Below are 56299 nucleotides of genomic sequence, written 5' to 3' on the forward strand. Positions count from 1 at the left end.
TCGTGCTTCCAGTTATCGGCGGCCAGGGGGCGGGTGGGCGGCACCACGGTGGGGGCGAGCCGCGACAGCAGGGCGTACTGTTCGTCGGCGAGCTGCGGCGGCGCCAGGATCAGATCCGGGCGCTGGGCCAGCACCGCCTCCAGGTTGATCTCGCGGACCACGCCGACGATGGCCGGCTCCGCGTCGGGGTGGCGGGCGTCCAGGTGGTCATCGATATAGCCGGCCACGCCGTCGCCGCCGCGGGTGGTCACCGCGCCGAGCGGCACCACGCCGCCGGCCAGCGCCGCGTCCAGGGCGCCCTCGTAGAGGGTCACCACCCGCTGCGGGTCATCGCCCACCTCCACGGGGCCGTGGGCGGTCTCCAGCGTGGTGGCCAGGGCGGACTGGGCGGCGGCGAGGCCGAGCAGCAGCGCCAGGCCGGCGACGCGGCGGCGGGGGAAGGCGGACGGTGACATGGGACGCTCCTTGAGTGTCGTGCGGGTGCCATGCCCCAGGCTCGGGGATGACAGCCGATGAATGTTAATCAATTTCAAACGCATCTTCTCGACGGGGCGTGCAACGCCCCGTTCGAGGAATCGCAACGGTCGATCAGAAGCCGACATTGAGGCCCGGCCACAGGCGGCGACCATCCTCCACATGGTCATGGGTTCGAAGCTCGCCGGGGTGGCGACGATATTCTCGAGCCGCCGGCCTGGGTAACCAGGGCGGGCTGGATGGCCAGGGCCGTCAGGGAGGCGATGGCGCGGGACAGCCGGCGCCGGGAGAGGGGGCATGCACTCGCTCCTTGAGCAGGGGCCGGCAGGACCGCACGGGTTGATAATGCATCTTATGGTTTTATAAGTTCGCCCCCTAAGGGGCGAACGGCCCGTTGGGCGAATCACAACGCGGTAAGGAACGAGGCGGTTAGGGAGGAGGCATGCGGGAACGGCTGGAAGAGTATCAGGTGGGGCTCTACCTGCTGGCGGTGGGCGCCGGCCTGTGGGTGGGCGCTTACTGGGGCGACCTGGCCGAGGCCCTGATGGCGGGGCTCTGGCCGCTGCTGGGGGCCCTGCTCTATGCCACCTTTACCCAGGTGCCCTTGGCCGGCGCCTGGCGGCGGTTGGCGAGGACTCGCTTGCTGGCGGCGGCCCTGCTGGGCCACTTCCTGGTGATACCGCTGCTGCTCTGGGGCCTGGCGCAACTGCCCCTGGCGCCGCCGGTGCTGCTGGGCATCCTGCTGGTGCTGCTGGTGCCCTGCACCGACTGGTTCCTGGTCTTTACCCACCTGGGCGGCGGCGATACCCCCGCCGCCCTGGCCCTGACGCCGCTCAGCCTGTTGCTGCAGCTGCTGTTGTTGCCCCTCTACCTCTGGTGGTTTCTCGACCAGGCGGCCCTGGCGGGGCTGCTGCGGCGGGAGCTGCTGGGGGCCTTCGTCGGGTTGATCCTGGTGCCCCTGGGGGCGGCCTGGTTGACCGAGCGCTGGGCCAGGCGGGGCTCGAGCGAACGGCGCCCCTGGCGACAACGCCTGGTGGCCGGGCTGGGCGGGTTGCCGGTACCGCTGCTGGCCCTGGTGCTCTTCCTGGTGGCGGCGGGACAGGTGGGCGTAGTGAGCGATCACTCGGGCCTGTTGTTCGGCCTGGTGCCGCTGTTCGCCGCCTTCCTCGGCGTGGCCCTGGGGCTCGCCTGGCTGCTTAGTCGCGCCTTTCGCCTGCCCGCCGCCCAGGGCCGGGTGCTGGCCTTCGGCTTCGGCTCGCGCAACTCCTTCGTGGTGCTGCCGCTGGTCCTGGCGCTCCCCGCCGGCTTCGAGGTCGCGGTCAGCGTGGTGGTGATCCAGTCCCTGGTCGAGCTGCTCGGCATGCTGCTCTTCCTGCGCTGGGTCCCGCGGCTCTTTCCGCTCCCCTAGCCTGCTGTGTAGGTCGGATAAGCGAGCCCAGGCGAGCGCATCCGACATGCCGGTGGCCGGGGCAGGGCGTCGGGTGCTTTCGCCTTCGGCTCATTTACCCGACCTACCTCTGCTCCCACCAGGCTCCCGCTCACCCTTCATCGCGTCAAGGAAACGCCACCCCCTCGGAGGGCCGCCCCTGCACGCAGGCGGCCTCGTCGTAGTCGCCGTCGAGCAGCGACTGGAAGCAGGGGGCGCCCTCGAGCAGGGCCCGGCCGACCCGGCGCAGGGCGTCCACGTCGGCGTCGGGGAGATGGAAGCTGGTGGGCAGGTCGAGGAAATAATCCCGGGTCTCGGCGTCGGCGAGCTGGTCGAAGCCCACATAGATGCGGTAGAGCTCGGCGGCGTGCAGGGTATCCTCCGGGGCTTCTTGCCGGGCCGAAAGCTGCTGGGCGTCGGCGCGGGTGCGCAGGGTCTGGCGCAGCAGCTCGACGCTGTCGAAGGAGTAGTTGGCCATGGGCACGCTGGAGATCTGGCTGACCACGGCACCCAGCCCCGGCGCCCGGGGCGAGGCGTCGTAGCCGGGGTCCCGGTCCGGCCGGGCATCCACCACGATGATCACCAGCTTGTCGATCGCCTCCAGGTTGAGGCGGGTCAGCAGGCTCCAGGGCGGGTCGCTGGAGCGCAGGGCGGTGAGCGGCAGGCGCAGGCTCAGGTTGTCGGCCACGCCGCCGTCCAGCAGATGCACGTACTCTCGATCCGGTTCCTGATAGCGGCGCAGGTCACGGGCGCGGTAGTAGCGGCGAGGGTTGGAGGCCAGGTCGCGCAGGCCGCGCTCAACCCAGGCCGGCTCCCGGTAGTCGCACTGGCCGGGGTAGGCGTTCAGCGCCAGGGGCGTGAAGGCGATGGGGAAGTTGGAGGAGGCGGCCACCGCCCGGGAGAGCGTGACGCCGTCCAGGTCGGCGCAGAGGGGATCGAACTGGGCCTGGATAAAGGCGAAGGACGAGCCCTTGGTCATGTCGGTGGCGTTGAGCAGCAGGAAGGGCTTGCGTCGCGGCAGGTCGGCGAAGGTGGCGTCGCCGAACAGCGTGGCCTGGTAGACCTCGTCGGCCAGGTCGATGCGTCCGAAGGTGGGGGAGGCGAGTCGTGCCAGATGGTAGGGGTTGAGCAGGCGGCGCTTGAGCCGGCCCTCCAGGTCGGCGTAGAGGAAGTCGCGCAGGAAGGGGCTGTCGTCCGCGAAGATCGCCTCCCGATGCAGGGCATAGTAGGCGGCGGTAAAGCTGCCGCCGGAGACCGAGGAGAGGATATCCACCTCCTCGAGGAGGTTGCGCGACCCGCCGCCCAGGGGGACCCGGCTGTCGCGCAGGGCCTCCAGTACCCCGTAGGCCAGGGCCGCGGCCCGGGTGCCGCCGCCGGAGAAGGTCACGACCACGAAGAGCGCCTCGCCCTCGTCGGCGTCCGCCAGGGTGGCGTAGCGGTAGCCCGTCTCGGGGTCGATGCGCTCGAGTCGGGCGGTCTCGGGGAAGCTGGCGCAGCCGGCCAGCAGCAGGGCGCACAGCAGGCCGGCGAGGCGGCGGCTCATGGGCTGTCCTCCCGTGGCCGGAAGCGCAGCACCAGGGGCGCATCGGCCCGGGTGCCGCTCAAGTGGATCTCCTGGCACTCGGGGGCGAAGTCGGGGCGCTGCGGGTTGAGGCCGATCACATGGTGGCCGGTCTCCAGTTGCAGCAGCCGGTTGGTCCAGCCGGCGGGGCGGCCATCCACCCACACCTTGCGCCGGCTGGGGTAACTCACCTTGAGGTATTGATCCATGGGGCCTCCCCCGTCAGTGACGGGTCTCCAGGGCGAAGTCGAGGATCCGCCGGCGCCCCAGCCACACCTTGCCCAGGTAGATGCCGGGCGCCACCTCGCGGATCTCGTCGCGCACCGCGCGGAAGAAGAAGGAGGTGCTGGAGTAGTCGATGACGATGGTGGCCTTGCCGTCCATCCAGCTCTCGCCCCGGTAGACCTTGGCCACCACGAAGCCGAGGCCGAAGGGGGTGACCTTGTTGACCAGCACCCCGGCGGAGCCGTCCTCCGCGAACATGTCGAAGACCTTGCCCTGCCAGGCGAAGAGCCGGGCGAAGCGAGCATAGGTCCGGGCGAAGAGGCTGCCGGTGACGATGGGGGTGCCGCGGGTCTCGCCTCGGGGGATCTCGCCGGGGCCGGCCTGGCGATAGAGGTCGTCGAGGCGTTCCCGGCTCAGGCCCAGCCAGGCTTGCACGGTGGCACTCATGGCCCTTCCTCCTGTGTCGATGGGGCGCTCGGGGAGTCACCCGAAAGCGTGGCGTTATGGGTGGTGCGCTGGGCCCCGGCGGCCTGGTAGATGGCCCGGCGCAGGCGATTGATGCCGCCCAGGGGGCGGTGGGCCGGGTGGCTGTTCCAGGGGTTGAAGACCAGCGATTCGCAGCGCGCCAGGGCCTGGGGCGTGTCGATGGACTGGCGATGCAGGCGGAGTCGGCCCACCGGGCGGAAGGGCGAGGCCTCCTCGTCCCACACCACCGAGGCGTCCTCGATGGGCATGGCCTCGGGGTCGGTCTGGAACTGCACCCGGAAGCTCAGGCAGGCCTCACCCTCGGCGAGTTGAGCGGCCAGGGCATGGCGCAGATGGTCGGGATGATCCGGGTCGGGGGCCGCCACTGGGGCCGGGTCGCCGGCGCAGGCGCGCAGCGAGTATTTCACCGCCCGGCCCTCGCCGAAGCGGTAGGGGGTGGTGCTCCAGTAGGTCACCGTCAGGGGGCTCGAGGGCCGGCCGCGGGCGCGCAGGGCGATCATCAGGGAGCGGGGCTGGGGGGCCAGGGGGTTGACGAAGTACCACCAGAGGCGCCCGTCGGCCACCGCCTCGACGAAGCGGTAGAAGGCCTCGGGGGTGCCGGCGAAGAGCGCCGGGTGGCTGTTGAACAGGAAGTCCTGCTGGCCCGGCGGGCCGGCGAGGCTCTCGGCCCCCGGCACCCCGAACAGGCGCAGCGAGGCGCCGCGCAGGTCCTTGTCGCGGTCATCCTGGCGGGTGGCGTTGGCGAAGCGCACCAGCGCCTCATGGCGGCCCGGCTCGGCGAAGAGCCCCACCGCCAGGTCGTCGTCCAGGGGCGGCACCTCGAAGGTGGCGGTGGCACAGGCCACCGTCTTGGGCTGGTTGAAGCGCGGGATGGGCTCGCCGGCGGCCCGGTGGCGCTCGCCGATCTCGAGGATGCGCTCGGTCATGGCCGCGCCCAGGGCCGCCTCGCCGGGGGCGATGCGCTCCTCGCCCAGGGGCGGCGGCGGTTCCTCGCCGCAGCCGGCCAGGGTCGCCAGCAGCGCCACCCGGGCCAGGAGCCGGGCGGCGCCGCCCCAGCTAGTCGGCGAAGGCGTCATCGTTCTCGGCGCCCGGCCGCGGCGTCCACTCCAGGGAGTAGTAGTCGCCGCGATCCCGGGCCCAGGGGTCGAAGACATTGATCACCGGCTCGAGCTCCTCGGCCAGCGCCGGCACGCTGCGCTGCAGTACCCGCTTCATGGGCGACACCGGCTGACGGTGGCCGTTGGGGGTGCCGGCCTCCATGACCACGCCGTCGGGGCCGTTGTTGAGCACCCACTCGTGGCCCAGCTGGGTGTAGAACTCCGGGCGGAAGCTGGAGGTGAAGAAGCGGTCGCTGAACAGCCGCCGGGAGGCGTTGAGGATAAACACCACGAACTGGGTCTCGGAGATGGCGAAGCCGTGGGGGCGCACCGGCTCGGCCAGCCAGCCCACCACGGCGTCCACGTCCTCGATATTGTCCACCAGGCTGCCGTCCGGGTGGCCCAGGCAGTCGTCGGGGTAGTTGCCCTCGGCGTCCCGGTAGGCGTGGGAGATGATCTTGTCGGCATCGCACTCGTGCTGGCCGTAGATCTCGCGCATGCGCTCCACCAGCTCGGCCTGGCGCCGGCGCTCGGGATGGTCCGCCGGCAGCCGCGGGTCGATAAAGTCGTCGAAGCCGGTCAGTTGCCTGAGGCCGTACTGGCGGCGGAACTCGTTGAAGCGCGGCACGCCCCGCTCGCGGTCGCGGATGATATCCAGGGCGGCGATATCCAGGCGCCCGGAGCCCTCCAGGTGGGGCATCGGCAGGTTCTGCAGGAACTGGCCGTGGTTGCCCAGGGTGAGCAGGCCCAGGCGCTGGCGGCCCAGGCTCAGCGCCCAGTCCGCCACCCCGTGGTCGCGCAGCAGCTCGCTGGCGCCGGCGCGGAAGCCTTCCACCGCCGGCACCTTGTGGGCGATGCGGTCGGGGGCGTCGAGTCGACGCAGCTCCAGCAGGTCCGGCACCAGGGGGTGGAGGCGGTAGACGGTGATGAATTCCTCGGGGAAGTTGAACGGCGAGCCGAAGTGGTTGGTGCCGCCGTTGACGTGCTCGGGGTCGGCCAGCGACCAGAGGTCCCGGCGGCCCGGGCGCAGGGGCGAGAAGACCGTGTGCCCCGCGTAGCGCTCGCTGCCCATGCCGAAGATGCCGGGGCCGGCGGCCAGCACCGAGTACCAGGCATTGGCGTGGCGGTCGTCGTCGGAGTCGCGCAGGCGTTCCACGACCCGATTCATCACCCCATCCATCAGCGGATGCTCGGCCAGCAGGCCGTTCCAGTTGGAGTTCATGCCGCGATAGAGGGGTTCGTTGTAGAGCAACTGGGGCGTCCACTCGATGGTATGGATCTTGGCGATCATCGCCGCGACCACCAGGCGTGCGGCCTCGAAGAGCTCGTCGTCGCCGACCTCGGCGTAGCGGATCACCCGCTCCGGGTCGGCGGGGTCGCGCAGGCCGGAGTCCGCCTCCGGGGTGGCGGCGGCGCGCTCGCGGAAGGCGTCGACGAAGGCGTTGTGCTCGCGGCTGAAGACGGTGTGGTAGAAGGCGATGCCCAGGGTCCAGTTGTCCGGGAAGGCGGCGGCCTCCTGGCCGCTCCAGACCGGGTGGATGGGGGCGCAGTCGCTCGACTCGGCGGCCGTCTCGCAACTCGGGCCGAACAGCGGCAGGTAGCCGTCCTCGCCGTCCGCCAGGGGCTCGAGCCGCAGCTTGGCGGGGTCCTCCGGGTCGCGCATGACCCGGCGCCGGCTGCGCTCGTCGTAACCGTAAATCTGGGAGGCGTCCCACCAGGCGGTGACGGTGTTGTCGAAGGTGCGGTGGGCGCGTTCCAGGTAGCGCTCGCCGTCGTGGTCGAAGCTGGCCGGCGGACTATCCTCGGCCACCAGGCTGGGCTGGAAGCGATCCGCCGGCCGGCAGCCCAGGGCCGGGTCGTCGCAGCCCGCCGGCAGCAGTCGGCGGCGGTCGTTCTCGCCCTCGTCCAGGTGCGAGAACCAGTCGTGGGTCATGAACTGGATCCAGTAGGCGGCCAGCACATTGAAGAAGGGCGCCGCCTGGTAGTCGCAGTGGGCGGCGGGATCATGGTCGGGTAGCCCCCGGCCCTGGTTGCACAGCTCGGGCCGCGACTGGGGCCGGGTGAAGAGCTCGCGGCTGATGCGCTGCGGGTCCGGGGTCATCACATCGAGGCGCTCGCCGTGGCGGTTGCGGGTCAGCTCGGTATGGCCCTGGTCCGGGAAGGTCTCGGTGAACTCCACGTTGCGGGCGAAGGGGGTGCGGGTCGCGCCCATGCGCGGGTTGTCGATGTCGTTGCAGATGCCGGTGAGGGTGCGGTGGCGGATCAGCTCGCCCCGGCAGCGCTGCTCGCCGTCACCGCCCACCGCCTCATACCGGGGGTGCTCCGGCGGCAGGCGCAGGGCATCCCAGCGGCGCAGGGTGGGGCCGGGGGTGCCGTCCCGGCCCCGCACGTACTGCGCATAGGTGAGGTTGTCGAAGAGGTTGAACTTGATCAGTTCGACCCGGGCGAACTCCAGGTCGAGCAGGGCGCCGTCGATGCCGCGGGCATTGGGGTTGGCGTGGATGCGTTCGCTGAGCCCGCCCACCAGGGAGCGGATCCAGCCCTCGTCATAGCGGGCGTTGCGCGAGGCGCCGTCGCCGGTGGCCCAGTAGCCCTGCCAGTCGACCCAGGGGGTGTCGAGGGCCAGGAAATCCAGGGCGCGGCGCCCGCCGCGGCAGTGGGCGGTATCCTCGCGGACCTTGCCCAGGAAGCGGTCGGCGCGGTCGTCGGGCACCTCCAGCAGGCCGCCGCCGATCATCCGCCGGCAGGCGCGCAGGGCCTGCCAGGTCTGCATCCAGCTGGGGTAGTCGGCCTCGGGATGGGAGCCGGCCCGGTCTGTCAGGGGGGACTCGTCGGGCGTCTGGCCGGCGGCGGGCAGGGCCAGGGCGGCCAGGCTCGCCAGTAGCATGACAGCCGATAGCCGTGCCGACTGCCGTGCCGATCGTCGTGCCCACCGAAGGAACAGCGAGTTGGGGCGGCGACCAACGGGGCGGGTGGCATCCTCGCGCACGGCAGACATGCCGGTATCCTCCTTGGGAACGCGCAGGGGCCGGGGACGGCGTGCCGCGTCCTCCTCGATCGGCGGTAAGGCGAGAGAAGTATAGTCAACGCTTTTCTTAGACTGCCATCGACGGGAGTGGCTAGACTGCTGATCACGGGCGGCCACCCGGGCCGCCGATCCCACGCCAACACAGGGACGGGGGGCAGGGCGATGCGCGGGCAGTCGGCACTCAACCTGGTGATGACCCTCAAGCCCGGCCACGAGGCCGAGGTGTGGGCGCGGCTCGAGGCCATGCGCGGCGACCCGGGCGGCAACGCCATCCTGCCCTTCGCCCGCCTCGAGGGCGTGCACTTCGCCCGCCTGGTGTTGCTCCCGGAGGCCTTTCGCCGCGGTGGGCGCCGCTACCCGCCGCAACTGGTACTGGCCGCCAATATCGATGGCGAGATCGCCCACTGCCTGGCGGCCATCGCCGCGGCCGGTGGCGAGGGACTCAGTGAGCTGCTGTGCCATTGCGAGGGTTTCCCCGACTCCGCCGATCCCGCCCGAGTGCACGACTTCCTCGAGGCCCACCGGCTGCCGGTGCGGGCCTTCTACGTCAATACCCTGGGGCGCACCCTGGCCCAGGTGGATCTCGAGGGGCGCCTGCATGACGCCCTGCGCGACTACCTGGACACGCACGACTGGCGGGGCCAGTCGCCCCAGGCGGTGCGCCGGGCGCTGATTCGCTTCGTCGCCGGCCGCGATGACCTGCGCGAGGCCCTGAGTCCCGCCGAGGGGCCGTCCCGCTGGCGCTGGCTGCAGGGCGGAGCGATGCTCGCCGCCATCGCCCTGGCGGGGCTGGTGCTGGCCCTGCTGCTGTGGCCGCTGACCCTGCTGGCGCTGGTCCTGCTGCGCGGCCACGAGGTCGCCAACGCGCCCCATAACCGCCGTCCCCGGGATGCCCAGGTGCGCCGCCTGGAGGCCGACGAGGACCATGGCCTGCACAACCAGCTCTCGGCGGTGGGGCGCATCCAGGCCGGGCCCTTCCGGCGCCTGGTGCTCTACCCGGCCCTGTGGCTGCTGCACCTGGCCAGCGCCTGGGTCTTCTATCGCGGCAAGTTGGCCGAGGTGGATACCATCCACTTCGCCCGTTGGGTGATCCTCGACGGTGGCCAGCGGGTCTACTTCTTCAGCAACTTCGACGGCAGTCCCGAGAGCTACCAGGACGACTTCATCGAGCGGGTCGCCTTCGGTCTCAACCTGGTGTTCAGCAACGGCGAGGGCTGGCCGCGCACCCGCTGGCTGCTGTTCGGCGGCGCCTCCGACGAACAGGCCTTCAAGGCCTACTACCGGGACCACCAGGTGCCCACCGCGGTCTGGTACCGGGCCCCGGCCTATGCCGGGCGCAGCGCGGTCAACCTGGCCAACCAGGCGGCGCTGCGTGCCGGGCTCGCCGGCGAGATGAGCGAGGCGCAATGCCGCGCCTGGCTGCGGAGGCTCTAGCCCATGGCGGAACTCGAGTTCGAGGATATCCAGGGCATCCTGCTCAGCGGCTATGCCGGCCTGCCCGAGGCGCGTTTCCTGCTGCTGACCTTCGGCGAGGCCACGGCCGCCCGGGCCTGGCTGGGGGAGGTCCTGCCGCGCATCGAGGCCGCGTCGGCGGGACGCCCCCAGGGCGGCAGCCGCCTGCACCTGGCCTTCACCTGGACGGGCTTCGAACACCTGGGGCTCTCCTGGCAGGCCTTGAAGGGCTTCGCCCGGGAGTTCCGCGAGGGCATGGCGGGCTCCGCGCGGCGCAGTCGCCTCCTCGGTGATACCGGCGACAGTGGCCCCGAGCACTGGCAGTGGGGCGGCCCCGCCGGCGAGCCCCTGCACGCGCTGTTGATGCTCTACGCCGCCACCCCCGGGGAGATGGAGACCCGGCTGGCCAGCGAGTGGGCGGCGCTGGGCGCCGCCGGCATCCGCGTGGTAAGCGCCCTGACCAGCCGTAGCCTGCCCGGCGGGCGGGAGCACTTCGGCTTCCGCGACGGCATCTCCGACCCCAAGCTGGCCGGGGTCAGCACGAGTCGTGACACGCGCCAACGGGTCGCCCCGGGGGAGTTCGTGCTCGGCTACCCCAATGCCCGGGACCAGTGGACCCTACGCCCGCTGGTCGACCCCATCGAGGACCCGGAGAGCCTGCTGCCCGAGGTGGTGGAGGACAGCGACCTGCGCGACTTCGGCCGCAACGGCAGCTACCTGGTGTTTCGCCAACTGAGTCAGGACGTGGCCGGCTTCTGGGGCTGGCTCGCCGACCAGGCCCCGACGCCGGAGGCGCGCCTGGCCCTGGCCGCCAAGCTGGTGGGGCGCTGGCCCGACGGCGAGTCGCTGATCCGTGCGCCGCGGCGGCCCAGCGGGGCCGGGCCGGATAACGACTTCGGCTATCACCGGGAGGACCCCGACGGCCTGAGTTGCCCCCTGGGCGCGCATATCCGCCGCGCCAACCCCCGCGATATGCTGCCGCCCCGGCCCGGCACCGAGGCGTCGCTGGCCATCAACCACCGCCACCGGCTATTGCGCCGCGGCCGCCCCTATGGCCCGCCGCTGGTCGAAGGCCTCGACCCGGAGACCCTGCTGGCCGCCGGCGACGACGGCGTCGAGCGTGGCCTGCACTTCCTCTGTTTCAATGCCGAGCCGAGCCGCCAGTTCGAGTTCGTGCAGCACACCTGGCTCGAGAACGCCAACTTCGCCGGCCTGCGGGGCGAGAGCGACCCCCTGATCGGCGCCAGGCCGGACGGCGAAGACGCCGCCTTTAGCGTGCCCGAGGAGCCGGTGCGCTGCCGCTATCAAGGCCTGCCGCGCTTCGTCAGGGTGCGCGGCGGCGGCTACTTCTTCCTGCCCGGGCTGCGGGCGCTGCGCTACCTGGCCGCCCCGCCCCGGGGGCTGACCACCGAGCCCAGTGCCCCGGCGTCGCCGGCGGTATTGTTGCCGGATACCTGGTGGTTGCGCGGCGGGCGCGCCATCAACGATGCCCTGGAGCGCGGCCTGGCCCTGTCGCGGCGGGCCACCCGGCTGCGCAACGGCGTCGACCGCCTCCTGCAATGGCCGCTGACCGATGCCCTCCAGGCCTGGCTGCTGTGGCGCCGGCGGCGCCACGCCATCGACGCCGACCTGGGGCTTGCCGAGGAGCGCGAGCTGGCCGGCGAGGCGGAGGTGGCCCGGCGCATCACCGAACAGATGAGCGAGTTCCTGCTGCGCACCTACCGCCACGGCACCGCCGAACGGGCCGGCAACACCAAGACCCATGGCCTGCTGGAGGCCAAGTTCGAGGTGCTGGAACTGCCCGAGCCCCTGCGCGTCGGCCTGTTCCGCGAACCGCGCGCCTTCGAGGCCTGGGTGCGCTTCGGCGGTCCCGGTCCTCGGGTGGTGCCGGACATGCGCGACAACGGCGTGCTGAGCCTGGGCGTCAAGGTGCTCGGCGTGCCCGGGGAGACGCTGCTCGACGACGAGGCCCATACCCAGGACTTCTCGGCGATCAGCGCCCCCACCTTCACCACCCCGGACGTCTACGAGAACGCCAAGCTGCAGCGGCTGATCGGCGCCGGGATGCCGGTCTGGTACTTCCTCAACCCCTTCGATTCCCACTACACCGACATGCTGCTCCAGGCCCTGCACGCCAAGGCCCACGGCAGCCCCTTTGAGGTCAGCTACTGGAGCTGCGTGCCCTACCTCTATGGCAAGGGGCGGGCGATCAAGTACCGCTTCGTGCCGCTGCTCGAGCGCCGCTCCAGGGTGCCGCTGCCGGCCCCGGACGACTACCTGCGCCGAGCCATGGTCGACACCCTGGGCGAGGAAACGGAGGTGGTCTTCGAGCTGCGCATCCAGTTCCAGGAGGACCCGGTGACCATGCCCATCGAGGACGCCTCGATCATCTGGACCTCCGAGGAGATCCCCGTGGCCCGGCTGCGCCTCCCGCGCCAGGAGTTCGACTCCCCGACCCGCGAGCGCCTGGCCCGGGAGCTCACCATCAACCCCTGGCACGCCCTGCCCGAGCACCGCCCCCTGGGCAACCAGAACCGCGCCCGCAAATTGATCTACTACGAGACCTCGCGGCTGCGCCAGCGCATCAACGGCGAAGAGCATTTCAAGCCCTGAGGCGCGTTAGCTGCCATGCTGTCGTAGTAGCCTCGATCGGTGATGTCCCATTTTCTGGGTAAGATCAGCCGAGCTGGCCACCTTCCTGGCCCAGTATGCCGACACGACCCTGGCGGTGGTCTTCAAGCTTCTCCAGACCGCCAGGAAACGCTGGAGGCGGGTCAAACGCTTCCAGGAAGGTGGGCGGCGCTGGCCTTCCTGCCTCTATCGTACGCTACAAAGTGTCGCGGTTGTTCTATGAGTTCAGGGTGTTGAGTTTTTATATTTTCATTCCGTCGTTCGAGTGTGGGTTTCGGATTGATGGTTTTTTTCAGTTATCCAGTCGATAAACCCTCGGATCTTAGCAACCTCTCCCTTGTGCTCTGGGTATGCAAGATAATAAGAGCCTCTGCTTTTTAGAGAGAATGACCATGGTATTGCTAATTGGTTTTTTGTTAGCTCTTCTTCGGCCAGGAAGCGTGGGACGAGTGCTACGCCACAGCCTGCACGTGCTGCCCTTAATGCCATGTAAAAAGTGTCGAATTTCGGCCCATGGTAGCTGTGCTCGGTATAGCAACCTTGGGCCTGGAACCAGTCATGCCAAGCTTCAGGGCGAGTGGCATTCTGCATCAGAACCATCCGAGTCAAGGCTAAAGGGTCATTAAGTCCTTCTTGAGGGATGATGTCAGGAGAGCATGCTGGTACTACCTCTTCATCGAATAGTCTGAGGCACTCTGCTTTTGGCCAAGCACCATGGCCAAAAAAGAAGGCTACATCGATACGATCCTCTTCTAGGTCGAATGGCTCCACACGGTTGCTAATGTTTAAATATGTTGTGGGGTGGCGAAAACGAAAGCCATTGAGCCTAGGAATTAGCCATCGGGCACCAAAGGTTGGCATGGTCGTGATGTTGAGTACCTCGTTCTCACCGCCATAGGACTGCATGTAGCGGGTAGACATTTCTACCTGGGAAAGAATTTTTCTTACTTCAGTGAGGTAAAGTGATCCCTCTGGTGTGACTTGAAGTCGCTTGCGAACTCGACGGAATAAAGGGTTTTGAAGCATGGATTCTAGTTGAGCGACCTGTTTGCTAACTGCACTCTGTGTCAAGCTTAGTTCTTCGGCAGCGCGAGTAAAGCTAAGGTGTCGTGCCGAAGCCTCGAAACACTGCATGGAGGTTAAGGTGGGTAAGTGTGTGCGGCTCATGATTGTCTCAGTGCGTGGTGATTGGTTTTTTGATGTTGATTGTTATGAGAGACTTTTGTAGATTTTATTTTTTATACCATAATGCATTTTTTCGATGCTTTCCAGTCCTTGTTTCAAGGCGATGCTTTTATCGCATTGCCTGTGTTTCTCATAAGTGCATTTCTTGTGAAGCTTGACAGGGTCTTGGTAGAAAACTCTGAGTGACTTGACGGTTCTTTATGACAGGGCGCGACTTGTTGAGACGTCTCTATATTCTGGTGGTTGCTCTTTGTCATAGAAAAAATAATTTTCATATTGAAATAAAGCGGCATTCTACCGCGGGGGGGCTCAGGGAGGCGGGGTGGGGCGTCTGGCGATGTGCCCCGGTCTCGAGCGAAGTACTTGGCTCCTTCGGGGAAAAAGGTTGGCTTATCACTCTGGAGGACGCCTGCCTGGGTTGTCATTTGGCCGAGGGGTTCGAGAAAACCAGGAATGATCTTCGGACTATTCGTCGTTTGCTGGCAGGTTCCGACCCTGGCGATACTGCGGGTGTTTCCACTTGATATCTCAGCCAGTAGGAGAAGGAATGATCGACGCCATCATGCAACGCCTCGGAGTGCGTGCCGAACAGTACCGCCAGGGTGACTACCCGGTAACCAGCCCCACCGACGGCGCCGAGATCGGCCGCGTGACCCTGCAGGGCGCCGACGCCATGGATGCCAGCATTGCCCGTGCCGAGGCGGCCTTCACCCAGTGGCGCCAGGTGCCGGCACCGCGCCGCGGCGAGCTGGTCCGCCTGTTCGGCGAGCAACTGCGTCGCCACAAGGAGGACCTCGGCGCCCTGGTCACCCTGGAGTGCGGCAAGATCTACCAGGAGGGCCTCGGCGAGGTGCAGGAGATGATCGATATCTGTGACCTGGCCGTGGGCCAGTCGCGGCAGCTCTTCGGTCTGACCATCGCCTCCGAGCGTCCTGGCCACCATATGCGGGAGAGCTGGCATCCCCTGGGCCCGATCGGCCTGATCACCGCCTTCAACTTTCCGGTCGCACCCTGGGCCTGGAATGCCGCCCTGGCTCTGGTCTGCGGCAACAGCCTGATCTGGAAGCCGTCGGAGAAGACCCCGCTGTCCGCCCTGGCCTGCCAGGCGCTGCTCGAGCGCGCCATGGCCGAATTCGGCGACGAGGCGCCTGAGCACCTCAGCCAGGTGGTGGTCGGCGATCGCGAGGCTGGCGAGCGCCTGGCCGACGACCCCCGCGTGCCGCTGATCAGCGCCACCGGCAGCACCCGCATGGGCCGCGAGGTCGCCCCGCGCGTGGCTGCGCGCTTCGGCCGCAGCATCCTGGAGCTCGGCGGCAACAATGCCATGATCCTGGCCCCCAGCGCCGACCTGGACATGGCCGTGCGGGCCATCCTGTTCTCCGCCGTGGGCACCGCCGGCCAGCGTTGCACCACCCTGCGCCGGCTGATCGTGCATGAGTCGATCCGCGACGAGGTGGTCGCCCGCCTGAAGAAGGCCTACGCCGGCATCTCCATCGGCGATCCCATGCAGGGGAATCTGGTCGGCCCGCTGATCGATGCCCAGGCCTTCGACCAGATGCAGTCGGTGCTCGGCAAGGCCCGCGAACAGGGCGCCGCGGTGTTCGGCGGCGAGCGCCAGCTAGCCGACACTCATCCCGATGGCTACTACGTGGCACCGGCCATCGTCGAGATGGCGGCTCAGAACGAGCTGGTCCGCCACGAGACCTTCGCGCCGATCCTCTACGTGATGAGCTACCGGGAGATGGAGGAGGCCGTGGCGATGAACAACGACGTGCCCCAGGGCCTGTCGTCGTGCATCTTCACCGGCGACGTACGCGAGGCCGAGGGCTTCGTCTCCGACCTCGGCAGCGACTGCGGCATCGCCAACGTCAATATCGGCCCGAGCGGCGCCGAGATCGGCGGCGCCTTCGGCGGCGAGAAGGAGACCGGCGGCGGCCGCGAGTCCGGCTCCGACGTCTGGAAGAGCTATATGCGTCGCCAGACCAACACGGTGAACTACTCCCGCGAATTGCCCCTGGCCCAGGGTATTACTTTTGATTGATTGCCGATAAACGACGGGTGCCCCCACGGGGGCCCGTCTTGGCGGACGAGTGAAGCGTATGCCACCCCAGGATTCCCTCTACAACCTGTGCCAGCGCTGGCAAGCATCGATGCCTGACGCCGACAGCCTGTCTGTGGCCCTACAGGACCCAGCCATCGTCGATCGTCTGCCCGAACAGCTGAAAATCGCACTGGAATCGCGTTACGCTACCCAGCATTCCAACTTCGTTCTGTACGGATTACGCCATCAACTTGGGCTTACTCCCTGCCCCAAGGAAACGATCTTTCGGCGTTGGGCAGAACACAACCCGAGTTCTGTATCCCTGCTGTCTTCCCTTTCCCACAAGACGCACGAGCTCATCGAATTTGCCAACGAGCGGCGCTTCGTTCTCGGTGGCAGCAGCGACCCTGAGCACAATGCACACCTGTTGTTCGATGCGATGGGGGAGTCTCGAATCGCACTCGGGGGCTATCTGGAAGATCGGGAATTCTATCGCGAGCCCCAATTCTTTCGCGGTGATGAGGCACGCAGCGTCCATCTTGGGATCGATGTCTTCGAGCATGCTGAGGCGCCGGTGCATGCTCCCTACGCGGGCAAGGTCCACAGTCTGGCGTATAACGCCAAGCGTCTCGACTACGGCGCCACCATCATCCTTGAGCATGCCATGGAGGATGGCCTCCCTTTCTTCACTCTGTACGGCCACCTGTCACGCGAGAGTCTGACCGCTCTGGCGCCTGGCGACCGGGTGAGCCAGGGCCAGGCCTTCTGTCGGCTTGGTGCTCCGGCGGAGAATGGCGGCTGGGTGCCCCACCTGCACTTCCAGGTGATCCTCGACATGCTCGACTTCGAGGGCGATTACCCTGGCGCGGCGTTTCCATCCGAGCTCGCCCTCTGGCGCAGCCTCTGCCCAGATCCAAAACAAATCGTGGCGCTTGAGATATAGCCAGCATCGTAGGCCTCTTCTACCCAGAAACGCTTGTGAGAAAAACGACAAAGACAAAGGAGCCTTTCATGACCCCACTCTCTTCCTCAAGAGTTCATGCTTCGCCACCCCTGGCCATGGCTCTGATACCTTTGGTGGTCGCGATGGCTTCGATCACCCTGATGATCTATATGTTCCAAGGCGAATCCCTTGGTGGTCCCGTGCAGCTCGCCCTGATTTTTTCTGCCGCACTGGCGGCGACACTGGCCCTGATCCGCGGCGAGAAATTCTCGGTACTAAAAGCTGGTATATTCGAAGGCATCAGCTCGTCTTTGAATGCCATTATTATCATTCTGCTAGTCGGCGGTCTGATCGGCGTATGGATTTTGTCCGGCATCGTGCCGAGCATGATCTACTACGGTTCCTTTCTGGTTAGCAGTGATGCCTTCTACTTCAGTGCCTGTTTAATCTGTGCCATTGTCGCCATCAGTATCGGAAGTAGCCTGACCACCGCCGGCACCATCGGCCTGGCACTGATCACCATCGCCGAATCGGTGGGCTTCTCAACGGCTATTACTGCCGGTGCCATCATCTCGGGCGCCTACTTCGGCGACAAGCTCTCCCCCCTGTCGGACACTACCAATCTATCGGCAGCGGTTTCCGGTGGAGAACTATTCCGCCACATCAAGGCCATGTCTCCCACGGTGTTCCTGAGCCTGGCGCTTAGTCTGGCGATTTATTGGATCATTGGCCTGGTAACCACCGATGCCAGCGGCAATCTGGAACGCATCGCGGATCTACGCACCCTGCTCGGGGAGCACTTTATGATCAGTCCGCTGCTGGTGGCCCCGCTGCTGGTGGTCTTGGTGCTGGCCTATCGGAGGGTCGACGCCATCCCAACGCTGTTTATCGGTCTACTGCTGGGGGCTCTAGCCGCCGCACTGTGGCAACCGGACAATGCCCTGCGCCTCGCCGCCACTTCCGACAATTCCTTGTTCCCGGTAGTAGAGGGCGTCGTGCGCGCCATTTCCACGGGCTATGTCTCCAGCACCGGCGATGCTCATTTCGATCGCATCCTGAGCAAGGGGGGCATGTTCGGCATGCTCTACATGCTGTGGTTGGTGGTGGCAGCGATGTCCTTCGGCGGCGTCATGGCCAGTGCCGGCTTCCTGAAGCGAATTGTAGAAACTCTGACCCGGCGGGCCAAAACTCCGGGGGCTGTCGTGCTATCCACCCATCTGGCCTGCCTAACGACGCTGTTGCTCACCGGCAGCCAGTACATGGGCAATATCCTTCCCGGGCGCATGTTCAAGGAAAAGTACGAGGAGATGGGCCTCGCTCCAGAGAACCTGTCTCGGGCGCTGGAAGATGCTTCTACGGTGGTTTCTCCGCTGATTCCCTGGACCAGCTGTGGTGCCTTCCTGACCGCCACTCTCGGGGTACCGACCCTGATCTATGCACCCTTTACTTTTTTCTCCTTGATCAACCTTCTGCTGGCGATCTCTTTCGCCGTACTGGGGCTCAACCTGCTGCGCAGTGACAACGCCGGACCGCAGTCAAGCAGAAGCCGCCCGAATGACAACACCCGCCATGCTTAAGGATCCCTTCATGTCAGAGACGACAATACTGCCCGTCACCACTGAGCAGCATATCGCCCAGGCAATCGCCGCATATTACGACCTTGAAGGCACCCTAGAGCGCCTCGATGGCTACGCCGACCGCAACTTCCGTCTGACCCTTTCTGACGGCACGCGCTATCTGGCCAAACTGAGCCAGGCGTCGGCGACCCAGGCCGAGGCGGCCCTGATGGTGGCCCTGGAGGACGCGCCCCTGGAAGGGCTTGAGCTGCCGCGTCACCGTCGCAGCTGCGATGGCCAGGCCGTGGTAACGATCACACTGGACGGCGAGCGCTGGCAGCTGCGCCTGCTGAGCTACCTGGATGGCACCCTGTGGGCCGCAGCACTGCCCCCCAGCGAGGCTCAGCTCTATGCGCTGGGCGAGCGGCTCGGGCGTCTAGACCAGGCCTTGGCAGCGCTGGATATCGCCTGGCCGCCGGGCAACGCCCCCGACTGGGATCTGAGCACCTATCGAACGCTGCTCGAGCGCCCCGAGCGATCCCGGCTCGAGCGCGAGATGCATGAACAGTTACCGCTGTGCATCGACTTCGTGCGGGCTCGGGAGCACCGGCTGCCGACCCAACTGATTCACAACGACGCCAACGATTACAACGTCTTCCTGCGCGGCCCCGCCTCGGAGGATCCCTGCGGACTGATCGATTTCGGCGACGCCTGCCACGGTTTCGCCGTCGCCGAGCTGGCGGTGGCCGCCGTCTACCTGACCGATCGCGGCGCCGACCGACTGGAGGTCCTCAAGCAGCTGACGCTGGGCTATCACGGCGTGCGGCCGCTCTCCGTGGTGGAGCTGGAGTGCCTGCCCCGGCTGATTCTGCTGCGCATCCTGCTCAGCCGACTGAACTACCTCAAGGCGCAGGCCGCCGGAGCCGACGATCCCTATATCGCCATCTCCCAGGCCCAGCTGCTGCGCCAGTGGCGCCTCTTCACCACCCTTGGGCCGGAGCTGATCGCCGAGGAGCTGATCGCCGCCTGCCACCCCGAACATGGCCTGGCACCGCTCCCCGAGCGGCGCACTCTGCTGGCAAAAGGTGGCATCCTTGCGGTCGCCGGCGATACGGCGGCTCTGGCATCGTCTCATGCCTTCGGTGTGACGCTGGCAGGGGATGCGGGGCGGGTCGCTACGGCTGAGACCTTCCAGGCCGAGCGCGACCTGGTGCTGCACAACACTATCCGGGTGACGCGGGTCGAGCAGCGCGAGGACCGACTCTCGATCGGTCTGCGCGACCCTCGCCTGGGCCGACTCAGCCTGACCCTGCGCAGCGCCGACCCCGAGGTGCCGCTGCCGACGGCCGAATTGAGCATGGAAGGCTTTGCGCTGCCCCTCGCGGCGGGGCAGGCCGTCACCCTGACCTGCTTGTGGGGCGAGGATGACACCGGCGGCCTGCGTCAGCGGACCAGCCTGTCGGCGGACGACTGGTCACCGGTGGCCGAGGCCTACCTCGATCCAAACCTGGCCCTGGGCCGCGGCCGTCTCTATGGTGGTCACCATGGCGTCGCTACCTTGCTGGAGGCACGCCGTCGTCTGCTCTCGCCTACCTTGAGCCACGCCTATCACCATCCCCTGAAGATCGTGCGCGGCGAAATGGCTTACCTGATCTCGGAGGACGGACGGCGCTACCTGGACCTGGTTAACAACGTCTGTCATGTCGGTCACGCCAATCCCCGCGTAGTGGAAGCCGGCGCTCGACAGATGGCCGAGTTGAATACCAATACCCGCTATCTACACGACACCATTGTCGCCTACTCCGAGCGTCTGCTGGCCACCCTCCCCGAGCACCTGGAGGTGGTCTTCCTCGTCAACTCTGGTAGCGAGGCCAATGACTTGGCCATGCGCCTCGCACGCACCTATACCGGGCGTCACGACCTGGCCGTGCTGGATCACGCCTACCATGGGCATCTCTCCAGTCTGATCGATATCAGTCCCTACAAACACGACGGACCGGGCGGCCAGGGTACCCCGGAGCACGTGATCAAGCTGCCCTTCCCCGACACCTATCGCGGTCGACACCGGGGCGAGGGGGCCGCCGAGCGGTACCTGGCAGAGGCCCTCGATACCCTTTCCCAGGCTCGCGAGCAGCCGGCGGCCTTCTATGCCGAGAGCTTCGCCGGCGTCGGCGGACAATGGATCTGGCCCGCGAGCTACCTCGAGGGCGTGACCCGTCATCTGCAGGCCCACGGCACCCTCTACATCGCCGACGAGGTCCAGGTCGGATTCGGCCGCGCCGGCAGCAGCTTCTGGGCCTTCGAGCAGTATGACGTGCGACCTGACATCGTGACCCTGGGCAAGCCCATCGGCAACGGCCATCCCATCGCCGCGGTGGTCACCACCCGTGCGGTCGCCGAGGCCTTCCAGACCGGCATGGAGTACTTCAATACCTTCTCCGGCAACCCGGTGTCATGCGCCATTGCCCTGGCCGTGCTCGACGAAATCGAGTCTCGGGACCTGCAGTGCCACGCCCGGGTTCTTGGCGATCAGCTCAAGACACGCCTCGAGGTACTGGCCGAGCGCTTCTCGCGGGTCGGCCAGGTACGCGGCCGAGGGCTCTTCATCGGCGTCGAGATTATCCAGGGCTCGAGCCTCGCTCCTGACCGCGCTACGGCCAAGCGCATCTGCCACTTCTTGCGTCTCAACGGCGTACTGCTCTCCACCGACGGCCCCGACGACAACGTCCTCAAGATCAAGCCTCCGCTCGCCATCCAGGCCGGCGATATCGATGACTTCCTGAAGCTGCTCGAAGCGAGCTTCGACTTGTACTGCCACTGACGCGGTGTGACTTATGACGACAATGACAACGCCTCTTCCCAGCGATTCACGGCCGGCTGCGGCCAACCAAGAACCCACCGAGGTACTGCTCCGGGCCAAGGGGATTGAGAAATGCTTCGGTGACACCCAGGTACTCAAGGGCATTTCCCTCACGGCCCGCCGCGGTGACGTCATCACCCTGATCGGCTCGTCCGGTTCCGGCAAGAGCACGTTTTTGCGTTGCCTCAACCTGCTTGAGCAACCCGATGGTGGGGAGCTCGAGGTCCATGGCCAGCCGATCCACTTCACGACCACTCGTCATGGCCGGGCACCCGAGGACGAGAAACGGGTGCAGTGGATGCGCTCGCGTGTCGCCATGGTATTCCAGAACTTTAATCTGTGGTCCCACATGACACTTCTGGAAAACATTATCGAGGCGCCCATTCACGTTCTTAGAACGCCTAAGGCCGAAGCTATCGACCAGGCGCGTCGACTTTTATCCAAGGTTGGCCTTGAGGATCGCGCCAATCACTATCCCTCACAGCTATCCGGAGGTCAGCAACAGCGCGGAGCCATCGCGCGGGCGCTGGCCATGAATCCCGATGTAATGCTGTTTGACGAGCCAACATCCGCGCTTGATCCCGAGTTGGTGGGAGATGTTCTTGCGGTAATGCACCAGCTGGCAGAGGAGGGAAGAACAATGATTCTAGTAACTCATGAGATGGACTTTGCTCGGGATGTTTCGACACAAATCATGTACCTGAATCAGGGGGAGGTGGAAGAGTCAGGCCCCCCGGGGAGGGTGCTATGTGACCCGCGCTCGGACCGCCTTCGCCAGTTTCTATCGACTCGATAAAGGAGCCTTACCATGCTGGATCTTTACGGATATGGCATGCGTCTGTTCGAAGGGGCACTAGTGACTGTTGAGCTGGCTTTCCTTGCATTGATCATTGCCGTCATGCTCGGTCTAGTTACCGCCAGTGCCAAGCTTTCGAAACGACGTATTCCACATTTCATCGCGACATTTTACACCACGGTGGTTCGTGGGGTTCCAGACCTGGTGCTGATGATGTTGCTGTTTTTCGGTGGCCAGATGGCGATAAATATGGCTTCAGATGCGCTCTACGAAAAATTTGGAATAGATGTGTTTCTGAATATCAATGCCTTCGTTGCTGGTGTGATGACGATTGGCCTTATCTTCGGTGCCTATATGGGGGAGACGTTTCGAGGGGCTATTCAAGCAGTAGAAAAAGGGCAGATGGAAGCGGCAAAGGCTTATGGGATGAGCAAATCATTGACCTTTCGGCGTATCCAGTTTCCTCAGATGATGCGTCATGCCCTGCCGGGCCTGTCAAATAACTGGATGGTGTTGCTAAAGACAACGGCATTGGTTTCTGTTATTGGTCTCTCAGACATGGTGTATGTCGCGCATCAAGCATCTAAGTCCACCCTTGATCCGTTTACTTTCATGCTTTTTGTTGGCGGGTTCTACTTGCTTCTCACTTCTGTTTCAGAAAGCTTCTTTAAGCTTCTTAATAAAAAATACAATGCCGGGTTTTCTGAGGGGGGGAGATAATGGATATGCTGCTAGGGGCGATCATATCCTGGCTTGATGGCCATGCAATATTTACTTCAGATACACTGTCTATTTACTGGGAGGGGGTCAAGACAACACTTTCCCTTGTGTCGCTGTCGCTGTTGATGGGGTTTGTAATTTCATTACCGCTTTCACTGGCTAGGGGGTCGCGTCGTGGCTGGTTGAGGCGCCCGGTGCAGACATTTACCTATGTCTTTCGTGGCACGCCACTTCTGGTCCAGCTCTATTTGATCTACTACGGCGTAGTGTTCATCGAAGACGTGCAGAATAGTTGGCTCTGGGAGTTGGTCAGGGAGCCATTTCTACCGGCGCTGCTTGCTTTTACCCTCAACACGGTGGCCTATACTACCGAGATCTTTCATGGTGCGATTATCAATACTCCACGTGGAGAAATTGAGGCGGCTAGAGCCTGCGGTATGAGTCGTCCATTAATCTATCGTCGAATCGTTTTCCCCAGCGCCTTTCGCCGGGCCCTGCCTGCCTACGGAAATGAGGTGATTTTGACCCTTCACGGTAGCGCAATCGCTAGTACGGTGACGCTAATGGATTTAACAGGAGCTGCCCAGTTTGTTTATTCGAGATTTTATGCTCCTTTCGAGGCATTTATCTTCGCCGCTCTACTGTACCTGATGATCACCTTGGCCCTTCTTTATGTGCTCCGTCGATTGGAGTCACACTTCAACCCTCAGCTTAGAGGAGTGAGAAAACAACGTAGAAAAATCATGTTTTTTGGCAATGCTATTCCGCATAAAACCTAGGAGATGTACAAAATGAATAAAACGTTATCCTGCTTGTCTGGCGCTGCTTTGGTGTTTTTATCCATGCCGGCGATTTCTGATGAGACCATTCGCATTGGCGTCGATGTGCCCACTGCCCCTATGGAGTATTTTCTTCCGAGTGGCGAGTTGGCGGGGTTCGATATTGATTTAGGGAACGAGCTGTGCGAAAGAATTTCTCGTGAGTGCGAGTGGGTGGTGCAAGAGTGGAGTGGTATTATTCCAGGGCTTCTTTCTCGAAAATATGATGCGATCATGTCATCTATGACCATAAATGATTCGCGTCGAGAAACGGTTCTTTTTTCAGATCCTTACATCAATCCGTACTCTGCCTGGTTTGCTCCCGAGGCTAGTAGTATAGATACTATTGGCAGTGAGTCTCTGGCGGGAGTGGCAATCGGAGTTCAGCGGGGTACGCTGCAAGATAGTTATGTCACTGATACCTATGGTGACGTGGCTACCATAAATCGTTATGCATCAACATCTGACATGATTATGGACCTGCGGACGGGAAGGGTAGAGCTTATTTTTCTCGATCATCCCGCTGGCGTGTCGGCGTTACTCGATGGGAGTGAGGGGTATCGGGTTGTTGGTGAGCTGATAAATAGTCCGGAGGAGTATTTCGGCGAAGGCTTTGGAATCGCTTTCAGGAAAAGAGATCGGGACCTCGCAAGCCTGTTTAACTCTGCGCTCTCCGATGTCAGGGCGGATGGGACTTATGATGAAATTTATGATAGATACTTTCCAAGTCAGATGACTCAATGATGTCTTATCGTTAGACTTCTGGCAGGTGAACTGCCGCCCCTCAGCAGTTGGGCGGTTCACTCAGCCGGTGCTCGAGGCCTGAGTCCTGTACTGCACAGGGCTCGGGCCTTTTCGTTTTATCTTGATGCGCTCGTAGTGGTAGTAATGGATATAGCGGTCTAGGCTATGAACGAAAACTGCCTGTGCTCGCCCATACGGCGTTAAAAATAGGCTCGTGCGCGAGTCCGATCAAAGTACTCATTTACACCCCGTAAACACGTACGCGAGCCCGGTCCGTCTTTTCGCCGATTTTTGCCTGGTCTGGCCATCGCTCGCCGACTTTTCGTACAAAACCTAGCGCCTTCGTGCAACGCCTGCTGTGCCACCCGCGGCTTGAATCTCTCGCGGTATCGCTTCTTTATAAAACACCCCGAAGGATGGACAGGGCGTCCAACTTTCGGGGTGCAGTTCATCGTCTCGCGGGCCCTTGGCGCTTCGGGAGGGTGCGATTACTCCGCCGTGGCGGTGCGGAAGTGCTCCCAGGCGTGATGGTAGAGCACGCTGGCGTAACCATTGCGCTGCATGACCTTGAGGATCTTGGCCGGGTCGTTGTCGCCCAGCGCCTTATGTAGTTTTCCCCGCTGCTCGTCGTCCAGGGCCTCGTACCAGTGGTAGGGGTCGCCCTTGGCGTTGCCTTCCTCGGCCTTGCGGATCAGGTCGATCTCGATGCGCCCACCGTGCCGATAGAGGGTGTCGTAGCCTTCTTGCAGCTCGATCGACGGCACATCGCAGGGCTTTTCCAGGCCTTCCAGCACGTTGTAGTAGTAGTAGCTCAGCGGTTGCATCAGGGCTCCTCCAGCGTTATGCCGTGGCGTTTTCATCCTTGTCGTGCTCGTGGTGTTCCTGGGTTCATCTTGCCTGAGAGATGGCGGCAGGCTCAATCGAATAATACGCGCCAGCTACGCGCCGGCCTTCGCCCCGGCGTCACTGCGTGATGCGGCGCTGCGCTCTTGCCGGGGCTCACTGCGGGAAGATATCCGGCCAGCGCTCGTCGGCCGCTTCGATATGGCCGGGAATATCGGCCTCCCAGCGCCACTGGATCCACCGGCTGTAGTTCAGGTAGAGCTTGTCGTCGACGATCTTCCACGCCTCGGGGATGGTCGCGGCGGCCTCACCGCGTGCCGCCGCCCAGGCACACCAGCCGCCGTACTGCGGTGCATAGGCCTCTGGGTCTGCCCGGAAGCGGTCGCGATGCTCGGCAGAGGCGAACTGCCAGATGGCATCGCGCCACTCCAACTGGTAGTCGGGCGACCCCGGTACCGGTTGCCCCCGGGTGAAGTAGGCCACCGGGTCCGTGCCGCCGATGGCCAGGCCATCGCGGGTGAAGATGCGTCCCTCGGCGGCGGCCCCCATGGACCAGGCCAGGCCGAGCATCAGGACAATGGGCACCCACCACGCCGTACGCTTCATGGCTCCTCTCCTCACGATCTACCGCTGACGAGATTCCGTCGAGAAACGACGCCTTGCCTTACAGATGACTCGTCAGCTCAGGGCCGTTCGTGGACTTTCTCGGCGAACGACGCCAATCTTTGACGATATGGCGCCGGATGCTCCGGCGCTGCCAGCCCTGACAAGGAGATCCCGATGGGCCGACTCTTTACCCTGATCGTGGTGGCGGGCCTCGTCTATGGCGGGCTCTATTTCGTTTATGGCGTCAAGGTCAAGCAGGGGGTGGCGGAGCAGCTGGATACCTATGGCCTGGAGCGCCTGGAGGTAAAGGCGATCGAGTACGAGCCCCTGGCGCCGCTGCGCAACGACTCCGGCGTGACCGCGACCCTGGTCTATCGGGGCGCCGAGGCCCAACTGGATATCCGCGTCATCGGCCATCCGCTCTTCTCCGAGGAGATGCGCCTGGAGTTGCAGGGGCTGCAGGCCCTGCGGCTGACCCTCGGCGCCGGCCAGTAGCCGTGCCTTCTCGCCTGGGGGCCGCCTATGCTGGGGGGATAGGGCGCCGAGCCTCGTCCCGGCGCCGGGGAGGGTGGCATGGCGATTTCCCTGAGCGCGGCCCTGCGCCGCGAATACGAACGACTCTTCGAGGGTTGCGATATTCGTCCCGGGCAGCGGGCCTCGGTGGAGCGGCTCTGTCGGCGACTGGTCAGGGATCGCTCCCGCTACGCGGCGGTGAGCGCCCGCCAGGGGGTGCCCTGGGCCTTCGTGGCGGCGGTACACCAACTGGAGTCCGGCGGCGACTTCCGCCGTCATCTGCATAACGGCGATCCGCTGAGTGCGCGAACCGTGCGGGTGCCGGCGGGGCGTCCCAGGCGCGGCTCGCCGCCCTTCACCTGGGAAGAGAGCGCCGCCGACGCCCTGGCCCTCAAGCGCCTGGGTGGGAACATCGACTGGAGCCTGGCGGGGCTGCTCTATCAGCTCGAGCGCTACAACGGCTGGGGGTACCGCCGCTATCACCCCCATGTGTTGTCTCCCTACCTGTGGAGCGGCTCGCTGCATTACGAACGGGGCAAGTACGTGGCCGATGGGCGCTGGTCGGAAAGTGCGGTGTCCAGGCAGATCGGCGCGGCGGTGCTACTGCGGCGACTGGCCGAGCTGGGCGAGATCGACCTGGACGAGGCGACGGTGTCGCGGCCGGGAGGCGGTGGAGCGGATCATGGCGAGGCACCCGAAGCGCTGGCGGTGGGCGCCGAGTCGCCGGCGCCACTGGTCTCGCGATACGCCATGCGTCGAGGGCGCGGCTCCGAGGCGCAGAAGGCGGAGCTTCTGCAGCGCTGGCTGAATACCTTTCCCGGTCTCTTCCTGCGTGCGGACGGGATCCCCGGAGAGCGCACCTCGGCGGCCTATCGGCGAGTCACCGGACGCTACCTACCCGGCGATCCGCGGGGGCAGTGAGGGCCGGGGCTGGGCGTGCCCTCCAGGTGCTGCGCGTTAGCCGTGGCCGTGACGGCGGCGATGCAGGTCATGCACCCGTTCATCGAGGCCCGCCACCGGGCCCTCCACCACGAGGTGGGGCACGACCTGACGGATCGGCAGTGGTGCGACCGGCCCCAGGGGCACGCCCATCGCCTCCAGCCAGGTGCCGAGCTGGGCGGACGAGCTGATATAGACGATGCGCCCCAGGCCGACCCAGCCATGGGCGGCGGCGCACATGGGGCAGTGTTCGCCGGAGGTATAGACGGTGGCCGCGGCGCGCTGCTCGGGACTCAGGTGCTCGGCGGCCCAGCGGGCGATGGCGAACTCCGGGTGGCGGGTGGCGTCGCCCCCGGCGATGCGATTGTGATCCTCGAACAGTACCTCGCCCTCGGCGGAGACCAGCACCGAGCCGAAGGGTTCGTCGCCGGCGTCCAGGGCCTCCTCGGCAAGGGTCAGGCAGCGTTGCAGATAGGGCGTATCGTGATCTGTCGGCATGGCGTCCTCCTCGAATCTACCCCCAGAGTGTAAGCCACTCGCGGGCCGCCTTGGAGCAAAGCTTGATCCAGCTCAACTCGCGCCGGTGATTCTTGTGCTGAACTGAAGATGGGTAAGGCGCACGGTTCTCGCCAACTCGTGCATTATTGCCTATAGCCGAGGAGAGAGGCATCGAGAGGCGCCGCTTCCCTCAAAATGACGCCGCCGGCGTCTTACGTAATGCGCAGGGGGGCAGCATGTACCAGTCGATACTCGTTCCCGTGGATGGCTCCACACACGCGGAGAAGGCCCTCAAGGTGGCGGTGCAACTGGCGTCCCGACCGGGCAAGCTCTATCTGATCAATGTACAGCAACCGCCGGATGATATCGGCCTGCTGGTAGGTGGCAGCGGCATGCCGGTCAGCGATGAGGTGATTCAGAAGCTGGTCGAGGAGCGTGAGGAAGAGGCGCGCCGGGTCCTCGACAAGGCGCGGGCGTCGGTGGCCCTGGACGGGCTCGAGGTGGAGGAGGTGATCGCCAAGGGGCGGCCGGCGGAGGCGATCGTCGCCGAAGCGCAGGCCCTCGAGGTGGAGGCCATCGTCATGGGCAGTCGCGGCATGAGCGATCTCAAGGGCATGGTGATCGGCAGCGTCTCCCACCGGGTCGGCCATACCGCTCACTGCACGGTGATCACCGTCAACTAGGGGGCTTACGTCAGGGCTCTCGTCAGGGCTCTCGGATACTCAAGCAATTGCCCTCGCGGGGCGCCATTCGGCGCCTCGCTGCGTTGTGGTTGTCTCCTCAGTAGGCCGGGTCGATAACGCCGTTGAGGGAGGCGTTGCGGCGGAACCAGCCGGCGATGCTGGCCCGGGGCCGGGCAGTGGGCAGCACCTCGTGGGGCACTTGATCGGCGAGGAAGCAGGCGAAGCTGCCCGCCCGGGGCACGGCCCGGGCCACCTCGCGGCTCTCGTCCTCGGGATCATAGAGCACCATCTCGCCGCCATCCGCGGGGCCCCAGTCGGGGTTGAGGTAGCAGACGGTGGAGACCACCCGGTTGGCGCGGCCGCGAAAACTGTCGCGATGCTTCTTGTAGAAGGTACCGGGGCCGTAGTGGGCGAAGTGGGCTTCATACTCGAAGAGTCCCAGGTAGAGGGCCTGGTTGAGTTCCTGTTGAAGCTCGGCCATGGCGCCCAGGTAGTGGCGCTGAGCCAGGGTGGCACGATCCAGCCAGTGGATGGTGTCGCCGCGGATATCGCGGCGCAGGCTATGCGCCTCGCCGCGGCCGACCCCGGCGACCTGCATGGCGCGATGCGCGACGCGTTCCTCCAGCTCGTCGTACAGGGTCCGGCACAGGTCGGCGTCGACGACGCCCTCGCCGAGATACCAGCCACGCTCGACCAGGGCATCCACCAGCTCGGTGAGGGTGGCGGGGGAGAGGGAGGGAATGACCAGGCTCATGGGTGCTCCAGGCGGCGTGCGAGGCGGGGGAGAGAGCAGCAGAGGTGCCCGTCGTTGGGCGCGTAACCTAGGGTGGGAATGACCAGGCTCATGGGTGCTCCAGGCGGCGTGGGGGATAGTAGCAGAGACGCCCATCGGCGGGGGGATGAAAGAGGCTGATGGGGCGCTCGAAGCCCTCTGCCAGCAGCTCCACCAGCATCATCGCCGACAGGCCCCAGATCACCTGGTCCTGCACATGGTAGCTGGGCACATAGTGGGGACGCCCCTCCACGGTGATGACATCGGTATGGTGGCGGCGATCCTCCAGGAAGAGGCGCAGCGGTACCTCGAAGATGGTATCCAGCTCGCCGGGATCGGGGATCAGCGGTAGGTCGGGGGGAATCAGCCCCACGAAGGGCGTGACCCTGAGGCCATGCAGGGAGATGACGTCGCTGAGCCGGCCCAGCGGCTCGACCTGGCCCCGGGCCAGGGCGATCTCCTCCTCGGCCTCGCGCAGGGCGGTGGCCAGCAGATCGGCGTCCTGGGCCTCGCGCTTGCCGCCGGGGAAGGCCACCTGGCCGCGATGGGTGTTGAGGTGGTCGGCGCGGCGGGTGAACAGCAGGGTCGGCTCGGGGCGGTCGACGATGGGCAAGAGCACCGCGGCCTCGGGGAGTGGGAGGGTGACACGGCCGGGACGGTGTGCTTGCAGGCGCTCGCGAAGTTTCTCTAACATGGGGCTCTCACACGATTTCTCTTCTTGTACTTAGCCCCCGGAAAGGCGTCAAGGGCAAGCCGAGCATCCCGCGAGGAGCCGATGAATTTCTGTAGCCACTGTGGCCATATCGTTCGCTTCGCCATTCCCGAGGGCGATGACCGTCCCCGCTACCTCTGCGACGCCTGTGGCACCATCCATTACCAGAACCCGCGTATCGTCGCCGGCACCCTGCCGGTGCGGGGCACCAAGGTCCTGCTGTGCCGGCGCGCCATCGCGCCGCGCAAGGGCTTCTGGACCCTGCCCGCCGGTTTTATGGAGAACGCCGAGACCACCGTCCAGGCGGCGGCCCGGGAGACCCGCGAGGAGGCCTGCGCCGAGGTGGCCATCCAGGGCCTCTACACCCTGATCAACCTGCCTCATATCAACCAGGTCTACATGATCTTCCTGGCCGACCTGGAGGGCGGCTTCGATGCCGGTCCCGAGAGCCTGGAGGTGGCGCTCTTCGAGGAGGAGGAGATCCCCTGGGACGAGCTCGCCTTTCCCACCATCGAGCGCACCCTGCATCACTTCTACGCCGACCGCCGCGGCGAGGCCTTTCCCCTGCATATCAGTGATATCACCGCCGAGGATCGCGAGCGCTACTTCGGTTCTGCCTAGCACGATATGCCGCGGGGGAGATTCCCGCGGCCAGGCCTTCTTTTACAGATCCTCCAGCCGCCAGGCGTCATAGGCGGGCTCCTCGTAGGGGTGGGCGGCCTTCAGCGCCGCCACCGCCCGGCGGATCAGGGCGTCCTCGCAGACCAGCTCCACCTTGAGCTCCTCGACCTTCTCCAGGTCGCCGACCCGGCCGATATGCGGGTTGGCGCCGGCCAGGGGGCGAAACTGACCGGTGCCCGGGGTCTGGAAGCAGCATGCCTCGTAGTCGCCGATGCGCCCGGCTCCGGTGGCGAAGACCGCCTCCTTGACCGCCTCGGCGTCCTCCACGGGGACGAAAAAGGCCAGTTTGTACATAGCGTCGTGCTCCTTCGAGTGGGGGAGTGCTCTTTGTGCCATGGCAGGGGGCACGGCGTCAGCCCGCTGCGGCGTCGGGAGGATAATAACCAGGTGTCGCCTGGATCGAGGCGGACGACCCCTGGATGACTCGACGTTCACCACCGCCCCGAGGGGCGGTTTTTTATGTCACGAGTCGGAGCGCGGCGCGATCTTGTCATATGCTGTGAGTCAGCCTCGGACAGGATGGAAAAAACGCGCATCCTGGCGCCGAGGGAGTGGATTCACTAAAGAAACATGCGACAATGTATGTATATACCCTGTCCAGCCATCAAGGATGAGCCGATGAAGCCATCGCCGACGCGCCGTTTTCCCGCCCAGCCTCGTCACCGCTACCTGCACCGTGCGCTGCTGCCCGCCCTGTTGGCCTCGCTGTTCAGTGCCTCGGCCTCGGCGGCCGACCTGCTGACTATCACCCGGGATGCCCTGACCAACAATGCCGAGCTGGCCTCGGCCCGTGCCCAGTCGAGTAGCGTCGAGGCGGGGCGTGACGTGGAGCGGGGCGACCTGCTGCCGCAACTCAATGCCCAGGGCAACCTGACCCACACCCACCAGTTCGAGAGCCAGACGGGCACGGGTGGTGGCGCATCGGGGCTCGCCGGGGATGATCGCTTCAATAGCGCGGGGATTACCCTGGAGGCCACCCAGGCCCTGTTCGATGCCCGCAACAGCCGCGAGGTGGCACGCGCCGAGCGCGAGATCGACCAGCAGCTCTATCGCCTGGCGGCCACCGAGCAGCAGGTGCTGATCGAGGTGTCCACGGCCTACTTCGACATTCTCCGCGCCCACGAGATCCTCGAGGCGCGTCGCGCCCAGGAGCGGGCCATCGGTCGCCAGCTGGAGCAGGCCCGCGAGCAGTTCGAAGTGGGGCTGATCGCCATCACCGAGGTGCAGGAGGCCCAGGCCAGCTTCGACCAGGCCCGTGCCGAGCGCATTACCGCCGAGAGCAACCTGCAGGTCAGCTTCGAGGCCCTGGAGCGCCTGACCGGGCAGCGTTATGGCGAGGTGGACGCCCTGGGCGAGGCCATGCCCATCGCGCCGCCGACCCCCGGCGATCGTGACCACTGGGTCACCCTGGCCATGGAGAACAGCCCCCTGGTGCTGGCCAGTCTGGCCGGCGTCGAGGTCTCCCGCAGCGCCGTGGAGGTGGCTCGTGCCGGTCACCTGCCGACCCTCAATGCCTTCGCCAACTACCAGTACGCCGACAGCGACCGGGACAATCTCAGCGGTCACGACTCCCAGGCCCAGGTGGGGCTCGCCGTCAATCTGCCGCTCTATACCGGGGGACGAACCCAGGCCGGCGTGCGTCAGAGCAGTTTCCAGCTGGAGGCGAGCCAGTATGACTTCGAGGCCCAGCGCCGCGAGACCGTGCAGCGGGTGCGCTCCCTCTATACCCAGGTCAGCAACGACGTGGCCACGGTGGAGGCGCGGGCCCAGGCCATCGTCTCCAATCGCAGCGCCCTGGAGGCGACCCGCGCCGGCTATGAAGTGGGGACGCGCAATATCGTCGATGTCCTTAATGCCGAGCGCAGCCTCTTCGATGCCATCGCCAACCATGCCGAGGCGCGCTACGACTATGTGCTTAACCTCCTGACCCTGCGCCAGCAGGCCGGGGTGCTGGATCTCGCCACCCTGGAGGAGCTCAACGGCTGGCTGAAGGACGAGAGCGTTCGTCTCAGCCTGCCCGAGGAGTCCGCCTACGAAGGGGGCATGGAGATCGGCGAGCGCCCGCGAAACGAATGATTAGTCCTCTAACATTTACATCCATACATGGATGAATGTAATCTTCGCGCATCTTTCCGTTGATACAGGGATGAACCACGTCATGCAACGATTCACGCGTCATGGCCTGCTTGGCCTATTGGCGGCGGCACTGCTGCTGTTGACCGCCTGCGGCCAGGAGCAGGCTCCGCCGCAGGCCGAGGGGGGCGAGCGCCCACCGCAACCCAAGGCGGTCATGGAGATGGCCTACCGCGACCTGCCCCTGGAGAAGTCCTATCCGGCGTTGCTGCGCAGCGACGATGAGGTGACCCTGGTGGCCCGGGTCACCGGCTTCCTGGAGGCCCGGCATTTCGAGCCCGGGGAGCGGGTGGAGGCGGGCCAGCGCCTCTTTACCATCGAGCCGGACCTCTACCAGGCCCAGGTCAATCAGCGCGAGGCCGACCTGCAGAGCGCCCGGGCCGAACTGGCCCGTGCCCAGCGCGATGCCGAACGCTTCGAGCGCCTGCTGAGCCAGAATTCGGTGAGCCGCCAGCAGGTGGATCAGGCCCGCGCCGAGCTGGGCGTGGCCCGCGCCGGCGTGGCTCAAGCCGAGGCCGCCCTGGCCAGCGCCACCATCGACCTGGGCTACGCCGAGGTCACCGCGCCGGTGGCGGGACGGATCGGGCTCAGCCGGGTCAACGTGGGCAACCTGGTCAATGCCGGCACCGAGCTGGCCACCATCACCCCGCTGGATCCCCTCGAGGTACGCTTCCAGCTGCCCCAGCGGGAGGCCCTGGAGCTGCGCCGTCAGCTCGCGGACCAGCCCCTCGACAGCGTCGAGGCGAGCCTGGCCGTGCCGGGGCAGGACGCCTTGCGCGGGCGCATGAGCTTCCTGGGGTCGCGGGTCGACGAGGGCACCAGCACCGTCCAGGCCGCGGCGGTCTTCGCCAATTCCCGGGCGGCGGTGCTGCCGGGGCAGTTCGTGCGGGTGCGCATCGAGGGGCTCAAGCGCTTCGAGGTGATGGCGGTGCCCGAGATCGCCGTGACCCAGGGCCTGATGGGCCCCCAGGTCTTCGTGCTGGACGAGCAGAACCTGACCCGGGCACGCACCGTGACCCTGGGCGAGGCGGCGGGTCCCTGGCAGATCATTCGCGAGGGCCTCGAGCCCGGCGATCGGGTGGTGGTGGGGGATCCCGCCGGCCTGCAGCCGGGCACGCCCATCGAGCCGCAACCCTTCACGGGACTCGAGGCGGCCGAGGCGAGCGCGGATGAGGCAGCGTTCGAGCCGGCCGCGGCCGCCGAGGACGGCGCCTCATGACCTTCTCCAATTTCTTTATCAAGCGGCCGATCTTCGCCAGTGTGCTGGCGATCATCCTCACCGTGATCGGGGTGATGAGCATGCGGGTGCTGCCCATCGAGCAGTACCCCAGCGTGGTGCCGCCCACCGTCTCGGTACAGGCCAGCTTCCCCGGGGCCAATGCCGAGACGGTGGCGCAGACGGTGGCCGCGCCCCTGGCGGAGGCCATCAACGGCGTCGAGAACATGCTCTACATGACCTCGAACAGCGCCGACAATGGCTCCATGAGCCTGGACGTGGCCTTCGATATCGGCACCGATGGCGATATCAACACCATCAACGTCAACAACCGGGTGCAGGGGGCCCTGTCGCGGCTGCCCGAGGCGGTGCAGGCCCAGGGCGTGACGGTGGAGCTGCGCTCCAGCTCGATCCTGATGCTGGTGGCGCTGATCTCCCCCGAGGAAGATTATGACCGCATCTACATGCAGAACTACGCCACCCTCAATATCCTCGACGAGCTGCGCCAGGTGCCCGGCGTCGGCAGCGCCGAGGTGCTGGGGGGCGGCGAGTTCGCCATGCGGGTGTGGATGGATCCCGACAAGCTGGCCCAGTACGACCTGACGCCCAGCGAGGTGGCCCGGGCGATCCGCGCCCAGAACACCGAGGTGCCGGCGGGCAGCCTGGCGGCCACGCCGCAGGGCGAGCCGCGGGCCTACACCTACACCATCACCGCCGGCGGACGCCTCTCCAGCGTCGACGACTTCCGCGAGATCTTCCTGCGCACCAACCCGGACGGTTCGGCGCTGCGCCTGGCGGATGTGGCGCGCATCGAGCTGGGGGCCTCCTTCTACGGGGTGGAGGCGCGCCTCAACGGCGGCACCATGACGCCGATCATCATCAACCAGCAGCCCGGGGCCAACGCCCTGGAGACCGCCGAGGCGGTGCGTGTCACCATGGCCGAGCTGGCCTCGCGCTTCCCGCCGGGACTCGAGCAGGTGGTGCCCTATGACACCACCCAGTTCATCGATGCCTCGGTGGAGACGGTCAAGGGCGTCTTTATCGAAGCCTTCCTGATCGTCGGCGTGATCCTGTTTATCTTCCTGCAGAACTGGCGCTTCACGGTGATCGCCATGTCGGTGGTGCCGGTCTCGGTGCTGGCCACCTTCGCCGGCTTCTACCTGTTCGGCTTCTCCATCAACCTGCTGACCCTGTTCGCCCTGGTGCTCTCCATCGGCATCGTGGTGGACGACGCCATCCTGGTGGTGGAGAACGTCGAGCGGGTGCTGGGCGAAGACGACGAGATCAGCGTGCGCCAGGCCACCATCCAGGCCATGAAGGAGGTCGGCGGGCCGGTCATCGCCACCTCCCTGATCATGGCCGCGGTCTTCGTGCCGGTGGCCTTCCTGGGCGGCTTCACCGGGCAGATCTACCAGCAGTTCGCCATCACCGTGGCGGTCTCGGTGGCCTTCTCGGCGCTGATGGCGCTGACCTTCACCCCGGCGCTGTCGGCGATCTTCATCAAGCACAAGCCGCAGCTGGCGCAGTCACCGCTGATGCGGGCCCTGCATACGCCGCTACGCCTCTTCGATCGGCTCTTCGCCGGTATCACCGCCGCCTACATGTGGGTGGTCAAGGGCCTGGTGCGCTTCTGGGGCCTGGCGCTGCTGCTCACCGTCCTGGTGGGGGCGGGCTCCTGGTGGCTCTATCAGAAGACGCCGGCGACCCTGGTGCCGGAGACCGATCAGGGCATCGTGCTGGCCGCGGTGCAGCTGCCAGATGCCGCCTCCCTGGCGCGTACCCGGGCCTATATGGCCGAGCTCAGCGAGCGGATCGAGGAGATCCCCGGGGTGCAGTACTCCTCGGCGGTGGCCGGCTATGACATCCTCTCCAGCTCGGTGAATACCGCCCGCGGCATCATCTTCGTCAATATGCTGCCCTGGGACGAGCGCGAGCTGACCGCCGACGAGCTGGTGGGGCGCATCATGCAGCTGGGGGCCCAGATCGAGGGGGGCTCGGCGATGGCCTTCAATATGCCGCCGATCATGGGGCTGTCGACCACCGGCGGTTTCACCGGTTACCTGCAGTCCTTCGAGGGGGCCTCGCCCCAGGAGCTGTTCCAGGCGTCGCTGCAGGTGATGCAGGCGGCCAACGAGCATCCGGTGCTGCAGCAGGTGTTCACCACCTTCAACGTCAATGTGCCCTCCTTCCGCGCCGAGATCGATCAGCAGAAGGCGCTGAGCTATGGCGTGGCCCTGGAGGACCTGAATGCCACCCTGTCGAACACCTTCGGCAACGGCTTCGTCAACTTCTTCAGTTACCAGAACCGCAACTTCCAGGTCTACCTGCAGAACGAGGACGAGTTCCGTCGCACCCCGGATGACCTGGGCAGCGTCTATGTGCGCGGCGGCAACGGCGAGCGCATCCCGCTCTCCGAGTTCGTGACCCTGGAGCGCCAGACCGCCCCGGCGGTGGTGTCGCGCTTCGGCGTCTACCTGGGGGCCCAGTTCCAGGGCGGCGCCGCGCCGGGCTACAGCTCCACCCAGGCCATCGCCGCCATGGAGGAGGTGGTGGACGAGACCCTGGGCAGTGGCTGGGGCATGGGCTGGACCGGCACCGCCTATCAGGAGAGCCAGCTGGGCAGCACCGCCACCCTGGCCATCGTCTTCGGTATCCTGATGGTGTTCCTGATCCTCGCCGCCCAGTACGAGAGCTGGTCGCTGCCGCTGGCGGTGCTGACCTCGACGCCCTTCGCCTTCCTGGGGGGCATCGCCGGCATCGCCCTGCGCGGGCTCGATACCAGCGTCTATGTGGAGATCGGCATGTTGGTGGTGGTGGGCCTGGCGGCCAAGAACGCCATCCTGATCGTCGAGTTCGCGGAGCTGCAACGGCGCCACGGCAAGTCGATTCGCGAGGCGGCGATCACCGCGGCGGAACTACGCTTCCGACCGATCGTGATGACCTCCCTGGCGTTTATCCTGGGGACCCTGCCGCTGGCCCTGGCCACCGGTGCCAGCGACGTCAGCAGCCACCATATCGGCACCACGGTGGCGATGGGCATGGCCTCGGTGGCGATACTGGGCAGCTGCTTCGTGCCCAGTTTCTACGCCATGATCGCCAGCGTCTCCACCTGGCTTCGGGAGCGTTTCTCCGGGCCAGAAGCGCCGCCGGCCCTGGAGGAGAAGCCCTCCCCTTGAGGCGAGTATCGCCAGCGACGACGCGGGCCCCGGTGGGGCCCGCGTTTTTTATGGGCCGCCACCGGGCATGGTCTACGCTAATTAGAGAAAACTACTTTGTTGGCTAGGTTTTGTACGAAAAGTCGGCGAGCGATGGCCAGACAAGGCAAAAATCGGCGAAAAGACGGAGTTTACGGGGTGTAAATGAGTACTTTGAGCCGATTTTTAACGCCGTATGGGTGAGCGCAGGCAGTTTTCGTACAGAGCCTAAGTACATCGTCGGCTAAGTACCGACCAAGGAGCGCGCCATGGATGCCCTGATTCAGGTCCTGCTCGGCTTCCCCCTGGGGGTCTTTACCCTGGCCCTGGGACTACTGCTTCTCTACTGGCTGCTGGTGATCCTGCGCCTGGCGCCCCTGGAGTGCTTCGAGCACGACAGCCTCAAGGGCGATCACCTGGCCAGTACCCTGGTGGCGCTGGGCTTCGCCGGCGTCCCGGCCAGCGTGGCCCTGACGGTGTTGCTGGCGATCGCCGGGGGCCTGACCCTGGCCCTGGAGCTGCTGCTCCTGCGCTGGCTGCCCCTGGGGCTGTTGCGCATTCCGGTCGGGGTGGCGGTGCTATGGGGGGCCCTGGCCCTGGCCTCGCCGCTGGCCGCCGGGCTCTGCCGCGCCCTGCACCCCTGGTTCCACCGCCATGGAGGCAAACGCTGCCTGCTGGGGGAGACGGTGGTGGTCGGTGCCGACTGCGACGCGGAGGGCTGTACCCGGGCGACCCTGGTGGATGATCCGGCCCATGAGGTGCGCCTGCATGGCAAGGCGGAAGGCCTGCCCCGGGCCGGGGAGCGCCGGGTGCTGGTGAAGTACCTGGCCGACGAGGCGCGCTACCGCAGCGTGCCGCTACAGGAGTTCGAGGAGGCCCGGGCACGGCTGCGGCGACTGCGTCGCGGGCGGCGGCCGAATGGTGGTCGGGCCGCCTCCCATTGAGGCGGCCTCAGGCGCCTTTCAGCAGGCGCAGCAGGGTATCCACCAGCTCGCCGCCGCGGGCCTCGATGGAGAACTCCTCGGGATTGCGCAGCCAGTCGTGGAAGAGGCCGCCCAGGGTCGCCTGCAGCAGCTGGGCGGCGAGCATGGGGGAGATATCCTCGCGCAGCTGGCCCCGGGCGGCGGCGCACTGGAAATACTCCTCCAGGGCGCCGCAGGATTCGTCGACCATACTGTTCTGCATGGCGATGGGGTCGATATCGCCGAAGAACTCGCAACGATGCACCAGGATCGAATAGACCCGCTGGTAGCGGGGCTGTGCCAGGCGCACGAAGCCCTTGTGGCAGGCCAGGCGAATCGCCTCCAGGGGCGAGTCGCCATGGCTATCGGTGCCGACCTCTTCCACCAGCTCCTGAAAGGGCAGGCGTACGCGATCCAGCAGGGCGGTGAAGAGATCGCCCTTGTTCTTGAAGTGCCAGTAGAGGGCACCCCGGGTCATGCCGGCCTGGCGGGCGATTTCCTCCAGGGAGGTACGGGCCACCCCCTTGGCATAGAATACCGCTTCGGCGGCATCCAGCAGGGCCTCGCGGGTGGCTTCGGCTTCGGCTTTGGTCTTTCGGGCCATAATGGGTCTCGAGGGAGCGGGGGGCGTTCCAGTTTACCCCAGGCCCTGTAAAACTTACATTCATGATTGTATATATAAGGAGTCGCCGGCGTTGAGGGCCAAGGCTCGTGTCGGCGGGTGAGGAGGCGTATAAGGAAGCCAGCCTCTTGAGATAGGAAGTGTTCCATGGCGCGTGCTCCCTTCGAACTCGCCGGCGTACGGGTCGCCCCCGGCGCCCGGGCCCAGATCGATGTCCCCGTGGCCAAGCTCTATACCCATGCCCCCCTGCATATTCCGGTGGAGGTGATTCACGGCCGCCAGAGCGGGCCGGTACTGCTGGTGTGCGGGGCCATTCATGGCGACGAGATCAACGGCGTGGAGATCGTGCGCCGCCTGCTGCGCTCCAGTGCCGTGCGCGGCCTGCGCGGTACCCTGATCGCCGTGCCCATCGTCAATGTCTTCGGCTTCGTCCAGCACAGCCGCTACCTGCCCGACCGCCGCGACCTCAACCGCTGTTTCCCCGGCAGCGAGGCGGGCTCCCTGGGCTCCCGGGTGGCGGCGCTGTTCCGCGAGCAGATCGTCGACCTGGCGACCCATATCATCGATTTGCATACCGGCGCCATTCACCGCACCAACCTGCCGCAGATTCGCGCTCAGCTGACCCCGGAAGGGGAGACCGAGGCCATGGCCATGGCCTTCGGCGTGCCGGTGATCCTCAATGCCGAGCTGCGCGAGGGCAGCCTGCGTCACTATGCCCAGGGCAATGGCGTGCCGGTGCTCACCTATGAAGCCGGCGAGGCGCTGCGCTTCGACGAGTGGGCGATTGCCCCCGGGGTGCGGGGCGTGCGTCGGGTGATGCGCAGCATCGGCATGCTGAGCGGCGACCGGCGTCGGGCCACGCCCCCTGCCGCCGAGGTGGCCAACGGTTCCAGTTGGGCCCGGGCCCCCATCGACGGCATCCTGCGTCCCAAGGTGCGCCTCGGCGCCCGGGTGGGCAAGGGCGAACTGCTGGGGGTGGTGGCGGACCCCTTCGGCAACGTGGAGGGGGAGGTGCTGGCCAACGCCGACGGTATCGTGATCGGCATGAGCAACCTGCCCCTGGCCAACGAGGGGGAGGCGCTCTTCCACGTGGCGCGCTTCGATGCCATCGAGGAGGCGGAGAGCGCCATCGAGACCTTCCAGTCGGACTACGAATCCTTGCCCGAGGGCCTCAACCTCAAGTAGCCGGGGCGGCGGCGGGCACCGGTGTGCCTTCCGGGACCAGGCCCAGGGCATCGTCGAAGACCGCCAGGCCGGCGCCATCGCGATGGGCATGCTCGGAGAGGTGGCGGCGGAACTTGCGCCCTCCCGGACAGCCCTGGAAGAGCCCCAGCAGATGGCGAGTCAGGTGATTGAGCCGGGCGCCCTCCGCGAGGCGCCGGGCGATATAGGGACGGAAGGCCCGGGCCGCGGCGTGGCGACTCGTCGCGGGGCCCGGCTCGCCGTAGAGGGCCGCGTCGACGCCGGCCAGCAGCCAGGGATTCTGGTAGGCCTCGCGGCCCACCATCACGCTATCCACGTGTTCGAGCTGTTCGTGGCACTCGTCGAGGGTCTTGATGCCGCCGTTGATGCCGATATGCAGCGCCGGTCGCTCGGCCTTGAGGCGGTGCACCCGAGGATAGTTGAGGGGCGGAATATCGCGGTTCTCCTTGGGGGAGAGCCCCTGCAGCCAGGCCTTGCGGGCATGCACGATAAAGGTGTCACAGCCGGCATCGGCCACGACATCGATAAAGTGCGCCAGGTCGGCGTCCTCGTCCTGATCGTCGATGCCGATGCGGCACTTCACCGTGACCGGAATCGATACCGCCTCGCGCATCGCCTTCACCGCCGCCGCCACCTTGTCGGGATGCCCCATCAGGCAGGCACCGATCAGGTTGTTCTGGACGCGATCGCTGGGGCAGCCCACGTTGAGGTTGACCTCGTCATAGCCCCAGGCCTCGGCGATCGCCGCGCACTCAGCGAGTTCGCCGGCATCGCTGCCGCCCAGCTGCAGGGCCAGGGGATGCTCCACCGGGTCATGGCCCAAAAAGCGCTCCCGGGGGCTGCCATGCAGGATGGCCCCGCTGGTGACCATCTCGGTATAGAGCAGGGCGCGCCGGCTCAGGGTGCGGGCGAAGGCGCGATAGTCGCGGGTGGTCCATTCCATCATCGGGGCGACGGAGAAGGTACGGTCGAGTCGGGGCATCGGTATCACGGGGTAGCGCGGGAGAGGCAGCCATTCTACCAGCCCCGACGCGGGATGCGAGGGCTGAGTCAGCGCTCGCCGGCGCGGACATCTCCACCTCGCCCAGGCGTATGGCGTAGGCGGATAGGCGCTATGGGGGGCGGCGGCTGGCCTGGGCGGGGCCGGCTGGGTATAACGGCGCCTCCGTGAAATGACTGAGGAGACGAGAGATGGCCGAGTCCCTGGCGAGTGCCGCCATGTTCGTGATCTTCGTGGCGGCCTGGTTGAGTATTTCCATTGCCCTGGGGCGGCGGGGTCTGCTCTGGCTGCCGCGCCAATTGCTGGCCATGGGCCTGGCCTTCGGGTTGGCCATGGCCTTCGTGGCCGCGCTGCTGTGGCTGGGCGTGATCGGCGACTCCGCCTGAGTTGATTCGGGACAGGATCGCCGTGGCGTCGTTGTGCGATCACCACAGGGAGCCCAGAGAGTGGAGATCAGCATGAGCGAGCGATACGAGGTCCTCAGGCGGCTGCGGGATGACCTGGCGTGCGCCGATGCCTGAGTTCGGCGACGCGGGGCGTTGGAACGAACGACCGGGGGCGATGGTAGTCTAGAGAGGCACTGAACTCTCGGGAGGTCTTTCATGGAGGCGAGGCGCCGATTGTCCTGGCTAGCGGCGATGGCCCTGCTGCTGAGCGTGGTCGGATGTGGTGGCGAGGCGGAGCCTCCGGCATCTCCATCCACGTCCGGCGGTGGTGAGGGGGCGCCCCCTGGGGTCGCCGATGCCCCTGACCCCGCGCTGCCGGCCGCGGTGCTGGACGAGCCGATCCGTGTCAGCCTGTCGGCGCTGCCCCGGGATGACCGGCGGCTCGCTGTTTCCGGGGCGACCAACCTGCCCGAGGGTACTCGACTCCAGTTGGTGGTGATTCGCGAGGCCAGCGGTGTCAGCTGGCGTCAGCGCCTCCAGGTCGGCGAGGACGGCAACGTCGAGGCGGGGCCCCTCGGTCCCGGCAGCGGCCTGGCGGCGGGCCGCTATATCCTGCGCCTGAGCATGTCCCCGGCCAGCGTGCAGCCTCCCCGGGTTCGGGCGGTGGTCGGTGAGCGGGGCGAGCACCTCAGTGGTGACTGGGTGCGGGAGTCCGGCCATGGGCTGGGGCGCATTATCGAGTACCAGGTTCCCTATGAGCTTAGCCATCGCTGAGTGCGGGGGTCACTCCTCGAGGCGGGCCCAGCGTGCCACCACCTTGCCATGCAGGTCGAGCCGTTCGGGCTCGGTCTCCAGGCGGCGCAGCTCCAGTCGTCCCTCGTCTTCTACCAGATAGAGGCCCGCTCCCTGATAGAGGCTGAGTGGCCGGATGGCGGCCAGCGCGCCGGCGGGCAGGGCCTCGAAGGCCTCGTCACCGGCCGCTGCGACCAGATAGGCGGGAGCCTTCTCGCCGTCGAGTATCAGGGTCGGGGCGCCCTGGCCGCTCCAGGGCAGCGGCAGGTGATGGGAGAGACGCAGCGGCTGCTGGCCACCGAAGGCGCCATCATCCAGCAACTGGCTCAACGGACAGCCCAGGGCCTCGGCCAGGGCCACCAGGCGCTCGTGACCGATCTGTTTGATGGCACCCGACTCCCAATAGGAGATGGTGACATCGGAGACGCCGACCCGGCGAGCCAGGGCGGCCTTGTTGAGCTGGGCGTGTAAACGAAGCTGCTTGATTCGGGGACCGAGCGATTCCATCGAAGTCTCTCGTCAGCGTGAAAGGGGGGAGGTCGCGGCATATCGGGGCCCAGGGGGCCGACCACGAAGGGTCAACGATAAGTCGACACCGCTGCTGTGACAACGACGGATGCGTTAAGTTGCGTTTGTTCCGGGGGACTGGACAGGGGACAGGAGCAAAAAGAAAAGCGCGCCGGTTGTCGATCAACATCCGGCAGCGCGCAAAGCAGATATGCACTGAAGGCGTCATCCAGGCCGGCAGTGACCGGCCCGATGGCGTTGACCCGTCGAGGGAGCCACGGCTCGTCTCGGCAGGCAGGGCCAGTATAGTCAGTCGGCATTTGCGGAATAAGTGGGTACAATCGAAAACTAGTGTTTCCATTATGGAAACATTGCCTGAACACAGGCTCGATGGAAGCCCGATAGAGGAGAAGCCGCGGTGGCGACCCTGGATGCGCTCAAGGTTTTCGTGGAGGTCGTGCGCAGCGGCAGCTTTACCGCCGCGGCACGCCGTCTGGGCATTTCCAAGTCGCTGGCCTCCAAGCGGGTGGCGGCCCTGGAAGAAGAGCTGGGGGTGAGCCTGCTCAACCGCTCCACCCGCTCGCTGCACCTGACCGAAGCGGGACAGATCTACTACGAGCACGGCCTGCGCATCCGTGAGGAGCTGGCCGCCGCGGAGGCCCAGGTGCAGTCGGTGACGGCGCGGCCTCGGGGCCAGCTCAAGGTGAGTGCTCAGGTCAGCTTCGGTTTCATGTACCTGGCCGAGCCGACCACCGCTTTCATGCGTCGCTATCCGGACGTGGCGGTGGAGATCTTGCTCGAGGATCAGCGCTTCGAGCCCATCGACGACGCCGTGGACCTGGCCATCCGCATGGGCCCGCTGCCGCCTTCCAGCCTGGTCTCGCGGCCGCTATGCAAGGTGGTCTATGGCCTCTATGCGGCGCCGGATTACCTGGCGAGAATCCACCAGCCGCTGCATCACCCCCAGGATATCGCCCGGCACGACACCGTCTTCTACGGCAACTACGACCTGGGCGCCCACTGGCGCTTCTCGCTCAATGGGCAGCCCCTGGACGTGGAGCCCCATTCGCGGCTGGTGATCAACAACCTGCTGGGGGTGGTCGAGGCCGCCAAGGCGGGCTTCGGCCTGGCCTATCTGCCCACCTTCGCGGCTCGCGCGGCGGTGGAGGAGGGGCGCCTGGTGCCGCTGTTGCAGCCTTACTGGAACGAGCATGGCAGCATGCTGGTGTTGTTCCGCTCCCGCAAGTACCTCCCCGACAAGACCCGGGCCTACCTGGATTTCATCACCGACTGGTTCCACGAGCACCTGGTGCTGTAGGGAACTCCGGTGCTACCAGGGGATGGGCTCGCCGGCCCAGTCCCAGAAGCTGCCGCTCTCCTCGGCGCGGCGCTCGCCGATGACCCCGAGCAGTCGCTCGGCGACGAAGTCGGGAGTGAACAGCTTGCCCTCGGGTACCCGGGCCTGGAAGGGGCGGGAGAGGGCGCTGTCGGTGGTGCCGGGGTGCAGGCAGAGCACGCAACTCTGCGCATTCAGCCGCTTGAGCTCCACGGCGGCGGTGCGCATCAGCATGTTATGGGCGGCCTTGCTGGCCCGGTAGCCATACCATCCCCCCAGGCGGTTGTCGCCGATGGAGCCGACCCGCGCCGAGAGGCTGGCGACGATGGCCGGGTGATCTCCCTTGAGGTGCGGGTGCAGCGTCTTGAGCAGCAGCGCCGGGGTGATCGCATTGACCAGATAGAGGTGCTGCAGGGCCTCCTCGTCGAGCGCTTCCAGGCGCTTCTCCGGCAAGGTCTCGCCCTCGTGAAGGACACCGATGGCATTGAACCAGAGGTGCAGGGGCCTATCGCCCAGGGCCTCGGCGATGGTTCGGCGTCCCGCTTTGCTCGCCACCTCGGCCTCGATCCAGGTCAGGCGGGCATCGACGAGGGCCGGGGAGGCGGGCCGGCGACTGACGGCGATCACCCGAGCGGGGCGGGAATCGGCCAGCAGCGCCCGAATCACGGCGCCGCCGATGGCCCCCGAGGCGCCGGTCACCAGGGCGGTGAAGTCGTCGGGCAGGTTGGCTAGCATGAGCGCTCCTCGCAACGGTGAACTCTTGTGGAGACTGCCGCGGCGGGGCCGGGTTCCGATGGCTGCTGGACAGGGGACGAGTGCGTATAATCGCCCTCCAGGACATCACCTCTCTAGCCAATGGATTCCGAGATGACCGTACGTACCCGTATCGCGCCGTCCCCCACCGGCGACCCCCATGTGGGCACCGCCTATATCGCCCTGTTCAATCTCTGCTTCGCCCGCCAGCAGGGCGGACAGTTCATCCTGCGCATCGAGGACACCGACCGCGAGCGCTCCACCCCGGAGTCGGAGCAGATGATCCTCGACTCCCTGCGCTGGCTGGGCCTGGAGTGGGACGAGGGGCCCGACGTGGGCGGTCCCCATGGGCCTTATCGGCAGAGCGAGCGGGGCGATATCTACGCCGAGTACGCCCGCCAGCTGCTGGATGCCGGCCACGCCTTCAAGTGCTACCGCACCAGCGAGGAGCTCGACGAGCTGCGCGAGGCGCGCAAGGCCGCCGGCCTGCAGATGGCCCTCAAGCCCGCCGACCTGGCCCTGCCCGAGGAAGAGGTGGCGCGCCGCGAGCGGGAGGGCTGGCCCTATGTGGTGCGCATGCGGGTTCCCACCGAGGGGACCTGCCGAGTCAAGGATCGCCTGCGCGGGGTGATCGAGGTGGACTGGGCCCAGGTCGACGCCCAGATCCTGCTCAAGTCCGACGGCATGCCCACCTACCACCTGGCCAACGTGGTGGACGACCACCTGATGGGCATCACCCATGTGCTGCGTGGCGAGGAGTGGATCAACTCCGCTCCCAAGCATCAGCTGCTCTACGAGTACTTCGGCTGGGAGATGCCGGAGCTGTGTCATATGCCGCTGCTGCGCAACCCGGACAAGTCGAAGCTCTCCAAGCGCAAGAACCCGACCTCCATCAACTACTACCGGCGCATGGGCTTCCTGCCCCAGGCGGTGACCAATTACCTGGGTCGCATGGGCTGGTCGATGCCCGATGAGCGGGAGAAGTTCTCCCTCGACGAGATGATGGCCCACTTCGATGTCGAGCGGGTCTCCCTGGGCGGGCCGGTCTTCGACCTGGAGAAGCTGACCTGGCTCAACGGCCTCTATATTCGCGAGGACCTGGACGACGACGCCTTCCTCCAGGCGCTGCGCGACTGGGCCTTCAACGAGGCCTATGTGCGCGAGATCCTGCCCCAGGTGCGCCCGCGGGTGGAGACCCTCTCCGAGGTGATGCCGCTGGCCGGCCACTTCTTCTCCGGCCTGCCGGCCATCGACGAGTCCAGCTTCGCGAGCGTCAAGCTGGAGCGCGACGAGCTGGTGCGCCTGCTGCAGTTCCTGGTGTGGCGCCTGGAAGGCGTCTCGCGCTGGGACAAGGAGAGCCTGCTGGTGGAGGTCAAGGCCCTGGCCGAGGTCTTCGAACTGAAGATGAAGGCCTTCCTGGCCCCGGTGTTTATCGCCGTGACTGGCTCCGCCACCTCCACCTCGGTACTGGACGCCATGGCGATCCTCGGCTCGGACATGACCCGCGCCCGGCTGCGCCACGCCATCGCCGTGCTGGGTGGCGTCTCCAAGAAGCAGGCCAAGCGCCTGGAGAAGGAGTTCAAAGCGCTGTAAGCAACCGGCTTCGCACGGAGCTTGAAGCCTTCAGCTTGAAGCTGGAAGAACAACCGCCTCCGAGGCCTTGCCCCGGAGGCGGTGCCATTTAGGCTGTTATCCAGCTTCCAGCTTCCAGCTTCCAGCTTCCAGCTTCCAGCTTCCAGCTTCCAGCTTCCAGCTTCCAGCTTTAAAAAGGTGTTGACGAAGCCGAGGGGAATCAGTACTATACGCCTCGTCTTCACGAGATGCGGGGCCTTAGCTCAGCTGGGAGAGCGCAACACTGGCAGTGTTGAGGTCAGCGGTTCGATCCCGCTAGGCTCCACCACCATCTCGAGAGTCTGGAAGATGCGTCCCATTCGTCTAGTGGTCTAGGACACCGCCCTTTCACGGCGGTAACAGGGGTTCGAACCCCCTATGGGACGCCACTTTCCACACCACTCCAAGCAAGACCGGCGCCGAAAGGCGTTTTTTTTGTCTCTCGATTCCGGGTCGGCCCCGATCCAGCGGGAGCCTTCCGGCCTGTTTTCTCCTCGAATTTCCCCCTCTCGGGCTTGACAACCCTCTCGAGTTGTCCACCTCGACTGTCACTCTTCTGTCACCCTGTGCACAACCCGGCAACGAGCCGCGTGGTTGCGGTGATTCTTATTTTATCCTTTTAAAATCAATAGCTTATAAATGGATAAAAATTGATCAATCTAAGCGTAACCCCCTTGTCATGGCGCCTGCTGGCCCTTTTCTCGAGGTTTTGAACAGCCTTATCCACAGTTTGTGTGGAAAAGCCGCGGCCTGGGGATAAGGGCCGGAGCGTGAGAAGGGCGTGGGATCTCAGGCCCCGGGCGGGGTGCCGCCATCCGCCGTCCTGTGAGTCGGCGGATGGCTCCCGGGGCGGGTCAGTCGCGCTGCAATCGCTTGAGCAGCGACGAGGTATCCCAGCGGCCGCCGCCCATCGCCTGAACGTCGCCATAGAACTGATCCACCAGGGCGGTCAGCGGCAGGCGAGCCCCCAGCTCCCGGGCCTGGTCGAGGCAGATGGCCAGATCCTTGCGCATCCAGTCCACCGCGAAGCCGTGGTCGTAGTCGCCCTCGATCATGGTGCGGTGGCGGTGATCCATCTGCCAGGAGCCGGCGGCGCCCTGGGAGATCACCTCGATCACCCGCTGCGGCTCCAGGCCCGCCTTGTCGGCCAGGTGCAGGCCCTCCGCCAGGCCCTGGACGACGCCGGCCACGCAGATCTGGTTGACCATCTTGGTGAGCTGACCGCTGCCGGCGGGCCCCATGTGAGTCACCGCCTTGGCGTAGTGGGCCAGGGGCGTCTCGACCCGGGCGAAGGCCTCGGCCTCGCCGCCGCACATGATGGTCAGGGCGCCGTTCTCGGCGCCCTGCTGGCCCCCGAGACCGGGGCGTCGAGGAAGTCGACGCCGGCCTCGCGGCAGGCGGCGTCGAGCTCCTGGGCCAGGCTCGCCGAGGCGGTGGTGTGATCCACCAGCAGGCTGCCCGGCGCCATGCCGGCGAGGGCGCCCTGCTCGCCACGGGTGACCTGGCGCACATCGTCGTCATTGCCGACGCAGACTAGTACCAGCTCGGCGCCGCTGGCGGCCTCCCGAGGCGTGGGGTGGTGGCTGCCGCCGTGCTCGGCGACGAAGGCCTCGGCCTTGGCCGCGCTGCGATTGTAGACGCGGACCGTCAGGCCCGCTTTGGCCAGATGTCCGGCCATGGGGTAACCCATCACGCCCAGGCCGATAAAGGCGACGGTAGAAAGGGGGGAGGCCATCGGGAGACTCCTCTTCGTGGTTGCTGGGGGTAAAACACGAAAGGCCGCCCCATGGGGCGGCCTTTCGGGTTGCGTGCTGCGCTGGCGCTTACTCGGTGGGGTAGTCGCGTTGCGGATGACCGATATAGAGCTGGCGCGGGCGGCCGATCTTGTGGTCGCCGCTGATCATCTCGTGCCAGTGGGAGATCCAGCCGATGGTGCGCGACATGGCGAAGATCACCGTGAACATATTGGTGGGGATGCCGATCGCCTTGAGGATGATGCCGGAATAGAAGTCGACATTGGGGTAGAGCTTGCGCTTGACGAAGTACTCGTCCTCCAGGGCGATCTCCTCCAGGCGCTTGGCGATGCGCAGCTGCGGGTCGTCGGCCAGGCCCAGCTGCCCAAGCACCTCGTCGCAGGTCTCCTTCATTACCTTGGCGCGGGGGTCGAAGTTGCGGTAGACCCGGTGGCCGAAGCCCATCAGGCGGAAGGGGTCGTCCTTGTCCTTGGCCTTGTCGATAAAGCGCTGGATGTTCTCCTCGGAGTCGTCGCCGATCTCGTCGAGCATGTTCAGCACCGCCTCGTTGGCGCCGCCGTGGGCGGGGCCCCAGAGGGCGGCGATGCCGGCGCTGATGCAGGCGAAGGGGTTGGCGCCGGTGGAGCCGGCCAGGCGCACCGTGGAGGTGGAGGCGTTCTGCTCGTGGTCCGCGTGGAGCATGAAGATGCGATCCATGGCCTTGGCGAAGACCGGATTGATCTGGTACTCCTCGCAGGGGTTGCTGAACATCATGTAGAGGAAGTTTTCCGCATAGCTCATATCGTTACGCGGATAGTTGAAGGGCTGGCCGATGTTGTACTTGTAGCACATGGCCGCCAGCGTCGGCATCTTGGCGATCAGGCGAATGGCGCTGATCTGCCGATCCTCCTCCCGGGTGATGTCCAGGTGGTCATGGTAGAAGGCCGCCAGGCCGCCCACCACGCCGCACAGGATCGACATGGGGTGGGCGTCGCGACGGAAACCCTTGTAGAAGTTGGCCAGCTGCTCGTGAACCATGGTGTGGTTGCGGATGGTGCGCTCGAAGTTCCGGTACTCTTCCTTCGAGGGGCGCTCGCCATTGAGCAGCAGGTAGCAGAGCTCCACGTAGTTGGAGTGCTTGGCCAGCTGGTCGATGGGGTAGCCGCGGTGCAGCAACACGCCCTTGGCGCCATCGATATAGGTGATGGCGGATTGGCAGGAGGATGTGGCCATGAAGCCGGGATCATAGGTGAAGACGCCCTCGGCGCCCAGGCCGCGGACATCGACCACGTCGGGGCCGACGGTGCCGGAATAGACAGGCAGCTCGATTACCTTGTCCAGCCCTTCGATCGTCAACTGCGCTTTCCTGTCAGCCATGCCGGCCTCCTCTGTCTCTTGTTTCGGACGATAAGTCGTTGTCTCGCTTGCCATGCTGGCGGAAAAAGTTCGCCCACTATAGAAGCGTGTCGGGGATTGTCAATTAGCCGAAAGGTCGTTTGGTTTTATGTCTAACCCTTTGTGTACATGTTTGGTAAAGGACTTGCTGCCCTGCATCATTGTGCGCTTCTGATGGTGACGGTCAAGGCTAAACCATGGTCGTGTTCGGCACGGTTAGGTTTGTCATGATTAGCCCTTGTCCCTATAATCCACCCCGCGCGACTGGTAGGAATGGAGTCGTGCCGACTTGGCAAACGGCCGAGCCCTTCCTCAAAACCACCGCCCGCTTGGGCCTTGCCCCAACCAGGAAGCGGGCCAAGAGAGTGTGTATAGAGCCGTGAATAGCAAACGACCCGTAAACCTCGACCTGACGACGATCAAGATGCCGCTACCGGCATTGACGTCGATCACCCACCGCATCACTGGCATCCTTCTCTTCATTGGGCTGATCTTTGCCTTCTGGGCGCTGGATACGTCGCTCTCTTCTCCCGAAGGATTCGACGCCGTCAGTCATGCCCTCTCCCACAACGTTCTCGTCAAGCTCATCGCTTGGGGGCTGCTGTCGGCCTTGGCCTACCACTTCGTGGCCGGCATCAAGCACCTGCTGATGGACATGAACATCGGCGTCACCCTCGAGGGCGGCTTGAAGAAGGCACAGGCCACCGTGGTCATCAGTGCCGTTCTGATCATTCTGGCGGGAGTCTGGGTATGGTAACCAACATCACAAGCTTCGGCCGCAGCGGCCTCTCCGACTGGCTGATCCAGCGCGTCTCCGCGCTGATCCTGGCCGTCTACACACTCTTTATGGTCGGCTATCTGCTGTTCAATCCGGGCCTGGACTACGCGGCCTGGAGCGGGCTCTTCTCCGCCACCTGGATGCGTATCTTCTCGCTGCTGGCCTTCGTCTCCCTGGCGGCCCACGCCTGGGTCGGCCTGTGGACCGTGACCACCGACTACCTCAAGCCCACCGCCGTGCGCATCGCCGTGCAGCTTGTCGTTATCCTGGCCATCTTCGTTTTTCTGGTGTGGGGCATTCAAGTCCTGTGGGGAGCCTGATTCATGTCTAACATGCGTAGCCTGACCTTCGACGCAATCATCATCGGTGGCGGTGGCTCCGGCCTGCGAGCCGCCCTGGAGCTGGCCAAGTCCGGCAAGAAGACCGCGGTCCTCTCCAAGGTGTTCCCGACCCGCTCCCACACCGTCTCCGCCCAGGGCGGTATCACCTGCGCCATCGCCTCCGCCGATCCCAACGATGACTGGCGCTGGCACATGTATGACACCGTCAAGGGCGGCGACTACATCACCGACCAGGACGCCGCCGAGTACATGTGTTCCGAGGGCCCCAAGGCGGTCTTCGAGCTCGAGCACATGGGCCTGCCGTTCTCGCGCTTCGACAACGGCCGCATCTACCAGCGCCCCTTCGGCGGCCAGTCCAAGGACTTCGGCAAGGGCGGCCAGGCGGCGCGGACCTGTGCCGCCGCCGACCGTACCGGTCACGCCCTGCTGCACACCCTCTACCAGAACAACCTGAAGAACAACACCACCTTCCTCAATGAGTGGTTCGCGGTAGATCTGGTCAAGAACGCCAATGGCGACGTGGTGGGCTGCATCGCCATGTGCATCGAGACCGGCGAAGTGGTGCACGTGAAGTCCAAGGCCACCGTGCTGGCCACCGGCGGTGCCGGTCGCATCTACGCCTCCACCACCAATGCCCTGATCAACACCGGTGACGGCATCGGCATGGCCCTGCGTGCCGGCTTCCCGATGCAGGACATGGAGATGTGGCAGTTCCACCCCACCGGTATCTACGGCGCCGGCACCCTGGTCACCGAGGGCTGCCGCGGCGAGGGTGGTTACCTGATCAACAAGGACGGCGAGCGCTTCATGGAGCGTTATGCCCCCAACGCCAAGGACCTGGCCGGTCGCGACGTGGTGGCCCGCTCCATGGTCATGGAGATCCTCGAGGGTCGCGGTTGCGGCGAAGACGGCGATCACGTCTTCCTCAAGCTGGATCACCTCGGCGAGGAAGTCCTCGGTAAGCGCCTGCCCGGCATCGTCGAGCTCTCCAAGACCTTCGCCCACGTGGACCCGGCCAAGGAGCCGATCCCGGTGGTGCCCACCTGTCACTACATGATGGGCGGTATCCCCACCAACGTTCATGGCCAGGCGATCATGCAGGACGCCGACGGCAACGACCAGATCGTCAACGGCCTGTTCGCCTGTGGCGAGGCGGCCTGCGTCTCGGTGCACGGCGCCAACCGCCTGGGCGGCAACTCGCTGCTCGACCTGGTGGTCTTCGGTCGCGCCGCCGGCATGTTCATCGAGAATGCCCTGAACGAAGGCATCGACTACCTGGACGCCTCCGACTCCGATATCGAGTCCGCCATGGCGCGCATGAACCGCTGGAACGAGTCCTCCGGTGGCGAGTCCGTGGCCGAGCTCAAGCGCGAGCTGCAGAGCATCATGCAGAACTCCTTCGGCGTCTTCCGTCAGGAAGACAACATGCAGGAAGGGGTCAAACAGCTGGCCGAGCTGCGCGGGCGCATCGCCAACGCGCACCTGGAAGACAAGTCCAATGCCTTCAACACCGCCCGTGTCGAGGCCCTGGAGCTGGATAACCTGATGGAAGTGGCCGAGGCCACGGCGATCTCCGCCCTGGAGCGCAAGGAGAGTCGCGGCGCGCACTCCCGCTACGACTACCCGGACCGTGACGACGCCAACTGGCTGAAGCACTCGCTCTACTTCCCGGCCGAGAAGCGGCTTGGCCAGCGCGACGTCAACTTCGCGCCCAAGACCGTCGACACCTTCGAGCCGAAAGTCCGTACCTACTAAGGGGAGCCACGATCCATGCTTCAGGTATCCGTATACCGCTACAACCCGGAGACCGACTCCGCGCCCTATATGCAGGAGTTCCAGGTCGACACCCAGGGCCGTGATGTCATGGTGCTGGACGTCCTGCACATGATGAAGGAGCAGGACAACGGCCTGGCCTATCGCCGCAGCTGCCGCGAGGGCGTGTGTGGCTCCGACGGCATGAACATGAACGGCAAGAACGGCCTGGCCTGCATCACGCCGCTCTCCGAGGTGGTCAAGAACGGCAAGCTGACCCTGCGTCCGCTGCCGGGCCTGCCGGTGGTGCGTGACCTGGTGGTCGACATGGGGCTGTTCTACAAGCAGTACGAGCGTATCCAGCCGTACCTGCAGAACGACACCCCGGCGCCGGCCATCGAGCGCCTGCAGTCGCCGGAGGATCGCGACAAGCTCGACGGCCTCTACGAGTGCATCCTGTGCGCCTGCTGTTCCACCTCCTGCCCCTCCTTCTGGTGGAACCCGGACAAGTTCGTGGGGCCGGCGGGCCTGCTCCAGGCCTACCGCTTCCTGGCCGACTCCCGGGACGAGGCGACCCGCGAGCGCCTGGCCGAGCTGGAGGATCCGTTCTCCGTGTTCCGCTGCCGCGGCATCATGAACTGCGTCTCGGTGTGTCCCAAGGGGCTCAACCCGACCCGGGCCATCGGCAAGATTCGCGAGATGTTGCTGGCCAATGCCACTTAAATCCTCGTGGCTTGCTTGGTATCATGGGCGCCGCCCGGCAACTGCGACCCAGTGTCGCAGTTGCCCCGGCCCCGTCGAGGTCAGCCGGTGCCTAGTGCGCCGGCTTTCTTCGAACGATCATCAGGCAGATCGCGCCGGGTACAAGAATAAGTGGCCTGTTTGCAAGCTAAAGCGCCGGATGGATGAACCGCCCGCCGGCAGGGCACCAGGAACGCCGATGCGGCGACCCCCGTGTCAGGCGCCGACAACACCCCATCAGTGCAGGGTGACCGAGAGATGCAAGAAGGCATAATGGAGTTGATGTGGCGCACTTCCCACATGAGTGGTGGCAATGTCCACTATGTGGAAGCGCTCTACGAGCAGTACCTCGTCGATCCCAATGCTGTCCCCGATGAGTGGCGCAACTACTTCGACCAGTTGCCCCGCCCCGAAGGCAGCTCCTCCCAAGACGTCCCCCTTAGTCCGATTCGTGACCAGTTCTATCAGCTAGCCAAGACCCGTCGCCCCACCCAGGGTGCCGCCGCCGGCGGCGACAGCGGCGACAGCAAGAAGCAGGTCAAGGTCCTCCAGCTGATCAACGCCTACCGCTTCCGTGGCCATCAGCGCGCCAAGATCGATCCCCTCGATCTGCGCAGCCCGACCCCGGTTCCCGACCTGGATCTGGCCTTCCACCAGCTGACCCCCGCGGACCTGGACACCGAATTCCAGACCGGCTCGCTGTTTATCGGCAAGGACAAGGCGTCCCTCAAGGAGATCGTCGAGTCTCTGGAACAGACTTACTGCCGCGCCATCGGCTGTGAGTTCATGCATATCGTCGATACCGAGGAGAAACGCTGGCTGCAGCAGCGCTTCGAGTCGGTGCGCAGCGCGCCCAAGTTCAGCCCCGAGGTGCGCAAGCACGTGCTCGAGCGGTTGACCGCCGCCGAGGGCCTGGAGAACTACCTGGCCTCCAAGTACCCGGGTACCAAGCGCTTCGGCCTGGAGGGCGGCGAGTCCTTCATCCCGATGATGGACGAGCTGATCCAGCGTGCCGGCGGCTACGGCACCAAGGAAGTGGTGATCGGCATGGCCCACCGTGGCCGCCTCAACCTGCTGGTCAATATCCTAGGCAAGAGCCCCTCCGAGCTGATCGAGGAGTTCGATGGCAAGAAGGTCATCGAGCACGGCTCCGGCGACGTCAAGTACCACCAGGGCTTCAGCTCCAACGTCATGACGCCGGGCGGCGAGGTGCACCTGGCGCTGGCCTTCAACCCTTCGCATCTGGAAATCGTCTCGCCGGTGGTGGAGGGCTCGGTGCGTGCCCGCCAGGACCGCCGCAACGACGGTGACGGCACCAAGGTGCTGCCGATCAATGTGCACGGGGATGCGGCCTTCGCCGGTCAGGGCGTGGTCATGGAGACCTTCCAGATGTCCCAGACCCGCGCCTACAAGACCGGGGGCACCCTGCACCTGGTGATCAACAACCAGGTCGGCTTCACCACCTCCAACCCCCTGGACACCCGCTCCACCGAGTACTGCACCGACATCGCCAAGATGGTCCAGGCGCCGATCTTCCACGTCAACGGCGACGACCCCGACGCCGTGCTGCATGCCGCCCAGGTCGCCCTGGACTACCGCATGCAGTTCAAGAAGGACGTGGTCATCGACCTGGTGTGCTATCGCCGCCGCGGCCACAACGAGGCCGACGAGCCCTCCGGCACCCAGCCGATGATGTACGGCAAGATCAAGAACCACCCCAGCTCCCGGGCGATCTACGCCAAGCGCCTGGTGGCGCAGGGCGTACTCTCCGAGGAGGCGGCCAAGCAACTGGTCGAGACCTACCGGGAAGACCTGCTGGCCGGCAATCACGTGGCCAACGCCCTGGTCAAGGAGCCCAACAAGTCGCTGTTCGTCGACTGGGCCCCCTACCTGGGCCACGAGTGGACCGGCGACGCCGATACCACCGTGGACATGAAGCGCCTGCAGCAGCTGGCCGCCAGGATGTGCGAGATCCCCGATGGCGTCGCCGTGCAGCGCCAGGTCGCCAAGATTTACGAGGATCGTCGCAAGATGCAGGCCGGCGGCATGGCCCTGAACTGGGGCTTCGCCGAGACCCTGGCCTACGCCACCCTGCTCGACCAGGGGCATCCGATCCGCATCACCGGCCAGGACGTGGGCCGCGGCACCTTCTCCCACCGCCATGCGGTGGTGCACAACCAGAAGGACGGCAGCACCTATGTGCCGCTGGAGCATATCGCCGACGGCCAGCCGCGCTTTACCATCCACGACTCCTTCCTCTCGGAAGAAGCCGTGCTGGCCTTCGAGTACGGCTATGCCACCACCATGCCCAATGCGCTGAATATCTGGGAGGCGCAGTTCGGCGACTTCTTCAACGGCGCCCAGGTGGTGGTGGACCAGTTCATCTCCTCCGGCGAGACCAAGTGGGGCCGGCTGTGTGGCCTGACCCTGCTGCTGCCCCACGGCTACGAGGGACAGGGGCCCGAGCACTCCTCGGCGCGCCTGGAGCGCTTCCTGCAGCTGTGCGCCGAGCACAACATGCAGGTCTGCGTGCCCACCACCCCGGCGCAGATCTTCCATCTGCTGCGTCGCCAGGTGATCCGCCCGCTGCGTAAGCCCCTGGTGGTGATGTCGCCGAAGAGCCTGCTGCGCCACAAGGAAGCCACCTCCAGCCTCGACGAGCTGGCCCACGGCAAGTTCCAGATGGTGCTGCCCGACCAGGGCAAGCTCGAGGCGGAGAAGGTCAAGCGCGTGGTGCTGTGTTCCGGCAAGGTCTACTACGACCTGGCCGGCTACCGCGTCGACCAGGAGCGCGACGACACCGCCATCGTGCGCCTGGAGCAGCTCTACCCCTTCCCCAAGGAAGAGCTCTATCAGGCCCTCAAGACCTACCCCAACCTGGAGCAGGTGGTGTGGTGTCAGGAGGAGCCCCTCAACCAGGGCGCCTGGTATTCCAGTCAGCACCATATGCGGGCCGTCGCCGACATGCTCAAGGACGGCCTGGGCCGCGACCTCAAGTTCGCCGGTCGTCCGGCCTCGGCGGCTCCCGCCGCGGGCTATATGTCGGTACACGTAGAACAGCAGCGCCAACTGGTGGACGACGCCTTCAATCTGTAAGGCGCCCACCGGACGAGAGAATACACAAGGGAAACGACCAAGATGGCTACCGAGATCAAAGCGCCTACCTTTCCTGAGTCCGTTGCCGAAGGCAGCGTGGCGGCCTGGCACAAGCAGCCGGGGGACAGCGTCGAGCGCGACGAGCTGATCGTCGAGATCGAGACCGACAAGGTGGTGCTGGAAGTGCTGGCCCCCGAGGCCGGTACCCTGGCCGAGATCCAGGCCGAGGAGGGCGACACCGTGGCCTCCGAGCAGGTGCTGGGCACCCTCGGCGCCGCCGGCGCCAAGGCCGAGGCGAAGAGCGATGACGCCGCCCCGGCCAAGGCCGAGGCGCCCGCCGCTTCCGGCAAGCAGCACGAGGTGAAGGCGCCGACCTTCCCCGAGTCGATCCAGGAAGGCACCGTGGCCGGCTGGAACAAGCAGGTCGGCGAAGCGGTCAAGCGCGACGAGGTGCTGGC

49 protein-coding genes, 2 tRNA genes and 2 pseudogenes (1 of these 53 cut by a window edge) are annotated in these 56299 nt (G+C 65.7%); 32 read left to right on the top strand and 21 right to left on the bottom strand.

The window, feature by feature from the left end:
* Window positions 1-455, bottom strand: a 455-nt coding sequence (locus NFU04_RS00005; protein WP_251307512.1) for an ABC transporter substrate-binding protein, incomplete at its 3' end; no start/stop codon positions are given.
* A 461-nt stretch (window positions 456-916) separates the two neighbouring features.
* Here NFU04_RS00005 and NFU04_RS00010 point away from each other — a divergent pair.
* Entirely contained in the window at window positions 917-1882 is a 966-nt protein-coding gene (locus NFU04_RS00010) for an arsenic resistance protein (protein ID WP_251307513.1), read from the top strand.
* Between the two features lie 145 nt (window positions 1883-2027).
* On the opposite strand, the gene NFU04_RS00015 is transcribed toward NFU04_RS00010, so the two are convergent.
* Genes NFU04_RS00015 through NFU04_RS00035 form a run of 5 tightly spaced genes read right to left on the bottom strand, consistent with a single transcriptional unit; the run spans window position 2028 to window position 8156 of the window.
* A complete protein-coding gene (locus tag NFU04_RS00015) occupies window positions 2028-3443 on the bottom strand; it encodes a patatin-like phospholipase family protein (protein ID WP_251307514.1) in 1416 nt (471 codons plus the stop codon).
* A complete protein-coding gene (locus NFU04_RS00020; protein WP_251307515.1) occupies window positions 3440-3670 on the bottom strand; it encodes a hypothetical protein in 231 nt (76 codons plus the stop codon). Before NFU04_RS00020 ends, NFU04_RS00015 begins: the two co-directional genes overlap by 4 nt.
* A gap of 13 nt (window positions 3671-3683) precedes the next feature.
* The gene (locus NFU04_RS00025; protein ID WP_251307516.1) at window positions 3684-4133 is read right to left on the bottom strand and encodes a hypothetical protein; all 450 of its coding nucleotides are present in this window, start codon (window positions 4131-4133) and stop codon (window positions 3684-3686) included.
* Window positions 4130-5248 (bottom strand): catalase family protein, encoded by a 1119-nt coding sequence (locus NFU04_RS00030; protein ID WP_251307517.1) that lies wholly within the window; start codon window positions 5246-5248, stop codon window positions 4130-4132. The genes NFU04_RS00025 and NFU04_RS00030 overlap by 4 nt, the downstream gene beginning before the upstream one ends.
* Window positions 5229-8156, bottom strand: a complete 2928-nt coding sequence (locus NFU04_RS00035) for a peroxidase family protein (protein ID WP_251307518.1) — start codon at window positions 8154-8156, stop codon at window positions 5229-5231. The genes NFU04_RS00030 and NFU04_RS00035 overlap by 20 nt, the downstream gene beginning before the upstream one ends.
* A gap of 303 nt (window positions 8157-8459) precedes the next feature.
* Between NFU04_RS00035 and NFU04_RS00040 the strand changes: the two genes are divergently transcribed.
* The gene (locus tag NFU04_RS00040; protein WP_251307519.1) at window positions 8460-9731 is read left to right on the top strand and encodes a hypothetical protein; all 1272 of its coding nucleotides are present in this window, start codon (window positions 8460-8462) and stop codon (window positions 9729-9731) included.
* Between the two features lie 3 nt (window positions 9732-9734).
* Window positions 9735-12362: a hypothetical protein gene (locus NFU04_RS00045; protein ID WP_251307520.1), complete on the top strand. Its 2628-nt coding sequence runs from the start codon at window positions 9735-9737 to the stop codon at window positions 12360-12362.
* 267 nt (window positions 12363-12629) lie between these two features.
* Here the strand turns inward: NFU04_RS00045 and NFU04_RS00050 are convergent, their stop codons facing one another.
* A complete protein-coding gene (locus NFU04_RS00050; RefSeq protein WP_251307521.1) occupies window positions 12630-13547 on the bottom strand; it encodes a LysR family transcriptional regulator in 918 nt (305 codons plus the stop codon).
* A gap of 565 nt (window positions 13548-14112) precedes the next feature.
* Between NFU04_RS00050 and amaB the strand changes: the two genes are divergently transcribed.
* The 8 genes from amaB (at window position 14113) to NFU04_RS00090 (ending at window position 24043) form a co-directional block, all read left to right on the top strand.
* Window positions 14113-15606 (top strand): L-piperidine-6-carboxylate dehydrogenase, encoded by a 1494-nt coding sequence (gene amaB / locus NFU04_RS00055; protein WP_251307522.1) that lies wholly within the window; start codon window positions 14113-14115, stop codon window positions 15604-15606.
* Between the two features lie 58 nt (window positions 15607-15664).
* Window positions 15665-16549 carry a peptidoglycan DD-metalloendopeptidase family protein gene (locus tag NFU04_RS00060; protein ID WP_251307523.1) on the top strand — a complete coding sequence of 295 codons (885 nt, stop codon included), beginning with the start codon at window positions 15665-15667 and terminating at the stop codon, window positions 16547-16549.
* Between the two features lie 68 nt (window positions 16550-16617).
* Window positions 16618-18126, top strand: a complete 1509-nt coding sequence (locus tag NFU04_RS00065; protein WP_251307524.1) for a Na+/H+ antiporter NhaC family protein — start codon at window positions 16618-16620, stop codon at window positions 18124-18126.
* 10 nt (window positions 18127-18136) lie between these two features.
* Complete coding sequence (locus NFU04_RS00070) at window positions 18137-20926, top strand: aminotransferase class III-fold pyridoxal phosphate-dependent enzyme (protein WP_251307525.1); 2790 nt, start codon at window positions 18137-18139, stop codon at window positions 20924-20926.
* Window positions 20927-20948: 22 nt separating this feature from the next.
* Window positions 20949-21761 (top strand): ABC transporter ATP-binding protein, encoded by an 813-nt coding sequence (locus tag NFU04_RS00075; protein ID WP_251307670.1) that lies wholly within the window; start codon window positions 20949-20951, stop codon window positions 21759-21761.
* A 12-nt stretch (window positions 21762-21773) separates the two neighbouring features.
* Window positions 21774-22481 (top strand): ABC transporter permease, encoded by a 708-nt coding sequence (locus NFU04_RS00080; RefSeq protein WP_251307526.1) that lies wholly within the window; start codon window positions 21774-21776, stop codon window positions 22479-22481.
* Window positions 22481-23260 carry an ABC transporter permease gene (locus NFU04_RS00085; RefSeq protein ID WP_251307527.1) on the top strand — a complete coding sequence of 260 codons (780 nt, stop codon included), beginning with the start codon at window positions 22481-22483 and terminating at the stop codon, window positions 23258-23260. Before NFU04_RS00080 ends, NFU04_RS00085 begins: the two co-directional genes overlap by 1 nt.
* Window positions 23261-23272: 12 nt before the next feature.
* Window positions 23273-24043, top strand: coding sequence for a type 2 periplasmic-binding domain-containing protein (locus NFU04_RS00090; protein ID WP_459382052.1), 771 nt, complete (start codon window positions 23273-23275; stop codon window positions 24041-24043).
* 60 nt (window positions 24044-24103) lie between these two features.
* Here the strand turns inward: NFU04_RS00090 and NFU04_RS00095 are convergent.
* The 3 genes and pseudogenes from NFU04_RS00095 to NFU04_RS00105 form a co-directional block, all read right to left on the bottom strand.
* Window positions 24104-24208, bottom strand: a pseudogene (locus NFU04_RS00095) (IS3 family transposase); the annotation flags it as partial.
* Between the two features lie 323 nt (window positions 24209-24531).
* Window positions 24532-24867 carry a hypothetical protein gene (locus NFU04_RS00100; protein ID WP_251307528.1) on the bottom strand — a complete coding sequence of 112 codons (336 nt, stop codon included), beginning with the start codon at window positions 24865-24867 and terminating at the stop codon, window positions 24532-24534.
* A 175-nt stretch (window positions 24868-25042) separates the two neighbouring features.
* Window positions 25043-25492 carry a YHS domain-containing (seleno)protein gene (locus NFU04_RS00105; RefSeq protein ID WP_251307529.1) on the bottom strand — a complete coding sequence of 150 codons (450 nt, stop codon included), beginning with the start codon at window positions 25490-25492 and terminating at the stop codon, window positions 25043-25045.
* Window positions 25493-25666: 174 nt separating this feature from the next.
* Between NFU04_RS00105 and NFU04_RS00110 the strand changes: the two genes are divergently transcribed.
* Together NFU04_RS00110 and NFU04_RS00115 are read left to right on the top strand one after the other, a co-directional pair.
* Complete coding sequence (locus NFU04_RS00110) at window positions 25667-25987, top strand: hypothetical protein (RefSeq protein WP_251307530.1); 321 nt, start codon at window positions 25667-25669, stop codon at window positions 25985-25987.
* Between the two features lie 78 nt (window positions 25988-26065).
* The gene (locus tag NFU04_RS00115; RefSeq protein WP_251307531.1) at window positions 26066-26926 is read left to right on the top strand and encodes a hypothetical protein; all 861 of its coding nucleotides are present in this window, start codon (window positions 26066-26068) and stop codon (window positions 26924-26926) included.
* Window positions 26927-26962: 36 nt separating this feature from the next.
* Here NFU04_RS00115 and NFU04_RS00120 read toward each other — a convergent pair whose 3' ends face one another.
* On the bottom strand, window positions 26963-27442 hold the full coding sequence (locus NFU04_RS00120; RefSeq protein ID WP_251307532.1) for a nucleoside deaminase: 480 nt from the start codon (window positions 27440-27442) through the stop codon (window positions 26963-26965).
* Window positions 27443-27678: 236 nt separating this feature from the next.
* Here NFU04_RS00120 and NFU04_RS00125 point away from each other — a divergent pair, with 236 nt between their 5' ends.
* Entirely contained in the window at window positions 27679-28125 is a 447-nt protein-coding gene (locus tag NFU04_RS00125; protein ID WP_251307533.1) for a universal stress protein, read from the top strand.
* 97 nt (window positions 28126-28222) lie between these two features.
* On the opposite strand, the gene NFU04_RS00130 is transcribed toward NFU04_RS00125, so the two are convergent.
* Together NFU04_RS00130 and NFU04_RS00135 are read right to left on the bottom strand one after the other, a co-directional pair.
* A complete protein-coding gene (locus NFU04_RS00130; RefSeq protein ID WP_251307534.1) occupies window positions 28223-28879 on the bottom strand; it encodes a 2OG-Fe(II) oxygenase in 657 nt (218 codons plus the stop codon).
* Between the two features lie 88 nt (window positions 28880-28967).
* Window positions 28968-29591 carry a CoA pyrophosphatase gene (locus tag NFU04_RS00135; protein ID WP_251307535.1) on the bottom strand — a complete coding sequence of 208 codons (624 nt, stop codon included), beginning with the start codon at window positions 29589-29591 and terminating at the stop codon, window positions 28968-28970.
* An 81-nt stretch (window positions 29592-29672) separates the two neighbouring features.
* Between NFU04_RS00135 and NFU04_RS00140 the strand changes: the two genes are divergently transcribed.
* Window positions 29673-30230, top strand: coding sequence for an NUDIX hydrolase (locus tag NFU04_RS00140; RefSeq protein ID WP_251307536.1), 558 nt, complete (start codon window positions 29673-29675; stop codon window positions 30228-30230).
* A 42-nt stretch (window positions 30231-30272) separates the two neighbouring features.
* On the opposite strand, the gene NFU04_RS00145 is transcribed toward NFU04_RS00140, so the two are convergent.
* Entirely contained in the window at window positions 30273-30584 is a 312-nt protein-coding gene (locus NFU04_RS00145) for a YqfO family protein (RefSeq protein WP_251307537.1), read from the bottom strand.
* A 324-nt stretch (window positions 30585-30908) separates the two neighbouring features.
* On the opposite strand from NFU04_RS00145, the gene NFU04_RS00150 reads away from it, so the two are divergent.
* The 4 genes from NFU04_RS00150 to NFU04_RS00165 all read left to right on the top strand — a co-directional run bounded on the left by NFU04_RS00150 (window position 30909) and on the right by NFU04_RS00165 (window position 37777).
* Window positions 30909-32366, top strand: a complete 1458-nt coding sequence (locus NFU04_RS00150; RefSeq protein WP_251307538.1) for a TolC family outer membrane protein — start codon at window positions 30909-30911, stop codon at window positions 32364-32366.
* 82 nt (window positions 32367-32448) lie between these two features.
* Window positions 32449-33642, top strand: coding sequence for an efflux RND transporter periplasmic adaptor subunit (locus NFU04_RS00155; protein WP_251307539.1), 1194 nt, complete (start codon window positions 32449-32451; stop codon window positions 33640-33642).
* Window positions 33639-36815: an efflux RND transporter permease subunit gene (locus NFU04_RS00160; RefSeq protein WP_251307540.1), complete on the top strand. Its 3177-nt coding sequence runs from the start codon at window positions 33639-33641 to the stop codon at window positions 36813-36815. The genes NFU04_RS00155 and NFU04_RS00160 overlap by 4 nt, the downstream gene beginning before the upstream one ends.
* Before the next feature lie 287 nt (window positions 36816-37102).
* The gene (locus NFU04_RS00165; RefSeq protein ID WP_251307541.1) at window positions 37103-37777 is read left to right on the top strand and encodes a hypothetical protein; all 675 of its coding nucleotides are present in this window, start codon (window positions 37103-37105) and stop codon (window positions 37775-37777) included.
* A gap of 7 nt (window positions 37778-37784) precedes the next feature.
* Here NFU04_RS00165 and NFU04_RS00170 read toward each other — a convergent pair whose 3' ends face one another.
* Window positions 37785-38399 carry a TetR family transcriptional regulator gene (locus NFU04_RS00170; RefSeq protein WP_251307542.1) on the bottom strand — a complete coding sequence of 205 codons (615 nt, stop codon included), beginning with the start codon at window positions 38397-38399 and terminating at the stop codon, window positions 37785-37787.
* A gap of 165 nt (window positions 38400-38564) precedes the next feature.
* On the opposite strand from NFU04_RS00170, the gene NFU04_RS00175 reads away from it, so the two are divergent.
* Complete coding sequence (locus tag NFU04_RS00175; RefSeq protein WP_251307543.1) at window positions 38565-39602, top strand: succinylglutamate desuccinylase/aspartoacylase family protein; 1038 nt, start codon at window positions 38565-38567, stop codon at window positions 39600-39602.
* Here NFU04_RS00175 and dusA read toward each other — a convergent pair.
* The gene (gene dusA, locus NFU04_RS00180) at window positions 39595-40602 is read right to left on the bottom strand and encodes a tRNA dihydrouridine(20/20a) synthase DusA (protein ID WP_251307544.1); all 1008 of its coding nucleotides are present in this window, start codon (window positions 40600-40602) and stop codon (window positions 39595-39597) included. The two genes, NFU04_RS00175 and dusA, sit on opposite strands and share 8 nt — an antisense overlap.
* A gap of 209 nt (window positions 40603-40811) precedes the next feature.
* Between dusA and NFU04_RS00185 the strand changes: the two genes are divergently transcribed.
* Window positions 40812-41006: a hypothetical protein gene (locus NFU04_RS00185; protein WP_251307545.1), complete on the top strand. Its 195-nt coding sequence runs from the start codon at window positions 40812-40814 to the stop codon at window positions 41004-41006.
* 216 nt (window positions 41007-41222) lie between these two features.
* The gene (locus NFU04_RS00190; RefSeq protein ID WP_251307546.1) at window positions 41223-41780 is read left to right on the top strand and encodes a hypothetical protein; all 558 of its coding nucleotides are present in this window, start codon (window positions 41223-41225) and stop codon (window positions 41778-41780) included.
* 9 nt (window positions 41781-41789) lie between these two features.
* Here NFU04_RS00190 and NFU04_RS00195 read toward each other — a convergent pair whose 3' ends face one another.
* The gene (locus NFU04_RS00195; RefSeq protein ID WP_251307547.1) at window positions 41790-42305 is read right to left on the bottom strand and encodes a helix-turn-helix domain-containing protein; all 516 of its coding nucleotides are present in this window, start codon (window positions 42303-42305) and stop codon (window positions 41790-41792) included.
* A 418-nt stretch (window positions 42306-42723) separates the two neighbouring features.
* On the opposite strand from NFU04_RS00195, the gene NFU04_RS00200 reads away from it, so the two are divergent.
* Window positions 42724-43623, top strand: coding sequence for a LysR family transcriptional regulator (locus NFU04_RS00200; protein ID WP_146801632.1), 900 nt, complete (start codon window positions 42724-42726; stop codon window positions 43621-43623).
* Between the two features lie 12 nt (window positions 43624-43635).
* On the opposite strand, the gene NFU04_RS00205 is transcribed toward NFU04_RS00200, so the two are convergent.
* Window positions 43636-44376 (bottom strand): SDR family NAD(P)-dependent oxidoreductase, encoded by a 741-nt coding sequence (locus NFU04_RS00205; protein WP_251307548.1) that lies wholly within the window; start codon window positions 44374-44376, stop codon window positions 43636-43638.
* Window positions 44377-44508: 132 nt separating this feature from the next.
* On the opposite strand from NFU04_RS00205, the gene gltX reads away from it, so the two are divergent.
* From gltX to NFU04_RS00220, 3 genes are all read left to right on the top strand, one after another.
* A complete protein-coding gene (gene gltX / locus NFU04_RS00210; protein ID WP_251307549.1) occupies window positions 44509-45987 on the top strand; it encodes a glutamate--tRNA ligase in 1479 nt (492 codons plus the stop codon).
* Between the two features lie 231 nt (window positions 45988-46218).
* Window positions 46219-46294 (top strand) — tRNA-Ala (locus NFU04_RS00215).
* A gap of 24 nt (window positions 46295-46318) precedes the next feature.
* Window positions 46319-46394, top strand: a tRNA-Glu gene (locus NFU04_RS00220).
* 465 nt (window positions 46395-46859) lie between these two features.
* On the opposite strand, the gene NFU04_RS16450 is transcribed toward NFU04_RS00220, so the two are convergent.
* The 3 genes and pseudogenes from NFU04_RS16450 to gltA form a co-directional block, all read right to left on the bottom strand.
* Window positions 46860-47321 (bottom strand): NAD(P)-dependent oxidoreductase, encoded by a 462-nt coding sequence (locus NFU04_RS16450; RefSeq protein ID WP_459382055.1) that lies wholly within the window; start codon window positions 47319-47321, stop codon window positions 46860-46862.
* Window positions 47301-47740: pseudogene (locus tag NFU04_RS16455) on the bottom strand (NAD(P)-dependent oxidoreductase); the annotation flags it as partial. The gene NFU04_RS16450 and the pseudogene NFU04_RS16455, both read right to left, overlap by 21 nt.
* Before the next feature lie 88 nt (window positions 47741-47828).
* Entirely contained in the window at window positions 47829-49115 is a 1287-nt protein-coding gene (gltA, locus tag NFU04_RS00230) for a citrate synthase (protein WP_251307550.1), read from the bottom strand.
* A 397-nt stretch (window positions 49116-49512) separates the two neighbouring features.
* Between gltA and sdhC the strand changes: the two genes are divergently transcribed.
* The 6 genes from sdhC to odhB form a co-directional block, all read left to right on the top strand.
* Window positions 49513-49890, top strand: coding sequence for a succinate dehydrogenase, cytochrome b556 subunit (sdhC, locus tag NFU04_RS00235; RefSeq protein ID WP_198057509.1), 378 nt, complete (start codon window positions 49513-49515; stop codon window positions 49888-49890).
* Window positions 49884-50231, top strand: coding sequence for a succinate dehydrogenase, hydrophobic membrane anchor protein (gene sdhD, locus NFU04_RS00240; protein WP_146801626.1), 348 nt, complete (start codon window positions 49884-49886; stop codon window positions 50229-50231). The genes sdhC and sdhD overlap by 7 nt, the downstream gene beginning before the upstream one ends.
* 3 nt (window positions 50232-50234) lie before the next feature.
* The gene (gene sdhA, locus NFU04_RS00245) at window positions 50235-52007 is read left to right on the top strand and encodes a succinate dehydrogenase flavoprotein subunit (protein ID WP_251307551.1); all 1773 of its coding nucleotides are present in this window, start codon (window positions 50235-50237) and stop codon (window positions 52005-52007) included.
* Between the two features lie 15 nt (window positions 52008-52022).
* The gene (locus tag NFU04_RS00250; protein ID WP_146801624.1) at window positions 52023-52727 is read left to right on the top strand and encodes a succinate dehydrogenase iron-sulfur subunit; all 705 of its coding nucleotides are present in this window, start codon (window positions 52023-52025) and stop codon (window positions 52725-52727) included.
* Window positions 52728-53003: 276 nt separating this feature from the next.
* The gene (locus tag NFU04_RS00255) at window positions 53004-55841 is read left to right on the top strand and encodes a 2-oxoglutarate dehydrogenase E1 component (protein WP_251307552.1); all 2838 of its coding nucleotides are present in this window, start codon (window positions 53004-53006) and stop codon (window positions 55839-55841) included.
* A 42-nt stretch (window positions 55842-55883) separates the two neighbouring features.
* Window positions 55884-56299, top strand: partial view of a 2-oxoglutarate dehydrogenase complex dihydrolipoyllysine-residue succinyltransferase gene (gene odhB / locus NFU04_RS00260; RefSeq protein WP_251307553.1) — the 5' end (the start) only. 1102 nt of this gene lie beyond the right edge of the window; the window shows 416 of its 1518 coding nt (coding positions 1-416); the start codon lies at window positions 55884-55886; its stop codon lies beyond the right edge, outside the window.

This window comes from Halomonas sp. NCCP-2165, from assembly GCF_023708045.1.
Classification (GTDB): domain Bacteria; phylum Pseudomonadota; class Gammaproteobacteria; order Pseudomonadales; family Halomonadaceae; genus Bisbaumannia; species Bisbaumannia pacifica.

Excerpts from the sequence above, each read along its gene's own strand:
- NFU04_RS00010 (WP_251307513.1), top strand. The coding sequence starts at position 917 with ATGCGGGAACGGCTGGAAGAGTATCAGGTGGGGCTCTACCTGCTGGCG.
- NFU04_RS00015 (WP_251307514.1), bottom strand. The coding sequence starts at position 3,443 with ATGAGCCGCCGCCTCGCCGGCCTGCTGTGCGCCCTGCTGCTGGCCGGC.
- NFU04_RS00020 (WP_251307515.1), bottom strand. The coding sequence starts at position 3,670 with ATGGATCAATACCTCAAGGTGAGTTACCCCAGCCGGCGCAAGGTGTGG.
- NFU04_RS00025 (WP_251307516.1), bottom strand. The coding sequence starts at position 4,133 with ATGAGTGCCACCGTGCAAGCCTGGCTGGGCCTGAGCCGGGAACGCCTC.
- NFU04_RS00030 (WP_251307517.1), bottom strand. The coding sequence starts at position 5,248 with ATGACGCCTTCGCCGACTAGCTGGGGCGGCGCCGCCCGGCTCCTGGCC.
- NFU04_RS00035 (WP_251307518.1), bottom strand. The coding sequence starts at position 8,156 with ATGCTACTGGCGAGCCTGGCCGCCCTGGCCCTGCCCGCCGCCGGCCAG.
- NFU04_RS00040 (WP_251307519.1), top strand. The coding sequence starts at position 8,460 with ATGCGCGGGCAGTCGGCACTCAACCTGGTGATGACCCTCAAGCCCGGC.
- NFU04_RS00045 (WP_251307520.1), top strand. The coding sequence starts at position 9,735 with ATGGCGGAACTCGAGTTCGAGGATATCCAGGGCATCCTGCTCAGCGGC.
- NFU04_RS00050 (WP_251307521.1), bottom strand. The coding sequence starts at position 13,547 with ATGAGCCGCACACACTTACCCACCTTAACCTCCATGCAGTGTTTCGAG.
- amaB (WP_251307522.1), top strand. The coding sequence starts at position 14,113 with ATGATCGACGCCATCATGCAACGCCTCGGAGTGCGTGCCGAACAGTAC.
- NFU04_RS00060 (WP_251307523.1), top strand. The coding sequence starts at position 15,665 with ATGCCACCCCAGGATTCCCTCTACAACCTGTGCCAGCGCTGGCAAGCA.
- NFU04_RS00065 (WP_251307524.1), top strand. The coding sequence starts at position 16,618 with ATGACCCCACTCTCTTCCTCAAGAGTTCATGCTTCGCCACCCCTGGCC.
- NFU04_RS00070 (WP_251307525.1), top strand. The coding sequence starts at position 18,137 with ATGTCAGAGACGACAATACTGCCCGTCACCACTGAGCAGCATATCGCC.
- NFU04_RS00075 (WP_251307670.1), top strand. The coding sequence starts at position 20,949 with ATGACAACGCCTCTTCCCAGCGATTCACGGCCGGCTGCGGCCAACCAA.
- NFU04_RS00080 (WP_251307526.1), top strand. The coding sequence starts at position 21,774 with ATGCTGGATCTTTACGGATATGGCATGCGTCTGTTCGAAGGGGCACTA.
- NFU04_RS00085 (WP_251307527.1), top strand. The coding sequence starts at position 22,481 with ATGGATATGCTGCTAGGGGCGATCATATCCTGGCTTGATGGCCATGCA.
- NFU04_RS00090 (WP_459382052.1), top strand. The coding sequence starts at position 23,273 with ATGAATAAAACGTTATCCTGCTTGTCTGGCGCTGCTTTGGTGTTTTTA.
- NFU04_RS00100 (WP_251307528.1), bottom strand. The coding sequence starts at position 24,867 with ATGCAACCGCTGAGCTACTACTACTACAACGTGCTGGAAGGCCTGGAA.
- NFU04_RS00105 (WP_251307529.1), bottom strand. The coding sequence starts at position 25,492 with ATGAAGCGTACGGCGTGGTGGGTGCCCATTGTCCTGATGCTCGGCCTG.
- NFU04_RS00110 (WP_251307530.1), top strand. The coding sequence starts at position 25,667 with ATGGGCCGACTCTTTACCCTGATCGTGGTGGCGGGCCTCGTCTATGGC.
- NFU04_RS00115 (WP_251307531.1), top strand. The coding sequence starts at position 26,066 with ATGGCGATTTCCCTGAGCGCGGCCCTGCGCCGCGAATACGAACGACTC.
- NFU04_RS00120 (WP_251307532.1), bottom strand. The coding sequence starts at position 27,442 with ATGCCGACAGATCACGATACGCCCTATCTGCAACGCTGCCTGACCCTT.
- NFU04_RS00125 (WP_251307533.1), top strand. The coding sequence starts at position 27,679 with ATGTACCAGTCGATACTCGTTCCCGTGGATGGCTCCACACACGCGGAG.
- NFU04_RS00130 (WP_251307534.1), bottom strand. The coding sequence starts at position 28,879 with ATGAGCCTGGTCATTCCCTCCCTCTCCCCCGCCACCCTCACCGAGCTG.
- NFU04_RS00135 (WP_251307535.1), bottom strand. The coding sequence starts at position 29,591 with ATGTTAGAGAAACTTCGCGAGCGCCTGCAAGCACACCGTCCCGGCCGT.
- NFU04_RS00140 (WP_251307536.1), top strand. The coding sequence starts at position 29,673 with ATGAATTTCTGTAGCCACTGTGGCCATATCGTTCGCTTCGCCATTCCC.
- NFU04_RS00145 (WP_251307537.1), bottom strand. The coding sequence starts at position 30,584 with ATGTACAAACTGGCCTTTTTCGTCCCCGTGGAGGACGCCGAGGCGGTC.
- NFU04_RS00150 (WP_251307538.1), top strand. The coding sequence starts at position 30,909 with ATGAAGCCATCGCCGACGCGCCGTTTTCCCGCCCAGCCTCGTCACCGC.
- NFU04_RS00155 (WP_251307539.1), top strand. The coding sequence starts at position 32,449 with ATGCAACGATTCACGCGTCATGGCCTGCTTGGCCTATTGGCGGCGGCA.
- NFU04_RS00160 (WP_251307540.1), top strand. The coding sequence starts at position 33,639 with ATGACCTTCTCCAATTTCTTTATCAAGCGGCCGATCTTCGCCAGTGTG.
- NFU04_RS00165 (WP_251307541.1), top strand. The coding sequence starts at position 37,103 with ATGGATGCCCTGATTCAGGTCCTGCTCGGCTTCCCCCTGGGGGTCTTT.
- NFU04_RS00170 (WP_251307542.1), bottom strand. The coding sequence starts at position 38,399 with ATGGCCCGAAAGACCAAAGCCGAAGCCGAAGCCACCCGCGAGGCCCTG.
- NFU04_RS00175 (WP_251307543.1), top strand. The coding sequence starts at position 38,565 with ATGGCGCGTGCTCCCTTCGAACTCGCCGGCGTACGGGTCGCCCCCGGC.
- dusA (WP_251307544.1), bottom strand. The coding sequence starts at position 40,602 with ATGCCCCGACTCGACCGTACCTTCTCCGTCGCCCCGATGATGGAATGG.
- NFU04_RS00185 (WP_251307545.1), top strand. The coding sequence starts at position 40,812 with ATGGCCGAGTCCCTGGCGAGTGCCGCCATGTTCGTGATCTTCGTGGCG.
- NFU04_RS00190 (WP_251307546.1), top strand. The coding sequence starts at position 41,223 with ATGGAGGCGAGGCGCCGATTGTCCTGGCTAGCGGCGATGGCCCTGCTG.
- NFU04_RS00195 (WP_251307547.1), bottom strand. The coding sequence starts at position 42,305 with ATGGAATCGCTCGGTCCCCGAATCAAGCAGCTTCGTTTACACGCCCAG.
- NFU04_RS00205 (WP_251307548.1), bottom strand. The coding sequence starts at position 44,376 with ATGCTAGCCAACCTGCCCGACGACTTCACCGCCCTGGTGACCGGCGCC.
- gltX (WP_251307549.1), top strand. The coding sequence starts at position 44,509 with ATGACCGTACGTACCCGTATCGCGCCGTCCCCCACCGGCGACCCCCAT.
- NFU04_RS16450 (WP_459382055.1), bottom strand. The coding sequence starts at position 47,321 with ATGTGCGGCGGCGAGGCCGAGGCCTTCGCCCGGGTCGAGACGCCCCTG.
- gltA (WP_251307550.1), bottom strand. The coding sequence starts at position 49,115 with ATGGCTGACAGGAAAGCGCAGTTGACGATCGAAGGGCTGGACAAGGTA.
- sdhD (WP_146801626.1), top strand. The coding sequence starts at position 49,884 with ATGGTAACCAACATCACAAGCTTCGGCCGCAGCGGCCTCTCCGACTGG.
- sdhA (WP_251307551.1), top strand. The coding sequence starts at position 50,235 with ATGTCTAACATGCGTAGCCTGACCTTCGACGCAATCATCATCGGTGGC.
- NFU04_RS00250 (WP_146801624.1), top strand. The coding sequence starts at position 52,023 with ATGCTTCAGGTATCCGTATACCGCTACAACCCGGAGACCGACTCCGCG.
- NFU04_RS00255 (WP_251307552.1), top strand. The coding sequence starts at position 53,004 with ATGCAAGAAGGCATAATGGAGTTGATGTGGCGCACTTCCCACATGAGT.